A 46,827-nucleotide genomic window follows, 5' to 3' on the forward strand; every position below is an offset into this window, starting at 1 on the left:
GCAGCACGTAGCCAGTCAGGAAAGAGTCTTCGCCGCGGATCATCGGGCCCGGACGGAACTCCACTTTGGCAATGGCTGCCAACGGAATTTGTCCACCTTGTGGATTCGAGATCATAATGCGGCTCACGGATTCCGGATCCGTGCGGTACTCGCGGGCGTAGCGGGCCCGGATGGAATAACGCTCGCGGCCCTCCACGGTTGTGGTCAGGGCCATGCCGCCCATCGCCACTTCAATGTACTCCTGCACATCGGCCACGTTCAAACCGTAGCGGCCCATGGCGCGGCGGTCCAGATCGATTTCCATGTACGGCTTACCCAGTGAGCGGTCAGCGTACACGGCTTCCGGTTTCACGGAAGGCACCTCCTTTAGGAGCCGCTCCATTTGCATGCTGAAGTCCTCGATGGTCTGCAGGTCAGGTCCGTATACCTTAACTCCCATCGGCGCACGCATACCAGTCTGTAGCATCACCAGTCGGGTTTCGATCGGTTGCAGTTTCGGTGCCGATGTCACGCCCGGCAGTTCGGCTACTTCCACGATCTCGTTCCAGATGTCGTCAGGCGTCCTGATGTGGTCGCGCCACTGGCGGTAATACTCGCCGCTTTTGTCTTCGATCAGGTTGCCTTTTTCGTCCCGCGCAAACTCGCCGTCATCGTTTACCTTGAAGCGGACCTTATACCCGTTTTCATCCGTGATGTACTCGGATTTGTACTGGATCACGTTCTCGTACATCGACATCGGGGCCGGGTCCAAAGCTGTTTCGGCACGACCTGCTTTGCCCACGACCATCTCCACTTCAGGTATAGCCGTGATGAGCATATCGAGTTGCTGCACATAGCGCTTGTTCGCCTCCACACCGGTGTGCGGCATCGAGGTCGGCATCAGCAGGAAAGCGCCTTCGTCCAGGGATGGCATGAACTCCTTGCCCATACCCGGGAAGGTATGCACCAGTCCGCTCCAGGGAGCAGATGTGCGAACGTTCACCCCCACTTTATCGAAGCCAGTTGCCACCCAGCCAAACACGCCGTTGAAACCGATCCAGATGTTAAGCCCCAGCAGCATAATGAAAGCCGGGATCAGCATGAAAGTACCTTTGTTGGCCAGACACCAGCCCAGCACCCGCGGGTATACCCTGATGAAAAAGGAAAACAATCCAAGCACCAATCCGATGATCAGCAGGATAAAAATGAAGTTCACAAAATAGCTCACCGAAACGCCCAGCGGCACCCACTCGGTCGCCAGCAGCCACGAAACGGCCAGTACCGCTATACCTACCATGATCAGTGTATGGTGACGCCCGAAGCGCTCCGGCTGATAGTAATTGAGCAGGTTATTAGCCGCAATCAATACCAATGTGATACCTGCCAGCGGCACAATGAACAAAGCTATTATACCCAGGCCCACCAATGCCCAGTTCAGTATCTTACTCCAGGCCACGTTGCGCGACTTCAGCCCGAAAATAGTATGTGCAAAAGCCGGCATGATCAGGATCGTAAAGATCAGCGACGCCACCAGCGCAAAGGTCTTGGTGTAGGCCAGCGGACCGAAAAGCTTGCCCTCCGCCGCCTCCAGCGTGAACACGGGCAAAAATGAAATAATGGTCGTGGAAACAGCCGTCAGAATCGCAGTAGCCACCTCCGTGGTGGCATTGTATACCGTCTTTATCAGTGATTGCCCCGGCGGGGCCTCTTCCATGTGCCGCAGGATGTTCTCGTTAAGAATGATCCCCAGATCGACCATGGTACCGATGGCAATGGCTATACCTGAAAGTGCCACGATATTGGCGTCCACCCCGAAGTACTTCATCAGGATGAAAGTCATTAACACAGCCAGCGGCAATAGCGCAGAGATCAGCAGCGAAGCCCGCAGGTTGTAGACCATCACGATGATCACAATGATAGTGATCAGGATCTGCAGGATGATGGCAGTGTTGAGCGTGCCCAGTGTCTCGTTGATCAACTGCGTGCGGTCATAGAAAGGCACCACCGTCACTTTGGAAATGCGCCCATCGGCCAGCTTTTTGGAAGGCAGACCGGCAGCAATATCGTCCAGCTTGGCCTTCACGTTGTTGATCACCGCCAGCGGATTGTCGCCATAGCGGGCGATCACCACACCGCCTACGGCCTCGGCGCCACTCTTATCGAGCACGCCCAGCATAGAACGGTCAGCCGGACCAATGTTCACCCGTCCGATGTCCCGGATGCGGATCGGTACGTTGTTGGCTACCCGCACGGTGGCGTTTTCGATGTCGCTTATTTCCTTCACATAGCCCAGACCGCGCACCAGGTACTCCACCTGGTTGATCTCTACAGTGCTGGCGCCCACTTCCTGGTTACTGGCTTTCAAGGCATTCATCACCTCCATCATGGAGACGTTGTTAGCCTTCATGGCTACCGGGTCGAGGTCTACCTGGTACTCTTTGATATAACCGCCCACAGAGGCCACTTCGGCCACGCCCTGCGCTCCGGCCAACGCGTACTTCACATAGAAATCCTGAATGCTGCGCAGTTCGTGGAGGTCCCAGCCCCCGGCCGGTTGCCTTTTTCGTCGCGCCCCTCCAGTGTATACCAGTATACCTGCCCAAGTGCCGTGGCGTCAGGTCCGAGCTTCGGAGTCGTCTCGGCAGGCAGCAGATCGGCTGGCAGTGAATTTAGTTTTTCGAGGATGCGGGAGCGGCTCCAGTAGTACTCCACGTCATCCTCAAAAATGACATAGATGCTCGAGAAGCCGAACATGGAGGTGGAACGGATGGTCTTCACGCCGGGCATACCCAGCAGGGAAGTCGTGAGCGGATAGGTGATCTGGTCCTCTACGTCCTGCGGAGAGCGGCCCATCCACTCGGTGAAGATAATCTGCTGGTTTTCGCCAATGTCAGGTATGGCGTCCACCGGAACCGGGTCGCGGGGCAGGAAGTTTACGTTCCAGTTGAACGGCGCCACCATGATGCCCCAGGCCACGATAAGGAGCAGCAGCAGGGTGGTCACCAGCTTCTGTTCCAGAAAGAATTTAATAATGCTATTTAACATGCTTTGTTCGATTGAATGCAAAAAGGAATGGCACTCTCCGTATAGGAAAAGCCAGTAGCTATACCTGACCTTAGCGGCCGGGCATCATCGAAAAAGCAGGTTTAAATCAGGAAGGACTGCACGAACACAGGGATGTCCTGCGCGAGCAAAGGTGGGGAATAGTCCGGCACATGGGTATAGACCGGTTCGTAAAGTTCGAAAAGGGAAGTCCATACCGCCGCGAAAGTTGCGATAAAGGTCATATCCGGAACGGAAAGCTTGAAAGTTGGGCTGAGCTGCTGCTCGTCCTCTACCTCCAGCACAATTGTCTGGTCCTGGCAGCAGTCGGCGTCCATGGCCGGCTTGTGGCAATCCGGCAGGCTTTCGCGCTGTTTCTCCATTTCACAGGCGGCGCTGTGCGAAAAGAAAGCTGTTGCCATGACCTCACCTGCGCACAAATGCTGCGTGATCGTCATCCCCACAGAGGAGAAAACAACCAGCAGGGCCAGTGTCAGGGTCAGTATGGTGCGAATCAGCTTCAAATTCAGTTACGCTCGTTCAGACGAAGATACAGTTTCTTTTGCAAAGGTAGGCAGCAAACGCAAGATGAACTTACAGATTTCGTAGTAAATCTTACAAATAACGACAGAAAGCCGAAGATTTACGCCAAAACGTTACTTCCTGCAGACATGATTCAGTTCTGGCACAACTAAATATTCATACAACCGCGTATAGCATTATAGTAAGATACACAAACAGGAAGAAGATAATGAATAATACAGAACAGGAAGAACAGGGACGTGTGCGGGAAAGCTCTTTTGATGAAACCAACGAACGGGTGGATCATCACATACGTCAAAGTATAGCGCGCTACAAAGGCCGCAGTCACGGGGAGATCTCAGAGCGCATTCGCGAGCTTGACCAGGAATGGAGCATCGAACGTACTCTGGAGGTCAATGCTTCCACGCTGGCGCTTTCCGGCACCCTGCTAGGGGCTTTTGTAAACAAGCGCTGGTTCATCCTGCCGGGTATTGTCACTACTTTCCTGCTGCAGCATGGCATACAGGGCTGGTGCCCTCCCCTGCCCATCATGCGGGCGCTGGGCATACGCAGCCGCCGGGAGATTGACGAAGAACGCTATGCCCTGAAAGCTCTTCGGGGCGATTTCGACGACATCTCTCCCAAAAGTTCACCCGCAGAAATATTAGATACTGTGCGAGGCACCTGAGTGGCATTTTTTGTTAAAAAGTGATATTTATCATCTTCTGGCAGGTCAGAAACATGGATATTTGTTCTTTTCCATGTTATGCATCAAAAATCTGCTTCTATACCTGTTGTACTCTGGCTTATCAGCGGCATAGTACTCGTATTGGCCATGGTGGTCATCGGTGGCATCACCCGCCTCACCGGCTCCGGCCTTTCCATTACCGAGTGGAACCTGATCTCAGGCACGCTGCCTCCGCTTTCAGAAAGTGAGTGGCTCGTTATGTTTGAGAAGTACAAGCAGTTTCCCGAGTACCAGAAGCTGAACTTTGGCATGACCCTCCCGGGCTTCAAGCAAATCTTTATGTGGGAGTACCTGCATCGCCTGCTGGGTCGTATCATCGGGATCGTTTTCATTGTACCTTTCCTGTATTTCCTGTACCGCAAAATGCTGGCGCCCTGGCTGGTGAAGCGTCTTGTTTTCATCCTGCTGCTCGGTATGGCCCAGGGCGTGATGGGCTGGGTAATGGTGATGAGCGGCCTGAGCGAAATGCCGCACGTGAGCCACTACCGACTGGCAGCACACCTGACACTGGCCCTGCTGCTGATCGGTGTCATTCTCTGGACCATTGCTGACCTGGTGGCACCGGTCAAACAAAAGTCCCATGCACTTCGGGCCTACAGTCCCCTCTCCTGGTTATTGGTGTTCGCTATCCTGATTCAGATTGTGCTGGGGGCCTTTGTGGCAGGACTGAAGTCGGGCTTTTCCTATAACACCTGGCCGCTCATGCAGGGGGAGTTCTTTCCTGGCTTCCTAAGTGATTTATCGATCCTGCAATACTTTGATAATGGTGTAGCTGTGCAGTTCATGCATCGTTGGTTCGCATTTGTTGTACTGATCTGTGTAGTGCTGTTGTATAGCTACTTAAGTAAGCAGGACTTGCCGGGCACCACGAGGACAGCGGTCAGGTTTCTGCTACTTGTCACGATACTGCAGGTTGGCCTGGGCATAGCAACCCTGGTACTGGTGGTTCCCATCAGTCTGGGTGTACTGCACCAGGTAGTGGCGGCGATTCTGTTTATGGCGGCGCTGTTTGTGGCACATCAGTTGCAGCACAAGGCAGAAGCAGAAGCGTTTATGCCGGAAAGAAGAAAAATGGCAGAACCTGCTGGCGTACTGCGTAAACACTAAGAGATGGACAACCTTCTAATACTTGAGCCTATGCCCGATCAGGAAACTGTACAGCACGAGGAGTTTCAGCGTCTTATCGACCTTTCAGAACTTGACCTTGACTATGGCAATCTAAGCGATAGCTTCAAGGACCTGGTGCGGCTGGCCGCATATGTGGCCGGCACGGAGATTTCGCTTGTCAACCTGCTCGACGCCTATACCCAGTGGACGGTGGCAGGGTATGGATTCCCGACTGGTAATATGCCACGAAAAGACTCTGTCTGCCAGTATGCCATTGCACAGTCTGACCCTTTAGAGGTCAAAGACCTGATGCAGGATGAGCGGTTCATGAATTTGCGAAGTCTTAAAAGTAACCCTGACCTCAAGTACTATTTCGGATTGCCTCTCCGGACAAAGCGGGGTTACAATATCGGCACACTCTGCGTACTGGACCGAAATATAAAGGAGCTCTCACCTGAGAAAATAGAACTGCTAAAGATCATTGCAGGTGAGATCGTGCACCGCCTGGTGGTGCACCAGGTCATGCAGTCGATGCACCATAAGCTGGAAGAAGCCGAACAGGTAAACCGCAGGGTGTCGCACGACATCAGAGGGCCTGTGGGCGGTATTGTGGGTCTGGCAGATCTGATCCTGAAGAAGGGAGAAAAAAACAAGCTGCCGGAAGTTCTGAATTTCATGAGCCTGATCTACAAGAGTGGCAATTCCATTCTTAAGCTGGCTGATGAAATCCTGACAGGGAACGAGGTGACATCTGCACCGGATACTTCTGTTTTAAGTGAAAATGAGCTGAACCTGAACACCCTGCGTGAGTGTCTGCTGGAGCTCTATCAGCCACAGGCAACTGATAAAGGGATCACCTTTGATGTGGAGATCGATGCGATGCAGGCAGACAGGCCTTTCCCGAAGAAAAGGCTGATGCAGATCACGGGGAATCTGATTTCGAACGCATTCAAGTTTACACCACCATTGGGAAGCGTGACGGTGCAGCTAAAACTGGAAGACCTCGAAAACAAATCCCTGCTTCATATTCAGGTAAGTGACACAGGTATAGGCCTGACGGAAGAACAGGTAAGCGGTGTGATGCAGGGCAAATCCTCTTCCACGATCGGCACTAAAGGGGAGCAGGGTTATGGATTGGGATTGCAACTGGTGAAGCACCTGCTCGATGGCCTGCATGGAAGCATGACAGTGGTTTCCTCACCCGGAGAAGGCACCGCCTTCGACATTAAAATTCCGATTCCCCTGCCCCGGCCACAGTAGGCATGCAGGCATTACCAGAAAGTAAGCCCGCCCTGCTGATTTGGATTCGCCTGACGGAAGGTATAAGCCAGGCCGACCTCGTTGGTGGCGCGGCTGATTGAGCGGGCTTCCTGTATTGGGCTCTCATAGGCGTACGTGATACGGAACTGGCGGTAGTGCAGACCAACCCCTACATGGAATGCCTGGTCGTTACGGTAGCCTGCTCCTGCCCATAGCATGTCGTTATACACTGCTTTCACCTGTCCCTCAACCGTACCTTTCAGCTGCTCATCGTACTGGTACAGGCCATTTACAATCAGCCCGAAACGATCTGACATAGCTGTACGAAACCCGGCCTGCGCAATATGTTTGCGGGTATAGACATCCTTCATAAAATTATCGCTGCTATTCATGAAGTGGCCTGCGGTGATATCCTGCATGGCATAGCCCAGGTAGTAGTTGGCAGAGGCCAGCGCAAAGCCCAGGTTCAGGTCAAACTTGCTCATACTGTTCTGGTCGCCAGTACGTGCTGGTAGCGCGGGTCACCTGTATTGTCCACCACCAGGCTGTTGCCGTCAAGCCGGAAATTATTGAAGGTGAGCGACGTGCCAAAGCGCAGACTTAGTGATTGTGAAAGCCGCACACCGGTACCATAGTTCAGCCCCAGCTGCGTCTCTCTTGTAGGGCCAAATCGCTCCTGCAGTGCAATGATACCAAAGGCATGCCGGGCACCCATGTAATTTTTGCGTGAGTCGCGGTACTGGTAGTGACTGGTACGATCCGTGGTTTTGTTCATATCCGCCATGTCCAGCTCGCCTGAGAAGAAAAGCGTCTTGGGGGCATCCTCAAAGCCTGTCCACTGGTTGCGGTAATAGGTGCGGAGCATGGAGCCTTCGCTACCTGTAAGCGCAGGGTTGTAGAAATGCTGGTAGGCTGAAAAATTGCTGATGTACTTTCGGTTCTGCGCCTGCAGGCCTGTGATTGTGAATAAGAATATAGCTGTTACTACTAATCTGTTCATGTAAACTTACTTAAGTACTGTTAATACACCCTTCTGCACCAGGTTGATATCCTTCACCTCGATGATATAGAAATAAGAACCCTCTTTCACCTGTCCGTCCTGACCACGACCGTCCCAGCCCTGCTCCGGATTGGTGGTGTGGAACAGCCTCCTGCCCGCCCGGTCGAACACCTGTATGCTGATCTCGTCGTAGAATTTGAGTTCCGGTACGGTCCAGGTATCGTTGATGCCGTCGTTGTCCGGCGAGAAGGCGTTTACCAGTTTGATCGGATTGGCCGGCTGGTATACCTCCTTGCTCAGGGTGAAGGTTTGTTCGAAACTGTTTCGGTACGGGTCGGTAGTCCGCACCCGTATGCTGAAGTTGCGAATGCCCGAAAGCCCTTCGTTTGACTTCAGGTATAGCTTGTCATCTCTGAGCTCAAAGTAGCTGTTGTGTTCTGCGCCTTGTCCGTTCACCAGGGCGTAGGTATGGGTTTCATCATCCGGGTCGGTGGTGCTGAACGTCAGCAACACTTCAGCTGGCATCGCATCCGGCTTGAAGGTGTTCTGGCTGATCGCAATGGCAGTCGGTGGCTGGTTTGGCTCCACAGTCACCGTGATGCTGGCCTTGCGGTTGTCCTGATTGGTAGTGTTCGGCTTGAGCACCAGTTCCCCGCTCAAGGTATAGGTGCCAGGCTCCAGTCCGTTGTAATTACCCTGCTGCCACTTTATCTCCAGGTCTTCTTCCTCTCCGTTGGTATAGCGCACCTTCACCTGCGAGGGTAATGGCAGGTCCTCGAAACTGGTCCTGAACTTGACGCTGATCGCTTCCAGACTGCTTACGGTCAGGATGTTCTTCGTCATCTTCACCACCTGCGTCGTGGCATCAGCACCCCGGTTACCGGCGGCATCCACCTGGTAAAAAGTGAGCGTGAGTGTACCATCGTGCAGACCACTCAGATCAAGGTTCTGAACATTGAAAGAGGTAGTCGTTGTACTGGCTGTGCCTGTCACATCCGTGCCGCCCTTGTCGCTGCTGATGGTATAGAAGTAAGTGGCTCCCTGCTCTGCTCCTTTCACGCTCAAAGAAATATTCTGCTGGTTGTTGTGCTCGACCTTGTCGGTAGTGAACGCCACGGCATAACCAGCAGGTGGCGTACTGTCATACTGTATACCCAGGGTATTGGAAGCAGTGTTCGGGTTACCTGCCGCATCCTGCGCCTTTCCGGCCGTTACACGCACCGTTACCTGGCCATCGGCTGCTGGTTTGATTAGGGCACTGTAAGTCTGATCGCCTGTTTTATTGAATTCGCTGGCTGAGCCGTTCCCCACTGTGATATCGGCCACCGCAAAGCCTTCAACCACTTCACTGAAGCGGAAGTTGACTGTAAAAGGCTCGTTGGTCAGTTCTGCCGCGTCGGTGCTAAGGGCTACAGTTGGCGGTGTGGCATCGTACTGGCGTTTAAGAACGTTAGATGCCGTATTGCCATTTCCAGCCTGGTCTTCTACCTTGTCAGCGGCAAGTTGCAGACTTGTTTCCCCATCTTTATCTGGTGTCAGCAGCACGGTATAAGTAGTGTTATCCTGTTTCTGCAAACTGCTCAGCTTACCGTTTGTTACGCCGAAAGAGTTTAAGGAAAGCCCCGTAACCGACTCGCTAAAAGTGATCGTGACAGGTATAGCCGCATTGGTGAGATTACCAGCTGTGGTGGCCAGCGTCACTGTTGGCGGCGCCACGTCATAGAGTCGCTTCAGTTCGGCAGAGGCTTCGTTTCCGTTGCCGGCTTCGTCTGTAACCTTGTTGGCTGCCAGGCTGACCACGACTTCCCCGTCAGATGCAGGACTGATGGTTGCGGTATAAACAGTGGCGCTCTCGGATTTCAGGTTGCCCGCCGAGCCGTTCTGCACACTGATGTCAGCCGCCGCAAAACCTGTAACCGCCTCGTCAAAGGTAAATCTAACAGTGAAAGGAGCTTTCACAAGCTGTGGGGCATCGGAGCTGAGTGTCACTTTCGGGCGCTTCAGGTCATAAGCGATTTCCAGTTTATTGGAAGCCGTGTTGGCATTACCAGCCAGGTCAGTCGCTTTGTTGGCAGCCAGACTAATGGCTACCGTGCCCTGCCCATTGGCAGGTGGCGTGATGGTAGCAGTATACGTGGATTTATTTACCTCTTTCAGATCACCCAATGTTCCACCGGTGACGGTGATATCGCCAGCATCCAATCCGTATACCTCCTCCGTGAATTTAAACTGCACCTGAAAAGCCTCTTTCACGGGAGATTTGGCTTCCGTGCTGATAGCGATGTCCGGTCGGGTCAGGTCGATGGTTACAGTAAAGGTATTGCTCACTTTGCTCTCATTGCCCGCAATATCAGTGGCGATGGCTGTGAAGCGATACACGCCGGTTGGCAGTGCTGTTCCCTCGTAATTGAAGGACCAATCACCGCCTTCATTCGTTTTCACTTTGCCCAGCTCACCCCGCTCTGCTTCACGCACGGTTACCTCTACCCCATTCTGCGCCTTACCAGACAAGCGAATGGTGTTGTCTGAGGTCACCCGGTCGTTGTTGACAGGACCACGGTCTTCACTCACCGCTGTGAAAGCAGGCGGGGTTGGCGGTTCGGTGATGATGGTCCAGGTATGGGTGGCCGGTGTGGCGTCTCTTCGGCCGGCGGCATCCACTGCCCGCACCGACAAGGTATAGCGTCCGTCGGCCATGTTGCTCAAGGTATAGGGCGTGCTCACCACCGTGTATTCCGCCCCATTCAGACTCACTTCAAAGTAAACGGGGCTTTTGTTGCTTGTAAAGGCAAAGGTGGGGGATTTCTCTTTTGATATTTCCGCCGGCTTTTGTGTGATAGTAGTCTCCGGGGCACTGGTGCTAACGGTAGAAGGCTTGAGCAAAGGTTCCAAAGCCTTGAACCACTGATTGGCCATTTTCTGATAGCCCGACTCAGAAGGGTGCAGGCTGTCGTCGAAGTCACCTCCCTCACTGGCCAGGCGGTAGACGATGCCGGCCGCTTTTTCCATGTCCACCACAATCAGGCGGTCGCTTTTGGTGCGGATGCGGTTCTCGGCCATGGCGGCCAGCTTTACGTTGAAACGGGAAGTAAACTCGACTGCCGCCGGATCATTCGGCTGAAGTACCCGGTTGATGATGAGTCCCAGCACAACGGTGACTTCTTTGTTGGCCCTGGCTTCATAGGCATCCACTTCGTCAAGTATAGCAGCCATTTCAGCAATAGCCTGATCGTCATCAGTGACACCCCACTGACCGCCGTTTGTGCCCAGGTGCAGCAGCACGACATCCGGGTTGAACTTGTCCAGGTAAGTGCCTGAGCCCCGAGACACCAACACATTGTCCTGGTTGCGGTAACTGCTGGTACGCAGCAGGCTTGCAATGTCGCCGGTGCGCGCCGCTGAAAAGCCAGCGTTCTGATCGTTTGCCAGTGTTGCACTGCCCGAGCGCTCGCTACCCACGAAGGTGAACTTAGCGTTGGCCCCCATCAGTAGGTCGTACAACTGCTTACGGTAAGCGATGCGCTGGGCGTCCGGGCGGGTGTCGCTGAATTTGGTGCCGTGGGTGTTGGAGTCACCAAGCGGCATGATGTTGAATGTCTTGGGCTGCGCGTGCGTGGTGGCGCTCACTGTGCTGCTCCAGGGCGAGTCGCCTGCGCTATCCACTGCCTTCACACGATAATAGTAGGTTTCGCCGTAGCCCAAACCTGTGTCGCGGTAGGTATAGATTGTTTTACCACTTGTTACTGAGACGGTGGCATGCTCCTGAAATCCAGCTCCTGGAAACAGCGACCGCTCCACCACATATCGGCTTGCACCTGTCACAGCATTCCATTGAACGGTGATGGCGCCAACAAGGGAGGGCTGTGCTTTGACAGCAGCAGGGGCTGTGGCAAAAAAGGCGTTCGGAGCAGCTGTACTTTTAAGTCCTGTAAGTGCCGATGCTATAAGAAGTACTGTAAAAAGTATAAGTCTGGCCTGTTCTCTATAGCTGAACGAGTAGATTTTATCCATAGAAATTAAAAGAAACGTAATTGAGCACCTTGCAGAGCCGATGTTATGCAAGTTCAGAGAGCTAAACGAAAAACTTTTTGACAGGTTGAGTAATTGGACCAGAATATATAGTAATACTCGTTGCCAGGAGGGTCAGTTGTCCGTTATTTCTTGTGTAGAGCAACTCTCAAAGCGACCATTTTTGGACCAAAGTAGACACAGAAAAGAGCACTTCGGGCAAAAAATATTATCTTGGCCCAACATGGAACAGAAGAAGGTACACCTGGTGCTGGGAAGCGGCGGCGCGCGCGGTTTGGCCCATATCGGCGTCATCGAAGTGCTGGAAGAAGAGGGCTTCGAGATTGTGAGTGTGGCCGGCTGCTCGATGGGTGCCGTGGTGGGCGGGCTGTATGTCGCTGGCTACAACCAGGCCTATAAAGAGTGGATGCTGACCATGACACGAAGCGCGGTCTTCAACCTGCTCGACTTTACCTTAACCCGGCAGGGTTTTATCAAGGGCGAAAAGGTGTTCAATGTGCTGCGGGAGGTGACGGGTGCGCAGGAGATCCAACACCTCAAAATCCCTTTCACGGCTGTGGCCACCGACATGCTCCGAAACGAAGAAGTTCACTACACCTCCGGTGATCTGTACAAAGCCCTGCGTGCCTCTATTGCTATACCTGGCGTGTTCACACCCGTGCTCGAGAACGGGCAGTTCCTGGTCGACGGCGGAGTGCTCAATCCCCTCCCCCTCAACCTGGTGCGAAAAAAGGAAAACGAACTGGTCGTGGCGGTCAACCTCAATGGCCCGGCTTCCGGAGAAAAGCCGATGCTGAAGGTGAACGAGCGTCCGGAGGCTGTGTCGGCCCTCTGGAAGTGGCTGCACCTGACCGGCCAGGACAAGGGGAACGCTGCCAGTGATTTTTCACCGCTCTCGGATTACTCCTTACGGGAACTGCTGTTACTGTCCTACCAAATGACCCAGGACCGCCTGACCAGCCTCATGCTGCAGGTATACCCCCCCGACGTACTGGTCGAAATACCGGTGAACTCCTGCTCTATATTTGAATTTCATAGAGCGGAGACTCAGATCGAATTGGGACGTGAAACCTGCCGCAGGGCTTTGGCATCACGCACGATTTTTTAAGTCCAAACTGGAGCCGGTGTAAACGAACTATCACTGCTTATCGCTAACTTTATTTAATTGACGTTACGAATCGATAGCACTACATGTGGTTCTCCAAATCAATAGAGGCTGTTCTGAAAGAACTGGCAGTAGACCCTGCTCAGGGACTTTCCGAAGCGGAAGTGAAAGCCCGTCTGGAAAAGTATGGCCCTAATAAACTGACGGCAAGAAAGAAAAAGAGCATCCTGCAGCTCTTCCTGGCGCAGCTGCAGGACTGGCTCATCTATGTGCTGTTTGCGGCAGTGGTGATCACCGTGTTCATGGGCGAATACATCGACGCCATCATCATCCTGGCCGTGATCATCCTCAATGCGGTACTGGGTGTGGTGCAGGAAGTGAAGGCGGGCAACGCCATCGAAGCGCTCCAGAAAATAGCCGCCCCCAAAGCCCTCGTGCGCCGCGAGGGTGTCGTGAAAGAGGTTGACTCTGAAACCGTAGTGCCGGGCGATGTGCTGATCCTGGATGCCGGCAGGTATATTGCCGCCGACCTCCGGCTGCTGGAGTCGGCCAACCTGCAGATAGAGGAGTCGGCCCTGACCGGCGAGTCCGTTCCCTCCCCCAAGGATGCCACCATTACATTAAAAGCGCCCAACACACCCCTCGGGGACCGCGACAATGCTGCCTTCATGTCCACACTGGTGACGGCGGGCAGAGGTTCGGGAGTGGTCGTGGGCACCGGCATGCAGACCGAGGTAGCAAGATCGCCACCATCATCGACACCGAAGCAGATGTCAAAACACCGCTGGAGATCCGGCTGAACAAACTCGGCAAATCACTTGGCAAATTCGCGATCGGCATCTGCGTGCTGATCTTTGTGGTGGCCCTGCTGCAAGGGAGAGACCTGGCGGAGATGTTCCTGATCTCGGTTTCGCTGGCCGTGGCCTCTATCCCCGAGGGCCTGGCTGCCATCGTGGCCATTGTGCTTTCGATCGGCGTTACGAACATGTCCAAACGCAACGCCATTATCAGGCGCTTGCCAGCGGTGGAAACACTGGGCTCGGTCAACATCATCTGTTCCGACAAAACGGGCACGCTCACCCAAAACAAGATGACGGTGCTCAGGTACTTTAACGCGGATGGGGAGGTGGCCGTGGAGCGGGAAAAGGGCAACTCCCCTACCGACGATGCCACCCTGCTCGCCAAAGCCATGGTGCTCTGCTCCGACGCCACCTACGAAAACGGCGAAGGCACCGGCGACCCCACCGAAATCGCCCTGCTGATCCTGGGAGACGACCTAGGTATAGACCGCCAGGCACTGGGCAGGCAGAGCAAACGCATTGATGAGTTTTCTTTTGACTCGGACCGGAAGCTGATGTCAACCTTGAACGAGGAAAACGGAAGGTATACCGTGTACACCAAAGGCGCCATCGACAACCTCCTGCAACTGACCACGCATGTACACATAAAAGGACAGGTGGTCCCCATCTCTGAGCAACACAAACAGCAGGTACAGGAAGCGACCGCCCGCATGTCGGGGCAGGCCCTCCGTACGCTGGGGTCGCTTACAAGCCCGTTGACACGGTGATTGGTGCAGATGAGATGGAGCAGGACCTGATCCTGCTGGGGCTGGTCGGGATGATGGACCCTCCGAGAATGGAGGTGAAGGACTCCGTGCGCAAAGCAAAAGAGGCGGGCATTAAAACCATCATGATCACGGGCGACCACAAGATCACCGCCTTTGCCATCGGCTATGAACTAGGTATAGCCGATCACCTGGACCAGGCCATTACGGTCAGGAAATAGACAGGCTAAGCGAAACCGAATTCAGTGAAAAGGTCAATGACTACCGCATCTTCGCACGGGTCTCGCCGGAGCATAAAGTGAGAATTGTGCGTGCCCTCAAGGCGCAGGGAAATGTGGTGTCGATGACGGGAGACGGCGTGAACGATGCGCCCTCGCTTAACGCAGCTGACATCGGGGTGGCCATGGGCATAACGGGGACTGACGTGGCCAAAAACGCTTCGGACATGATTCTGACCGATGATAATTTTGCCACGATAGTATCGGCCATCGAACAGGGCCGGAACATCTACAACAACATCCGGAAAGCCGTGCTCTTTCTGCTGTCCTGCAACCTGGGCGAGGTGGTGGCCATGTTCATCACGCTGATGATCGGCTGGGAAGCACCCTTGATCGCCACCCAGCTCCTTTGGATTAACCTGCTCACGGACTCCATGCCGGCCGTGGCACTGGGCATGGACCCCGGCGACCCGGATGTGATGAAGGAGAAGCCCCGCAGTCCGAATGAGAGTTTCTTTACCGGCATTGCGGGCTGGCGTGTGCTGGGGGGCGGCATTCTGATCGGTACACTCACCATTTTTGCCTTCTGGTTCGGCTACTATGAGCACGGCTATACCCCTTTTGATGATGTTGTGCCTGTCGCCACGCTGGAGAACGCCAGAACCCTGGCCTTTATGACACTGGTGGCCTGCCAGCTCTTTTATGCGCTGGCCATGCGGCATCCGACGAAATCCATTTTCCAGCTGGGCGTTTTCTCGAATAGGTACCTGATAGGCGCCATCGTGCTGGGGCTGGCACTGCAATTGGTGGTGGTAGCCGTCCCTTTGATGCGGAAAGCTTTCAACCTGACCATGCTCGATACTCCCGGTTGGTTAATGGTCCTGACCCTAGGCTTAGTACCGCTCCTGGTGAATGAACTGGCAAAATATACCTGCGGGCCCGCAAAAAGCAGCAATCATCTTAACAAGCCATGCATCTTTCCTGGTGCTTGCGATCACAGATCATTTTCTGGAGGGCAGCGTGAAGTTGAGGTCCGTGCTGATGATGAAAGCTTTGAGGCCATCGCTGCGCCAATAGTTGGCACCCCGCAGTTCTATCCCTTTCAGCGAGGTTTTGTTCTTCGAGAAAGGCAGTCCGAATTTGGCTATACCTGTCAGGGGCGAGTAGCGCAACCCTATACCTGCTTTGTGGCTGGTAAAGCCCGACAGATCATAGTCGGAGGTATAGAACACCTGGCTCAGACTGTGCTCTTTGTAAGGTGCAAAGTAGTCGGCTGCCGTTTGGGTATGGAAGCGGTAGAAAGGGTAGAACGAAAAGAAAGGCCCGAACTTAATGGGTGTTTCCAGCTCGATGGTGTTGGCCGTCACGCCCCAGTTGTCGCTGTAGAAACGGTAGAAAAAGCGCGAAGTCACATAGTCATTCACGTAGTAGTTCACCCGCAACCCCAGCGGGTACTTCAGGCGCTGGTCCGGCAGTTGCTCTACCTGTGCAATCTCCTGCTCCCGGAAATACACCCTGTGAAAGGGCGTGGAGAGCAGACCGGACTGGTACACGATATCGGCGCTTAGCGAAGCCTGCATCTTCTGGTTGATCACCTGCGACAAAGTAGCCGAAAGGTTGTAGGACTGTCGCTTGTTGGTGCTCACCAGGCTTTTACCGTTGCGCAGTTCCTCCGGGTAGATCAGCGTCCAGGTGTCGAAGTAGATCATGCCTGTCAGGCTGAGTTCCCGGTTGCCGTCCCGCGACTCCTGCGCCCAGCCGCCCCCCACTGACAGCGACTGGTAATCGTATTCGGTAGAGCCACCTATGCTCAGGCTTTTCGTCGTCCTTGCCAGGCTGTTGCGGCGGCTGATGCCCAGGTTGAGGTGTGTGCGCAAATCAGATTTAGAGGCGGATGAGACGTTAAAATCGATGTTGTCGGTAGAAGCCGAAGAGTAAAAGTCCATCCCGAAGTTCACATTCAGGTTAGTGACCGTATCGAGCGGCACATTCACGATAATGGTCGGCGTGACACCCGTCAGCTGCTCGGTGCCAATGCCTCCGGTCACCGGCGAGTGGTTGCCGTCCTGGCTGTAGTAGCTGCCGAGGATGTTCACCTCTGCCGGTTCCAGCTTGCGTACGCGGCGCGAAGGGGCCGTAACAGTCGTGTTTTGCGCGAAGGCCGTCGTAGCCATGGCGCAGGCCATCATGAGGCCGATATACCTCAGTTGCATCCGCACCCCCCTCCTACTTTACCGCCGTTTGCACCCGAGGCACCTTCGCGGTACGATTGGAAATTCGTCTCAAAGGCCTCTATTTTCCGTGCACTCAGCTTCATCTCCTCCTCGTTCAGCAAAGTTTTCTGATAAGGTTTAACGACTTCGCAGCCACCCAGCGCGCCAAGCAAAACGGCACCACAGGCATACCACGCGACACTTCTGATCAACTTCATGGGCTTAGATTTTAGATGTTTTGGCAGGTATAGGAGCTTTGGCTGAAGCCGGCTTGTTTTTGTAATAGTGCAGGTGCAGCTGGTCAGAGGTTACCATTTCGTTTTCATCTGTCACCAGCAGGCACTCCACCCCTTTCAGCTGGTTGACCAGGTATAGCCCCTCTTCTTTCCCCAGCACAAATACAGCCGTGGCCAGCGCATCGGCCAGCTCGGCATCCGGGCAGATGATGGTGACGCTTTTCAGGCCACTTACCGGATAACCGGTGCGTGGGTCTATGATGTGACCGTAACGTTTGCCATTGATTTCGGCGTACTTCTCGTAGCTTCCGGAAGTCACGACGGCGGTGTGGTCGGCCGTGAGCCAGGAGAAAACCTTTTCCTTGTCGGCAGGATCGGCTATACCGATGTACCAGGGCTGGCCATCGGCCTGCTTGCCCCAGGTGATCAGGTCGCCGGCGGCATTCACCACGCCGCTTTGTATACCCATTCTGCGCATTAGGTCGCGTGCCCGGTTGGCAGCATAGCCTTTACCTATGGCGCCAGACCCGATCTTCATGCCTTCCTCTTTCAAAAACACACTGTGCGTCTCCGGTATCAGCTGGATCTTTTGATATCCGATGTGGCGGATGGAATTCTTCACAGTCTCCTGTGGTGGCATCTCTTTCATGGAACCATCAAACTTCCATACCTTGTCTGCAGCCGCCCAGCTGATGTCGAAGGCCCCACCCGTGAGTTCGGAGATGCGGAGGCTGCGCCGGATGAGCTCGTACAACTCTTCGTCAACCGGTACGGGCATGCCGCCGGCACTCCGGTTGATGGCGCTGGTCTGCGAGGTCGGTTGCCACTCCGAAATAAGCGCCTCGATCCGCTGGATTTCCGCTATACCTGCCTCAATGGCCTTATTGGCCAGTTCTTCATCCTCCGACACGGCCACCAGTTCAAACCGGGTGCCCATCAGCAACAGTACTTTTTTCTGTGTTTTCAGCTCCCGGGCAGGAGCCTGCGCTTGTGCGGCGTTGCATACAAGCAACAAGGCCACCAGCCAGCATTGCATGATTCTATACATACACATCCAAAGGTTAAGGGTAAGCAGGCGATCTACTTTTGGTGCAGGAGTTGCTCCAGGTGCGGAATATACTTGTCGGGTCCGCCAGCCTGGTAGCCCGTTTTGCCCAGCACATTTCCTTTCTCATCTGTCAGGACAACCAGCGGGAACAGGCCCTCCTGGTTATATCTGTCTGCCAGTTGCTCATTGTACTTTTTCTGCTCCTCCGGTAGCTGGTTTTTCTTAAAACGGGGGAAGTCGAGCTCGAGCAGCACAAAATGCTCTTTGGCATAATCCCGGAAGGCAGGCGTATCCCATACCTCTTTGCGCAGCAGGATGCAGGGCTTGCACCAGTCGGAGCCGGCAAACACCATCAGGATGGGTTTGTGCCCGGTTGCAGCCTGCCGGGCGGCTTCCTCGAAGCGGTGTTCCCACTTCACCCCATCGGCTGTGTTTTGGGCATTGGCACTATGGCTAAACGGCAGGACCAGCCATAGCAAAGCGAAAGATAAGACACGTTTCATATACACCGGTTTGATTAATTAACAAAGTTTTCCTGCCCTTTGCAGGTTAAATTGTTTTCAGGAAACGGAGGTGTAGAGGTTAGTATCTCATCGAGACAAATAGCTGGTGCTTAGTATGATATAAAACGTTTCGACCGCTGCCGCTGTTGTCTGTTTTATCAGAAATATTATTTTATTCCGGCGCCTCTGCCTCCCGCCATGGCCGGCCGGTCTATTCATGTCCACGGGCATTCGCTCTTTTCTGTTTTCTGGTAAGGCAGCTTCGCAAAACACTCCGTCACGCCAGGCTGTCGCCCTCCAGCTGAGCTCCCAAACAGCAGGATATAGAAGGTACCAGACCACTGCAGCCAACAGCCCCAAAGCACTGCACGCGCAAAACCTGACTAAGGCGCTTGCCCTGGCTCAGTTGACGGGCTGCCCCGGCGCGCAAACCTCGGTACTGATTACGCCTGTAGGCAAGCACGCCGACAACCTGCCCCAGGATCAGGACCGGGTCCAGCCGCATCAACGTCTAGTAAAAGATCATCAAACTACCCGCCAAGGCTCGTGGCTGAAGCAGGCCTTACTTTTGCATGAGGAACAGGCCATTAGGTGGGTTTTGAGGGAGTGGCGACACATTCCGCTCATTGGCAGGCGGCACGAGGGTGTTGTGGCCATCTTCCCGATTTCGTCCATTATCCACTCCTGGTCTTCGCGGAAGGGGTGTGGCAGCTGGAAGCGTCCAGAAGCCATAACTCCGCTCCTGCTCCTCGATGCAGCGGTTAACCCACACAAAGATAGTGGCTCTATGGACCCGATTTTTCTGCTATTGCGATGCGGGTTTATTAAGAAAAGGGGCTCGTATGTAGCGCTGATGCTTTCTTACTGGTGCCCGGGTAATGCTTCCCTCCTGCCCTTCTGCACAAGCAGCCAACCGGCAGCCAGCATCACAAGCGATATCCCCAGAAAACCGAAGTTCCAGGCTGATTGATTAGAACTGATCTCACGCACGTTGTGAAGCACTAAAATGTGGTGGTCGATGATACCCTCCACGATGTTGAAAATGCCAAAACCTAGCAAAAGACTGCCACCGAAAATCCGGTTGGAGAGTACTGATTTGCGTTCGTATACCACACGCCAGAGCAAATAAATTCCCAGCGCTGTGGTGAGCCAGGTAAAAGCATGGAATATCCCATCCCAGAACATGTTGGTCTCTTTGTTGAGCAGCGTGTCCGGCGGCAGCTTGGCCGAAATCATCTGGTGCCACTGCAGGATCTGGTGCAGCACAATACCATCCACAAACCCACCCATCCCTATACCGATCAGGGTGGCCGCCGCTATCAGCGGACCGCTTCGAACGGACTTCACTTCTTCAATGGGTATCTGTCTTTTCATAGCGTGTTACTTAAGTTTGTTCAGTCGATATACCGCCGCTCCGATAAACAGAAAAGGCAGCAGCATATAAAAGAATACTTTCAGAAAGCTTTCGTCGAAAATAGCAGCTTGCAGGGGGCGATTGCAGGTGGTGCAGGCGAGAACGGGAAGGCTGATCAGCATAACTAAAACGAGCGGCAGCACCTGCCGAGACAATCGGTAGAAATACTTTTTCATCAGCTATACCTGTAAGGATTCCACAATCAAACTTCCCACATATACCTGAACGAAAGCGCTTTAGTTTCTAAATAAGCCCCTAGCCTGCTCTTAAGGGGATGCACAGCCTTTAGTTTCCACAAAAAAAACTTGTGTAACCATAGTCACTGAACAAGGTGCCTTTATCACTGACCTTTGTATTGTCAACAAGTAGAAAACATGATGCAGCAATACTGGAACGAACGCTATAGCCAACAAGAGATGGTATACGGACCTGAGCCGAACGTCTTTTTTGAGAAACAACTACCCTTTGGCAGATGCTGGCAGTTTTGCAACCGAACCTGAAAGTGTGGATGTCATGGCACTGATATACGCTCACATTCCTCTGATCTGCGCCAAACCCTGCACCGCAAGGTACAGCAGTGACTGTTAGTGGCAACCAAACCAACAGCTTACATAAAATAAAAATTAGATCAGCTACACAAGCGATAAACAAGCAACATACAATGGAAAAGAGACTCAACATCATGGTGCCGATGGATTTTACACCGGTATCTTTTAAAGCACTGGAAATGCTCGCCTTTCTGATGGAGAAAACTCCGGTAAACACGCATTTGGTGCATGTTATTCAGGTGAACGCGGCAGAGTGGGCGGGCACCACCGATTCTTCTGAAACCATCGACAGAGGCCAGATAAAAGAGTTCGAGCAACAGGCAATAGCAGGCTTCGAGGAAATTAGAAAACAGGTGAATTTCGATTTCACCAGCGCTGTGGTATACGGCGGTCTGACGACCAGCCTGACCAGGTATGCCGAACAGAACGGGATTGACCTAATCATCATGGGTACAGAGGGTGCAGAGGGTTGGTTCGAGCGCATCTCGGGTTCTGAGGCGCAGCATGTGGTACGATTTACCAGGGTGCCAATCATCACGATTCAGAAGGACGCCTCTATCACCCCGATCAAAAACCTGCTGTGGGTGGCTGACTTCAGCGCCGAGAAGCAACCGGAACAAACGGTTAACACCATCAAGACGCTGCAACAGCTTTTCGGGGCACAATTGCACCTCTTGCAGATCATCGAAAAAGAGGATGATCCGAAGCTCGACAGCATCATACAGCAGATGCAGCGCTTCGCCACCAATTTGAAGTTGCAAAACTACGAACTGCACTTTAAGAGCGACAGCAAGGTGCCGGCCGGTGTACGCAACTTTAACCAGGAGTCAGAGATGGACCTGGTGGTGATCGGCACCCACGCCCGCAAAGGCTTCAGCCAAATTTTCTACGGCAGCATTGCCGAGACTTTGGTGAATCACTGTATCCGTCCATTGCTGACTTATCACCTGAAATAAAATAATCACATAGGCAGGCTCCGGGGCAGCTATACCTGTTCCAGTTATTAATCACCAATTCCATGCTAAAAAAAATTGCGCTGTTCACTGCTTTATCTCTGTCTACGAACTGGGGCATTGCCATTGCACAAGTGCACACCCGTGAGCATGCAGAGCAGCATGCAGTTTCCGACACCGTGCAGATCAGAAGCGCGAAAGACCTTTTCACGAAAGGTGAAATAGAGGGCCACGTGCGCAACTACTTTATGGCCACATTCAACCACGGTTCCCTCTCCGACAATTATGCCAATGCCATCGGGGCCGAGATTGGGTACAAAACAGCTTCCCTGCACGGTTTCCGCTTTGGTTTTGCCGGACTCTTTACCTATAACCTGTTTTCTTCCAATCTGGGTGAAAGGGATTTCATTTCTGAAAAACACCCGAAACTGGAGATGGAGCTTTTTGATATCGAGGACCCGCACAACAAAGCGGACCTGGACCGCCTTGACGAGTTATACCTGGAGTATAATTCAGCCAGGCTTCAGGCCAAAATCGGTCGCTTTAGTTTTACCTCTCCCCTAATGAACCCGCAGGATACGCGCATGAAACCCTATTCTTTTCAAGGTATAAAAGTGCAACTGCCGTTTCAGGAAAAAGGCCTTCTCACGATGGCTTGGTTCGACCATTTCTCACCCAGAAGTACCGTGGAATGGTACAGGGCTGGGGAAACGATCGGTATTTTTTCACCGGGAGTGGATGAATGGGGAAAACCATCCGGCTATCCGCATCACACACATACTAAAGGCGTAGCTGTAACTGGTTTGCAATTAAAACCCAACAAACGCCTGCAGGCCGAAGCCTGGAACTACTGGATTGAAAACGTATCGAACAACAGCTATGGCAGAGCGGTAGTAGAGGTAGTGCCACAGGTAAAGGCAGGTATAGAGGGATTGTACCAGTTTCAGGTAGGCAACGGCGGCAACCCTGAAAGTACGCTGGTTTACTTCCCGGACCAGCAGCAGTGGCTGGCTGGGGGTATGCTGGCCTATGAGCCCAACAATCTGCACCTGTCGCTTAATTACCTGCACATCGACGGGGGCGGGCGCTTTCTGTTTCCTCGGGAATGGGGACGCGAGCAGTTTTTTGCCACCATCTCCAGAGGACGATTGGAAGGTGTGGGCAAATCGGATTTGCTCGTAGCAAAAGGCCGCAAAAAATGGTCTGATAATTTCTCTTCAGAATTGTCAGTAGCCAAGTCGTGGCTCCCGGCACCAAACGATTATAGGTATAACAAACATGGCGCTATATCCTACTGGGGCTGGGTGGCTGATCTCAATTATAGTCCCTCGAAACCGGTACTCGATGGGCTCAGTTTCCGCTTGCTCTACATTGGTCGTACATCTCCCGAAATAGATATCCCGCTAAAGGACATGTATTACAACACCAACTTTCACAATATAAACTTTGTAACGCAGCTTACTTTTTAGGTATACCTAACTAAAAATAACAACAATTTCCCCTTGATTAACGCTATGTGACTTAGGTCACTGTGTTCGGGTAACGTATACTATACCTTTGTAATGAAATCAGGAAGTACTGTTAAACTTGCTGAATTTATAAGCATAAAAACCCAAAACCCATGAAAATAGAACAGTTCGAAGACAAAGGCTTAGCGCATTATGCTTATGCCATACTAAGTGAAAAAACCAGTGAAGTCGTGCTGATAGATCCGGCCCGTAATCCGCAGCCCTACTACGACTTCGCAGAGAAAAATAACGCGAAAATAGTAGGTGTGATCGAAACGCACCCACATGCTGACTTTGTGAGTTCCCAACTCGAAATTCACGAGAAAACGGGTGCTACGATTTACGCGCACAGCCTGGTAGGTGCCGACTATCCTCATAAAACGTTTGACGAAGGTGAAGTGCTGGAGATTGGAGACGTGAAACTGAAATCCATCCACACGCCGGGTCACTCTCCAGACGGCATCAGCATTGTGCTGGAACACGAAGGTAAGGACAAAGCGGTATTTACAGGCGACACCTTGTTTATAGGCGATGTAGGTCGTCCGGACTTGCGCGAGAGTGCCGGTAACGTAACAGCCAAGCGCGAAGAGCTGGCCCGCCAGATGTATCAAAGCACCCGCGAAAAACTGATGAAGCTGAACGACGATGTGCTGGTATACCCTGCGCACGGAGCTGGCACGCTTTGCGGCAAGGGCCTGAGCGAAGCGAACAGCAGCACCATCGGAGCCGAGAAAATGAGCAACTATGCCCTGCAGGAAATGAGCGAAGATGCTTTCGTGAAAGTACTGACAGAAGATCAGCCTTTTATACCGAAATACTTTGGCTACGACGTAGGGCTTAACAAGCAAGGTGCTCCCTCCTACCAGCCTAGTCTGGACAAGGTGAAGAAGCTCGAGAAGAACTACAAGCCCGGCAAAGGTGCTGTGATCGTGGACGGCCGTAGCGAAAAGGTTTTCAAAAAAGGGCACCTCGAGGGTGCGATCAACATCCAGAATGGTGGCAAATTTGAAACCTGGCTGGGTAGTATTGTTGGTCCGAACGAGCGCTACTACCTGATCGCTGAAACAGAAGACGAGCTGGATGACCTGATTCGCAAAGCTTCCAAGATCGGTTATGAATTGCTGATTGAGGGCGCGTTTGTACAGACCGAAGCAGGTGAGGAGAAATCTCCGGTAATCGATGTGGCTGAGTTCAAAGAAAATCAGGACCAGTATACCATCGTGGACATCCGCAACGCTTCCGAAGTGAAAGTTGGTAAATTCTTCGACAAGGCCATCAACATTCCGCTTCCAGAACTGCGTGAACGAGCCAGGGAAATTCCTTCGGACAAACCAGTTGTGGTGCACTGTGCCGGTGGTTACCGCTCTGCGGCAGGCAGCAGCATCGTGGAAGCAGCTTTGCCAGACACCAAGGTACTTGACCTGAGCGAAGCCGTAAACGACTTTAAATAAGCGTTCTATACATTAATTATTACCAGTGCGGGTACTTTTGGTGCCTGCACTGGTTTTTTGCTTTATACTTGCTATACCTTAACATCTATTCAAACCTTTACGACACGTATACTATACCATGGAAATACCGCAGAAAGACGACATACTCAAGCAATTCCCTCAGTTCGAACAGCCACTACTCGAAGAAATTCTGAAGCACAGCACGATCCGGCAAGTGGAAGAAGGGGAAGAAGTCATGCGCACCGGCCAGTACATCCGCTCCACAGTACTGCTCCTAAGCGGACTGCTCAAGGTATACCGCGAGGATGACGAAGGCAACGAGTTCCTGATGTACTACCTTGAACCCGGCAATGCCTGCGCTATGTCCATGATGTGCACGGCCCGAGACGAACAGAGTCAGATCATGGCCAAGGCCGTGACCGAAGCAGAAGTGATCCTGATACCCTCCCACCTCTCCGAGCAGTGGCTGGCCAAGTACAAGAGCTGGCACAACTTCGTGATCGCCTCCTACCGCCAGCGCTTCGAAGAGCTGCTGCAAACCCTCGACAGCATTGCCTTCAAAGGGCTGGACGAGCGCCTCCTGTTCTACCTCAAGCGCCACGTAAAAGTAAGTGGCAAAGAGATCCGCCTCTCCCACCAACAGATCGCCCTCGAGCTCAACAGCTCCCGCGAAGTCATCTCCCGCCTGCTTAAAAAGCTGGAGCAAACCGGCGCCATCACCTTGCACCGGAATTATATTGAGGTGCATGACCTGGAGTTAGTTTGAGAGTTTAGAAGTTGGAGACAATCACGATTCAATGCCGTCAACTAATATACTTTTATGTCATTTCGACCTACGGGAGAAATCTGAAATATTGCCACTAGTCTCAAATTATCCAGATCTCTCCATTCTGTCGAGATGACAGTTTGGGTTGTTATTCCTTAAGTTGACGGCATTGGGTCGCGACCTGTACGCACAAACTTACCTCCTAAACTCTCAAACGCCTCAACTTTCTCCCTCTGTGATACTAGTCACTGAAGTCCGTTTATGATCGCCCTACCTTTGTAGCAGATTACAAAACAAACGACATAATCAATGGAAATACTAGGTTATATTGCGGCCCTTCTGATTGGGCTTTCGCTTGGTTTGATTGGTGGTGGTGGCTCAATTCTGACGGTGCCGGTATTGGTCTACCTGATCGGCCTCAGCCCCGTTATCTCAACAGCTTACTCGCTTTTTATCGTGGGACTTACCAGTCTGGTGGGCTCTTACAAGTTCTACAAAAATGGGCTTGTCAGTATGAAGACAGCCATCGTGTTCGGAATACCTTCAATCGTGGCGGTATACCTGACGCGCCGCTATTTGGTGCCGGCCATACCGGAGGAAATTTTCTCAGTAGGTGATTTTATGGTCACCAAAGGCATTATGTTGATGCTGCTTTTCGCTGGTCTGATGGTGTTCGCCTCCATCAGCATGATCAGGAAGAAGAAAGCACCAGCTACGGCACCTACCGAACCGGTAGACATGGTGGACGAAAACATTGACACGGAAATTGATGTGGAAGGAAACGGTACGCCGCACCCGCAACCAAAATTCAACTATGCCGGCATTCTGGCCGAAGGCTTAGTCGTGGGTACGCTCACCGGATTAGTGGGTGCTGGCGGTGGCTTTTTGATTATACCTGCGTTGGTGCTTTTCAGTAAACTCGACATGAAAATGGCCGTGGGAACCTCCCTACTGATCATCGCGGCCAAGTCACTTTTCGGTTTTATCGGCGACATTTTCAACTACGAGATCGACTGGATGTTCCTGGGCATTTTCTCCGCCATTTCGATTGCAGGCATCTTCGTTGGTACCGCACTTTCCGCTAAAATTCACGCTGACAAACTCAAAACCGCTTTTGGTTGGTTCGTCCTGGTGATGGGGGTGTATATCATCGGAAAAGAGCTTTTCTTCTAAAAAAATTAACCTGCGTGATCTAAGTCACTGTGTCGCGCAAATAATATATTGATATTTGTAGTGTCATCTGATGGAAAGATGAAGACATAAAACAGATAAAAAAGAACTCAAAACCCTATACCCATGAAAGTAGAACAGATCTATACCGGTTGCCTGGCACAAGGTGCTTACTACATCGAAAGCAATGGCGAAGTGGCCATTGTGGACCCACTGCGCGAGATCAAGCCATACCTGGAAAAAGCTGAAAAAGACAATGCCAAAATAAAGTTTGTGCTGGAAACACACTTCCACGCCGACTTCGTTTCGGGTCACGTGGATCTGGCCAAAGCCAGCGGTGCCCAGATCGTTTTCGGACCGAATGCACAGCCTAGCTTTGAAGCGCATATTGCCACTGATGGCGAGGAACTGAAACTGGGTAACGTGACGATCAAGGTGCTGCACACACCAGGTCACACGATGGAGTCAACCACGTATTTGCTGCTCGACGAGAATGGAAAAGAGCACGCCATTTTCTCAGGCGACACACTGTTTATCGGTGATGTAGGCCGTCCGGACCTGGCTGTGAAGTCCGACCTGACAGAGGAGCAACTGGCTGAGCACCTGTTTGACTCGCTGCGCAACAAGATCATGACCTTGCCGGATGACGTGGTGGTATACCCGGCGCACGGTGCAGGCTCAGCTTGTGGCAAGAACATGAGCAAAGAAACAACCGACCTGCTCGGTAACCAAAAGAAAACGAATTACGCCCTGCGTGCCGATATGTCGAAAGAGGAGTTTGTAAAAGAGGTAACTGACGGTTTACTTCCTCCTCCGGGCTACTTCCCGATGAACGTGAAGATGAACAAGGAAGGCTACGCAAACATCGACGAGGTGTTGGCAAAAGGCCAGCAGGCGCTGTCTCCGGATGCGTTTGAGGCAGCCGTGAACGAAACGAGCGCCTTGGTGCTCGACACGCGCAAGCCAGAGACCTTCGCTGCCGGGTTTATTCCGAACTCGATCAACATCGGGATCGATGGCAACTTCGCTCCCTGGATCGGCGCTTTGATCCCGGATATTCAGCAGCCAATCCTGTTCATCGCCGACGAAGGCCGTGAAGAGGAAGTGGTGACAAGACTGGCCCGTGTAGGCTATGACTTTGCGCTGGGTTACCTCAAAGGCGGACTCGATGCTTGGAAAGCAGCTGGCAAGGAAGTTGACACCATCAAATCGATTTCTGCTGCTGAATTCGCGGCTGATTATGCAAAAGACAACAGCATCAAAGTGGTAGACGTGCGCAAGCCGGGCGAGTACCAGGCAGAGCACGTAGCATCTGCCCAGCACGCTCCGCTCGACTACCTGAACGACCACCTGGCTGAGCTGCCGAAAGAAGAGGTGATGTACCTGCACTGTGCCGGTGGCTATCGCTCGATGATCGCAGCTTCCATCCTGAAAGCAAGAGGTTTCGATAACGTGATCAACGTGGAAGGTGGCTTTAAGGCGATCGCCGAAACTAACGTACCGAGAACGGCTTACGTTTGCCCTTCTACATTAAAGTAAAATGGTTTAGTATTGATAGATCGGGGCCAGTTAAAAGCTGGCCCTGATTATTTTAGGCCAGATCGTACTGCGTGACCAAAGTCACTGAACATGTTTTGCTATACCTGTACCTTTGTATAGTAAATTAAAACAAGACTATAAATTAAACACATAAAGCCATGTTCAATATCTTTAAATCCGCTCCCAAGAACTACGAAAACCTGGACGGAAATACATTCAAAACTAAATTCCAGAGCGCACCAAAAGCAGAGTTGCTCGATGTGCGAACAGCGGGTGAATTTGCTTCCGGAACTATCAAAGGCGCCAAAAACCTGGACGTGACCACAGGTCAGTTTCAAAACGCGCTGGGCTCACTCGACAAGGACAAAGAGTACTTTGTGTTTTGCCGCAGTGGCAACCGCAGCGGTTCCGCCTGTGAGCTGATGAGTGCTCAGGGATTCAAGTGCTATAACCTGGCAGGTGGCATCGGTGCCTGGCCAAACAACTAAACAAATCATACGGGCAGAAAAGGAAGGGGCACGCGACCTCGCCTCTTCCCTGCTCTTCTCTCCATCACCAAATATTAAATTGACTAAATTATGTTAGAGCTTATAAGACAACCATGGCCATGGTATACCTCGGGTATCGTGATCGCTTTTATCATGGTGTTGCTGTTGTTTTTCGGCAAGTCGTTCGGGTTTTCGTCAAACCTGCGCACCATCTGCTCGGCCTGCGGTGCCGGCAAAAGGGTTAAGTTTTTTGATTTCGATTGGCGCTCACAAACCTGGAACCTGCTGTTCCTGGTAGGTGCCATCATCGGTGGTTTTATTTCGGCTGAGTTTCTCTCATCCGGGGAGCCGGTACAAATTTCACAGGCCACGATTCAGGACCTGCAGCAACTGGGCATTTCGGCTCCAGACGGCATGCAGCCAACAGAGATCTTTAGCCTGAGTGCCGCCTTCACCCTGAAAGGATTCCTGATTCTGCTGCTGGGCGGTTTCGCGATCGGTTTCGGGGCACGCTACGCAGGCGGCTGTACTTCTGGTCACGCCATCAGTGGCATCTCCAACCTGCAGCTCCCGTCTTTGATTGCCGTGATCGGCTTCTTCATCGGTGGCCTGATCACAACTTTTGTGTTGCTGCCGCTAATTTTCTAAAGCTTAAAATACAGATTCGTGAAAAGTATAAAATTTATAATCGCCGGCATTCTGTTCGGTATCGTGATGAGTAAATCGGAGGCGATTTCGTGGTTCCGCATTCAGGAGATGTTCCGCTTCCAGGACTTCCATATGTATGGCATCATCGGAACGGCTGTGGTGCTGGGTACCATTGCTACACTCGTGATCAAGAAGTTCAAATTGCGCGACTTTCAGGGCAACCCAATCGTATTTACACCCAAGGAAATGTCGATTCCGCGCTACATCATCGGCGGTACCATTTTCGGTTTGGGCTGGGCGCTGACAGGTGCTTGTCCGGGTCCGATGTTCGTGAATGTAGGCTTCAGCTACTGGGCAATTTTCATCGCCATAGGCGGTGCCCTGGCAGGTACTTACATGTACGGTGCGATCAAGGACCGACTGCCGCATTAATATGAAATTTGGCTAAATGTTGTTGTGTGCTGAAAGCCGTTTGCGTCAAGCAATGGCTTTCATGCGTACTTCCAAAAAAATGAATTGACCATGTCGACAACAGACACAAAACTAGGCTTGAGAGAAAACGCCACGCAGTTCTGGCTGCTGGTGTTGGTGAACGGCTTTGTGGGCGCCATGGTCGGACTGGAGCGCTCTGTGATCCCGGAGTTCGCCGAAACTGTTTTCGGTATCAGCGGGCACACAGCGCTTCTGTCATTTATCGTCGCCTTTGGTCTGGCCAAGTCCTTTGCCAACATGATGATGGGCCGCCTGACAATCAGGTTTACCCGTAAGAAACTGCTATTGATCGGTTGGCTCTTCGCTTTGCCGGTGCCTTGGCTATTGCTCTACGCCAACAACTGGTGGTGGGTGATCTTTGCGAACCTGCTGCTGGGTATAAACCAAGGCTTGGCATGGTCTGCTACGGTGGTGATGAAGATTGACCTCGTAGGTGAAAAGAACCGTGGATTGGCCATGGGCATCAATGAATTTGCCGGTTATCTGGCCGTGGGACTGGTGGCGTTTTTAGCTGGTTACATTGCGTCAACAACAGGCGAAGTCACTTATGCTTTCATACCCGGCATCGCCTTCTCCATCATAGGTTTGCTGCTCACCTGGCTCTTTGTGCGTGATACGCATGCGCACGTCAGAACCGAGACGGCACAAACCAGCATTCCGCTTTTGCGCAACGTCTGGAAAGACACCACCTGGCGGCATGCTAATCTAGGTTCTGTCACGCTGAGCGGTTTCGTGAACAACATGAACGACGGCATACTTTGGGGTTTGCTGCCGGTGCTACTGATGAGCAAAGGCTATACCTTGCAGCAGGTCGGTCTGCTGGCCGGTATCTACCCGGCGGTGTGGGGTCTCGGACAGTTAGTGACAGGCAAGCTCGGTGACGTGCTCTGCAAGAAACAATTGCTGAGCTTAGGTATGATGATACAAGGTATAGCCATTGGTGTACTTTTCTTCACCCAAGCTTACGCATTAGTAATAGCAGTATTGGTGCTGCTGGGAGCCGGAACAGCGCTGGTATACCCGAAATTCCTGTCAGTAGTGGCTGAAAACACACACCCGGAACAGCGACCGCAGAGCCTGGGCATTTTCCGCTTCTGGCGTGACTTCGGCTACGTGGCCGGAGCCGTGGCGGCAGGTGTTTTCAGTGACCTCTTTGGCGTGGAATTTGTACTGTTGGGCACGGCCATCCTGACCCTTGGAGCGGGTGTATTGTCCGAAATACGGATGTGCTGCACCAAAAAGCTCTTATGGCATAGTCCCGAATGCGGAACAAACTTGGTAGCCAGAACTTAAAATTGTAAATTTACGAGATCGCCGTCTCGCTATACCTGCTGGTAAAATATAGACTATGAAGCACACGCTGCTACTTCTTTTAAGCACCATATTGCTCCTGTTCACCCTGGCACAACCACAAAAGCCAGTGAACGGGGTTGCCTGTGCGCTTAAAAGTGAGCTGAAAGCAGCGAACCTACCTACCAAATTAAAGCGCCCCTGCGCTAAAAAATGTCTCAAGCATCAGACGCATTCTGAGCAAAAGGACTCTGCGAATGTCGTGATCGATTGCAGCCAGCAACTCTATGCTGTGGTGGCCGACAAAGAGTCCGACGCGTATCTCAAATCCGCTGCCAGACAACAGCTAATGGCTACAGTGCAGCAGATCCACCCCGCTCCTAGTTTAGGCGCTGACCCTGACCCTCCGAGATTTTCTTAAAATACTAATCACATTATCCTGACACAGCCACAACATACCGGGTTTGCACATATTGCTATACCTATGCTGTCGCTGTGCCTTAATCAACATGTCAACGCGCCAGGCATGGCCTATAGCGCCGCGACTATTATTTGAAGAAAAATCTCTGTTATGGAAAATAACCCTTTGCAAAAAATATCCTTCCTGGTGCTTCGCGCCTTTGGTAGCCTGATCTTCATCATGGCTGGTTTCAACCACCTGTTTCAGACCGCTGGCACAACAGCCCGCCTCGAAAAAGCACCTTTTGCCCAGTTAGCTACCTGGATGGCTCCTGCCGAAACGCTGATCATTTTATCAGGCGTTGGTCTGATCGTTGGCGGCTTTATGCTTTTGGCTGGATTTAAGACCAGACTAGCGGCGGGTTTGCTGCTGGCCATCCTGATCCCGATCACACTGACGGTGCAGGTAGGCGCTGAAGGTTCCGGCCCCCTGTTCAAAAACATCGCCCTGATCGGCATGCTAGTGTTTTTCATCGTGAATGGCGCCATCTACTACGGACTGGACCAATCACTTTTTCAAAAAGAGCAAATGAAATCGAGTATAAAGAATAAATTTAATGGTAATTATGTTGCCGTATTGGCATTCGGTCTGCTATTGGTTTTAGGCTCCTGCACTGCGGGTACAACAGTAGGCCAAAGCACTGCCCAAGCAGGTACCGTGACAGCGGCAACAGGTAAGAAATACGCAGTGCTGATCAGTCAGCCCAACCACCTGAAAGCTGCCGTGAACACAGCCGAGACCATCACGAAAGAAAGTCGCTACCAGCGTGAAAGTTTTGTGGTAATGGCCTGCGGCAAGTCTGTTGAAGCTTTCGTGAAAGGCAGCGAACTGGCACAGGAGTTTGAGAAAGGGAAAGCTGCAGGTGTCACGTACAGGGTATGCGGCATGTCGCTCAAGCAGTTTAACATCAATACTAGTTCGCTTGTTGACGGTGTGGAAGTAATTCCAAACGGCCTCACTTATATGTTTGACCTGCAGGAACAAGGCTATACCACGGTGGAGCTTTAATTGCCGAAGCGGAACACAGAAATTAACAATTAAAATTGATCTAGACTGATTCGGGAAGACCGAATTCTATTAAATATAATATCATGGACAAGAAGAAATTTTCAATCAAAGACATACCTGGCTGGGCTGTCATGCTGGCATTTTCGGCATCCTATACCTGACGGGTTTGCATACTGAGGCCATCGGCAAGTACAGCGCCTATTACTGGCAACAGGTGTCAAAAATGCGGATGTGCCAGCCATAGATGAAGTTGCCGCTAACTCGGAGACAGAATTGTATACAGTTGCCGGAGCACCCATGGCAGGTGCAGGTTTCAAGATGGTAGACCTGAACGGCAAGACCGTGAATTTCGAAAGCCTGAAAGGTAAGGTTATCTTCCTGAACATCTGGGCGACCTGGTGTCCACCTTGTATAGCTGAAATGCCGAACATCCACAGCTTGTACAAAAAAATGGACCCTAATAAAGTGGCGTTCGTTATGTTGTCGGTGGATGAGGGCGGCATGGAAAAGGTGAAGAAATTTGTCGACAAAAAGAAGTATACCTTCCCGGTATACATGCCGGCCAGCCAGTTTCCGCAAGAATTCTACAGCACGGCGATCCCTACCACGTTCATTATTTCTCCGGAAGGAAAGATCGTAGCCAAACAGGAAGGTATGGCCGAGTATGATACTGAAGAAGTACGTGAGTTCCTGCTGGGGCTGGCGAAATAAACATGCTAAAAATAGCCAGCGCTGAACTTATTGCTGGCTATTTTTTTATACTTACAGCAGCAACAGATTCTATACAAAATTTATTGCCAGTTTAGGTATACATGGAGAAATACTGGAACATCTTTACGAGCTCTTTTTCGGACTACGGTAACTACCTGTGGCGTGAAATGCTGCACCCAAGCTGGGGCAATTATTTCTATTGGCTGCTGGGCTTGTCGCTGTTTTTCTGGCTGCTAGAGGTCATATTGCCGTGGCGCAAGGGACAGCCAGTCATCCGGCAGGATTTCTGGCTCGACGGCTTCTACATGTTCTTTAATTTTTTCCTGTTCTCGCTGGTCGGTTTCAATGCCATTTCCAATATCGGCGTAGAGGCGTTTAATGATTTTCTGGGTTTGTTCGGTATCCAGAATTTGATTGCTTTTGAGATACAGTCGTGGCCGGTGTGGGCACAACTGCTCACGCTCTTTGTACTGCGCGATTTCATTCAGTGGAACGTGCACCGCCTCCTGCACCGCTCCGATTTTCTGTGGCGCTTTCACAAGGTACATCACTCTGTGCAGCAAATGGGTTTTGCGGCGCACCTTCGCTTTCATTGGGGCGAAACGGTGGTCTACCGCACCCTTGAGTACATCCCGCTGGCCATGATCGGCTTCGGTATTCAGGACTTCTTTCTCGTGCACATTTTCGCCACCGCCATCGGGCACTTTAACCACTCCAACCTGCACATCCCGCTGGGTCCGCTGCGCTACCTGTTCAACAACCCGCAAATGCACATCTGGCATCACGCCAAGCGCATGCCCCACCGATATGGCGCTAACTATGGCATTAGCTTGAGTGTGTGGGATTACCTGTTCGACACTGCCTATATGCCAGAAGATGGACGTGATATTGAGCTGGGATTTGAGGAAGTGGAGCAATATCCAAAGTCTTTCTTTGAGCAACAGGTATACCCTTTTCGGGAGCGGGCGGTTGTCGATGATCAGCTTGTAGAGTCAGAAAAAGAGAGGGAAACAATACCTGAGGCTTAGGCAGCTATGGCGCGAGCGTACTCGCTCGTGCTATACCAGTCTGTGCACGATTCTGACAGGTCACGACCTGTCCCTACAAAAAATGAAATCATTCCAATTTTTTCTTAACTTTCTAAATCCCAAACTCTAAAACTCCTAAACCCCCCATGCCTCACCACGAAGTACAGTCGGAAGACAAAATACTTTTCTTCAAGAAAGAATACATCTCGGAGTTCGTGTATGGCGGTATTGACGGGGCCATTACCACTTTCGCGGTGGTGGCAGGGGCTGAAGGGGCTAGTCTGGGGATAGCGGTGGTCATCATTCTTGGTCTGGCCAACCTGATCGCGGATGGATTCTCGATGTCGGTCGGCAACTTCTTCTCCACCAAAGCGCAGCGCGACAACTTTGACCGACACAGGCCCGTGAATATTGGGAAGTAGATAACCTGGGGGAGATAGAAAAAGAAGAGATCAGGCAAATATACGCGACCAAAGGCTTTAAAGGGGAGTTATTGAACCAAGTGGTGGAGGTCATCACTTCCGACAAAGACGTGTGGGTAGACACCATGATGAAGGAGAAACTGGAGATGACCAAAGACGACAAAACGCCTATCAAAACAGCTTCGGTTACCTTTATCAGTTTTATTCTGGTTGGCTCCATCCCGCTGCTGGCTTATATTTTTGCCGGGCTGGACTCAGGTATAGCAGGCGCTGAGCTTTTCGTTTACTCCAGTGTGCTTACAGGTATAGCCCTGACGATCGTGGGTGCTCTTAAGAGTATTGTGACAGAGCGCAACATCATGGCAGGTATAGCTGAGACGCTGCTGCTTGGCGGACTGGCCGCCACCCTCGCCTTTTTTGTGGGCGATGTGCTGGAAAGTGTGTTTATGTAAAAGCTCATGCCTGTGACAAAAGTCACTGTCTGGCAGTTTGTGAATGGTCACCTTTGTTAAGAAGCCTGAAAAACAGGTGGTCACCTTAACAAATTAACCGCACCATGAAACAAAACCTTAAACTGCTTCTCTCTGCCATCCTTATCCTCGGCCTCACCTTTGCAACCTCCTGCCAGACAACCCAGCAAGAGGATACGCACGCCAAGGAGGAAGGCGTCGAAACCATCACCATTCTGCAAACTGCCGACATTCACGGTCAGCTGATGCCACACCAGGAAATGTTCATCGAGAACGGTGAGTTCGTGTTTAAAAAGCGCGGCGGTGTGGCCAACATACAGACGATCTTCAAACAGGTGAAAGCCGAGAACCCGGGCGGCACTGTGATCGTGGACGGGGGCGATTTGATACAAGGCAGCGCTGTGGCTGCCCTTTCGGAGGGGGCTGTGTTTGGTCCCGTGATCAAGGCCATGGACTACGATTTTCTGATTCCGGGTAACTGGGAGGTGATCTTCGGCAGCCAGAAAATGCGCGACGTGCTGGCCTCCTACGGCAAGCCGGTGGTCTGCGCCAACATCTACGACGAGGCCAGCACCGACATGCTCTACCCGCCCTATATCGTAAAAGAAGTAAAAGGCATAAAGCTGGGCTTTATCTCCTACAACGACCCCGAAGTGCCGATCCGTCAGAACCCGTCATTCAGCAAAGGCCTGATCTTCAAACAACTTGAAGACAATATCGAGCCGCTGATCAAAGAATTGAAAGAAGAGCAGGGCGTGGATATCCTATTCCTGGTGACGCACCTCGGCATTTCAAAGCAGCTATACCTTGCTGATCAGGAGCAGATCAAGGGCGTGGACTTTATCCTGGGTAACGACACGCACGAGCGTATTCGCAAACCGCTGCAAGGCAAATATGCGCAGGTAGTAGAGCCGGGCGCATTTGCTTCGTTTGTAGGCCGCCTCGACCTGGACGTGAAAGACGGCAAGATTGTGGACCAGCGCTACGAATTGATCGACGTGGACCCTGCCGTATACCCAGCCGACCCGGTAGTGCAGCAAATCGTGGATAAGCAGATGGCTCCTTACAAGCAGAAAATGGAACGCGTGCTGGGCTATACCTCTACCCCACTCTACCGCTACTTAGTAGTAGAAAACCCAATGGACAACATGATCACCGACGCCGTACGCTGGAAAACGGGCGTGGACATTGCCATCTCCAACGGTTTCCGTTTCAGCACCCCGATCGTGCCCGACGAAACAGGAAAAGCACCGATCACTTACAGCGATGTATGGAACATGCTGCCTGTGAACGAGAATGTGAAGATCGGTAAAGCCACCGGCAAGCAGATACAGGACTGGATGGAAAAGGAACTGCACAACGTGTTCGCAGAGAAGCCGCTGGAGCGTTTCGGTGGCTGGGTGATCCGTTTCTCAGGTATGGAAATGACCTTTAACGCCAACGCCCCGAAAGGCCAGCGCGTGCAGTCGATTACGGTTGGCGGCCAACCGCTCGACCCGAACAGACTCTACACCATGGGCGCTTGTCTGCGTCGCGGGGAACCTGACCACATGCTCTGCCGCATGCCGAATGCCGTGGAGACCCAAGTGCTCGACTACACCATCCACGATGTGATAGAAGAGTACCTGAAAGAGAAGGGCACGGTAGCCCCTAAGACCGACGGCCGGGCCAAAGCACTCGACTTGCCAGCCCCGGTACTGTCGCAGCTGCCAAACGTGGACTATACCTTCAGATAAAAGCAGAGAGCTCAGGAGAAAATTTTCCTGAGCTCTTTTTTTAGATGTCTCAGACAAAGACACCCCTTCCATCTTACCCCCGGTCGTCAAAGTTTTATCTTGACTTTAACCGCTCGTGTGACAAATATCACATACTTCTGATTTGCAATAGCTTAACTTGATTCCTACTCACCTTAAACTTTTGTGCTGTTATGAATCTGAATCAAGAAAATGAAGTTGTCGGCTTTCTGCTGAAGATTTCCAATGTCGTTGGCTTAAGTGCGGTTGCGGTCATCCTGATGCTGGGCATCGTGATGTTTTTAGAGCTCACCGGCACAAAGGTCCGTTTACCAATCCTGACCGATACCAGCACGCCGTCTACAACTCAGGCAGTTCCTCCGCAGCCCGCAGAAGCCATGTGGCAGGCGCCTAGCCTTGCCTCCCTGCCCGCCACTCCCGAAGGCGATCAGATCCGGTATGGCCGCGAACTGGTGGCACACACGGCAAAGTATCTCGGTCCGGAGGGCAGCGTACTGCAGATCGCCAACGGCATGAATTGCCAGAACTGCCACCTGGACGCTGGCACAAAACCTTTCGGCAACAACTACTCCCTAGTAGCCTCCACCTATCCCAAGTTTCGAGCCCGTTCGGGCACCGAAGAAGACCAGACCAAACGGGTAACCGACTGCTTCGAGCGCAGCCTAAACGGGAAAGCACCTGAGCCGGACTCCAAAGAAATGCGGGCCATGGTGGCGTACATCAACTGGGTAGGTACGGGCGTCACGACAAATGAATCTCCCAAAGGTGCAGGCCTTGTCGAAATCGCCTTCCTTGACCGCGCCGCCAGTTCGGTATTGGGCAAAGCCATCTATGCACAGAAGTGCCAGGTATGCCATGGCGATAACGGACAGGGCATGAAATCAAGCGGCAACCCGGAATACATTTACCCACCGCTTTGGGGCGACGACAGCTACAACGACGGCGCCGGTCTGTACCGCGTATCCACCTTTGCCCGCTACGTGAAAGCCAACATGCCGCTGGGTGCTACGCACGACAGCCCGCTGCTCACCGACGAAGAAGCCTGGGACCTGGCCGCCTATGTAAACTCCATGCCGCGCCCGAAGAAAGACATCAGTCGGGACTGGCCGGATATTTCCAAAAAACCGATCGACCATCCCTTCGGTCCTTATGCCGATGGTTTCAGCGAAGCGCAGCACAAGTATGGCCCTTACCAACTGATCATAGAAGCCCGGAAAAAGTAATCGTGTATTTCCATGGAAAGGCCTGTTCTACTGGAACAGGCTTTTTGGTTTTAGAGCTGGCGAGACCGAAATAAACAGGACAAAATACAGGCTGTAAATTAATAGTTCGACTTCACTTGCTTCTTTGTGATTAGTAGTATATTTGCGGTTGCTTATGGCCATGATTCAGCCTAAATACCGCATTCTGAGACATTTGTTGATGTCGCTTGCTCTGCTTTGGGCCATCGTGCTCTCAAGCACTGCAACCTATGCCGCTGATACAGCCAAAGTAGCCCAAAGCAGTCTGGCAGGTCTAGCGCCAGACGAATCAGTTAGTACTGACAACGATCTGACAGGCTTACAGAAAGGGCTGCTCTACCTGGCCCAGGAAGGAACAACAGCTACTCTCACTTTTAGCTTTCAGCCTGCGGCCACTGTTAGCAAAACGCATACGATCTGGTTTGTAAGCCAGAAAGCCATCCCGCCTTATGCAGCGCGGGCTCCCGGCGACAACTTCTTTTGCCAGTTTTTCTACACTTCTAGTCAGCCCCAAGCTCCCTAGGCGGCTTATATTTCCCCATTCTTTCGGCAATACCCTACCCCAGCCAGAGTTCAAATACTTAGCCTGGAACCAACAGGTATAGCCAAGGCTGTTTCGCAGCCCCTTTCATCATTCTTAACTTCTATTTTGTTTGCTGCCAGCAATTGCAAAGCAGCTTTTGTGGCCCTTTACGATTAGTAAAGCGTCTCATCCCTCGTCGCACAGCAAAGTCTGCGAAGGGGTCATTCTATTTCTAAAATCATATTTAACATCACTGCAATCATGACTAGTATTGGAATATTTGCCTTCATCGGCAGCCTGGGAGGCGCAGAAGTAACCATCATCATATTTGCCATTTTGCTCCTGTTTGGTGCTAAGCGCATACCTGAACTTGCCCGTGGCATGGGCCGTGGCATCCGCGAGTTCAAAGATGCCACCAACGAGATCAAGAGTGAGCTCGACAAGTCCATCCAGGACAAGGATGAGAAGAAATAGCAGGCTGGCCCGGTAACAATAGCTCCTTTTTAGATGGACTTTATTTATTACGTGGCAGATTTTGTGCTGCACATCGACCAGCACCTGGTGCAACTGGTGCAGGAGTACCAGCAGTGGATCTACCTCATCCTGTTTCTTATTGTTTTCTGCGAAACTGGTCTAGTGGTGACGCCCTTCCTGCCGGGAGATTCGCTGCTGTTTGCACTCGGCGCTTTGGCTGCCATACCTGCTTCGGGCCTTAACCTGTTGCTGTTGATGGGGCTGCTGATCGTGGGCGCTATTCTGGGCGACTCCTTCAACTACTATGTGGGCAGCAAGATCGGAGGCCGCATATACCTGCGCGATTTCTGGTTTCTGCGCCGCACACACATCGACCAGACCCAGCGGTTCTACGAAAAGTATGGCGGACGCACGATCATTTACGCACGCTTTGTGCCGATCATCCGCACGTTCGCTCCTTTTGTGGCCGGGGTGGGCAAGATGAATTACAGGCGCTTTTTTAGCTTCAACATCATTGGAGCGATCGTATGGGTGGTGTTTTTTATGCTGATGGGCTACCTGTTTGGAAACCTGCCGGCAGTAAAGCGCCATTTTTCGCTCCTCATTCTGGCGATCATCGTGCTGTCGATGGCCCCTCCTATTGTGGCTGCCCTCAAAAACCGGCTGTCGAAAAAAAGCACCACTCAGATTTAATTACACAAAAAGCTTTAGACGATTAATTTATGAACAAGGCCTTTTTGCCACTTGGTAACCCTGATCTGTATCAGCATAGCCGCCATCCTCACTGTCCTGCAGCAGTATGAAGTCATCGCCCTGCCAGCGGAAGCACTCACCGTTATTCGCTGGGGCGGCACCGCCGTGCTGCTGCTCTACGGTTTGCAAAAGCGTAACCTCACCACCTGGATCCTGATCAGCATGGTGGTCGGTGCCCAGATAGGCTATGATTTTCCGCAGGTAGCCCAGCACCTGAACGTGCTGAGTAAGGTCTTCCTGAAGCTGATCAAAACGATCATTGCGCCGCTTATCTTCGCCACCCTGGTGGTAGGTATAGCCGGGCACGCCAACCTGAAGCAGATCGGCAGTATGGGCTGGAAAGCGATCCTGTACTTCGAAATCGTGACTACCTGGCCTTGTTCATCGGTCTGGCTGCCATCAACATCAGCAAAGCCGGCGAAGGCATCAACATGGCAGGTATAGCCGAGACTGAGGAGATTCAGGCACCAGCCAAGCAAACCTGGTCCGACATCATCCTGCACGTTTTCCCGGAGAACATTGCCAAGTCGGTTGCGGAGGGACAGGTACTGCAGATCGTGGTGTTCAGTGTGATCTTCGCCATCGGACTGGCCATGGTTACGGAGAAGAAGCGCAAGCCCATGCTCGACTTCTGCGAAAGCCTCTCTGAGACCATGTTCAAGTTCACCAACATCATCATGTACTTCGCCCCGATTGGTGTGGGTGCTGCTATTGCCTACACAGTGGGCCACATGGGCTTCGGTATCCTGGTGAACCTGTTCCAGCTGCTGGCTACACTGTATGTGGCGCTGCTGGCTTTTGTGCTGCTGGTGCTTTTACCGGTTGCCCTTATCGCCCGTATCCCAATCGTACGTTTCCTAAAGGCTATTTCCGGTCCGGTTTCCATTGCCTTTGCCACCACCAGCTCGGAGGCGGCCTTGCCTAGAGCCATGGAAGAAATGGAAAAACTGGGCGTGCCGCGCCGTATTGTGGCTTTTGTGATGCCGACCGGCTACAGCTTTAACCTCGACGGCACGACACTATACCTGGCGCTGGCCGCCGTGTTTGTGGCGCAGGCCGCAGGTATAGACCTGAGCTGGGAACAGCAGTTACTGATGGTGTTCACGCTGATGCTCACCAGCAAAGGCGTGGCCGGCGTGCCGCGTGCCTCACTCGTGATCCTGCTTGGTACGGTCGCCTCTTTTAACCTGCCGGTCTGGCCGCTGTTCGCCATTCTGGGTATAGACGAGCTCATGGACATGGCCCGTACTTCCATCAACGTGACCGGCAACTGTCTGGCAACGGCCGTGGTGGCCCGCTGGGAAGGTGAGTTTGATTTGCAGCCGGAAACAGGTCTGGTGGAGACAACCAATCCGGAGCTTTTAGAAAAGAAGCAGGAAGAAGTACCTGCATAGCGTCTTCATTCACAAACGCAACACCTTAAATTTTAAAATTCACGTTTTTTCAGATGACAAAGACGCAAAAAAAAGAGGCCGCACCTGGCGCCGCTTCAGCCTTATAAATTCAGGAAACGCTACAACCAGTTTGACCTTATCTTCCAGAAAGAGAAGAAGTTCCTTTACTTTATCGCCTTCTCGCTCTTCATGGCAGGTATGGTATACCCCTACCCGCACATTGCCATGTGGGTGGGCTTCGCCTTCGCGGGTTACTCGGCCATCGCCAACGACAGTATCCAGACCATCGGTACCTTTATCGTGTCCAACGAAGACAAAAAGTGGTACTGGCAGTGGCTGTTCATGGGACTTATCTTTCTGGGTACGGTGACTTACAGCTGGTATGCGTTCGACGGCGATGTGACCTACCAACGCCTGGCCACGCCGGGACTTGAAAAGGCGCCCGAAAGTTTCGTATACCTGCAGCTGGCCTCTCCCATTGTACTGCTGCTCCTGACGCGGTTCCGTATACCTGTCTCCACCACTTTCATGCTGCTCAGCGTGTTCACCGCAACCAGCGCCACGGTGCTCGGGATGATCAACAAAAGTCTGGCGGGCTATGTGCTGGCCTTTCTATCGGCCCTTGTCATCTACCTGCTGCTTTCCAAAGTGATCAAGCGCTTTATCAAAGGCGAGGCGCACGTGCTCTGGACGGTGGCGCAGTGGCTCATCAGCGGCTTTTTGTGGTACATCTGGCTGGTGCAGGACCTGGCGAACATTGCCGTATACCTGCCGCGTCAGTTGGGCGGCTTCGAGTTCCTGGCTTTTGCGGGTTTCATCTTCCTGGGACTTGGTTTCCTGTTCTACATGAAGGGTGACAAAATCCAGCACATTATCAACGAAAAATCTGAAGTGCGGGATGTGCGGAGTGCTACGATCATTGACCTGGTGTATGCCCTGATCCTCTATTATTTCAAGGAACTGAACAACATGCCGATGAGTACCACCTGGGTATTCGTGGGCTTGCTGGCGGGACGCGAACTGGGGATGCGCATCCGGGCGCAGGACTCTTCTGCGGCCTTTGGCAAAACCTTCCGACTGATCGGGAAAGATGTGTTGTCGGTGACCATCGGTTTGATCATTTCAGTTATTCTGGCTGTGGCCATCAATCCGGTGATGCAGCAGGAACTGCTGGACTTCTTCTTTAAATAAGCCGCCATTCTGTGCCTTACAGGCCATGTTCTTATGTTAGAAATACTTATTTATACCTTCCTGCTCAGCATCTCCCCATTCGGGGAGGCGCGGGCGGGTATACCTTACGCCGTGCTCAACGACATGCCTCTACTCTGGGCTTTTGTAGTCGGTCTTGTTGCTAATCTGCTTATTTTCCCCATGCTCGCCTGGCTCATCGAGACCTTCAACAGAAGACTCTGGCCGCATCGCACTTATAAAAAAGGCGTGATCAAGCTGGGGAGACGCGCCAAAAAAGGCGTGGGTGCCGACATACAGAAGTATGGTTTCTGGGGACTGATGGTCTTTGTGATGATCCCGTTGCCTGGCACAGGCGCCTACATGGGCACACTGGCGGCTTACTTTCTAAAGATCGAGCGCAACAAAGCCCTGTTGTCTGTGAGTATCGGGGTGTTTATTTCCTGCCTGATCATGCTGCCGGATCCTACCTGGGTAGTATGGGACTGAAGTCTTTTCCATAAATTGCTTTACCTTCGTATCCTCATACCATCACACAAAGGCAAGAACTTTTAAAATCAAATGCTGAACATACTTCTTTTACTGGCAGGCTTTGTCGCCTGATCTTTGGAGCCGACAAGCTTGTAGATGCCGCTTCCAGTCTGGCAAAAAAACTGGGTATACCTAACATTGTGATCGGCCTCACCATTGTGGCCTTCGGTACATCGGCGCCGGAGCTGGTAGTGAACGTGTTTGCGTCCATCAACAACAACACCGAAATGGTGCTCGGCAACGTGCTGGGAAGTAACATTTTCAACGTGCTGGCCATACTGGGCGTTTCCTCGGTCATCTACCCGCTTACGGTAAAGCGCAACACCACCTGGCTCGAAATACCACTGAGTTTGCTGGCTGCGGTCGCGGTTCTTTTTGTGGCCAACGACGTGTTCCTCGACAGTGCCGAGGCTAATCTGATCTCCCGTTCCGACGGACTCCTGCTGTTGCTTTTCTTCTGTATTTTCCTGGTCTACAACCTGATGATCGCGAAAGGCGGAAACGAGGATGATGAAGAAAGTGAAACCAAGGACTATACTTATCTGAAGGCGATCTTCTTTATTGCGCTCGGATTGGGCGGACTGATACTGGGCGGCAGACTGATCGTGACCAGTGCGGTAGGTATAGCGCAGGCCTTCGGTTTGTCGGAGCGCATTATCGGCCTTACCATCGTATCGGTAGGTACTTCCCTGCCGGAACTTGCCACATCGGTGGTAGCGGTGCGCAAGAAAAACGTAGACATCGCCATCGGCAACGTGGTGGGCTCCAATATCTTTAACATTTTCCTGATCCTGGGGGTGTCAACCGTCATCACGCCACTGCAGGTAAGCGCCGCTTCCTTCACCGACATCATCTTCAACATCGGTGCCGGTCTGCTGCTGTTCATCTTTATCTTCACGGGCAGAGGCCGACAACTTGCCCGCTGGGAGGGAGTTGTGTTCCTGCTGTTATACCTGGGGTACCTGGGCTTGCTGATTAGTCAGGAGTAAGTAAACAGCAAATTACTCTATTCCTGATAATTTGCTGCTTCCTATATTTGCCAGTTAGGAGACGTTGATTATTTACAATTAAAGTTATTAACATAGCATTATTGTTGCCCTTACCTGCGTAAAGTAGATCAACCTATATAATGTCTTGAAGACATGGATGAACTAGTTGAGTTTTTAAGCAAGCTTGATACATGCGAGTGCGATTTGGTAGTACTTACTTTCATCAGTGATGATCGTTTGTATTGCCGTTTCTTTCAGGGCGGTGTATATAAAGATCGTATGTTCGTCAATGATCCGGACATCATAGTTAAACTGCGTGCTGTATGTGGGGAAGGAGAAGAGATAGATACCGTTGGGATAAGCAAGCTACGGAAAGTGTTGTCAACTCAGGGCAGTGAACCTGCATAAATGTGATGGGCATTATAATCAGCACCTCTCTCAACCACTGCCAGCTTAAACTGCTAAAGACACTCCCATATAGGTAAAACCTTATATTTTTGCATTATTGAATTTTTCTAATGCAATAGCAAAACAATTCCCTCACACTGGTTTGCATTTGAAAGCCACATAGCTTATGTTTAAGCGCGTAATTTGCAATCAGGTCCTTAGTTTATGCTTGTAAGATAAAATATCATATATCATCTTACTTAAAGCAATTTTTGGACTATATGCAGGTTGCATTATAAATGTGAAGACCAGTTATCACATAAAAAAACGGGGTAAGGCCGAAAAACCACAGGAGTAGGAAATCTATACCAAATTATTTCATGAAACGAAATCCCCTTACTTGATGTTGCTGCTGCTTTTTGTAGTGACTTTGAGTAGCTGTGACAAATGTGACGGAGAGAAGCCGAGAGCGAGAATCATCAACAATGGTTCCGATGTAGCGAGTGTCCAGATTAAAACATCCGGCGGCAGTACCGAGAACCTTAACAATGTACCCAAAGGCGCAACATCAGATTTCAGAAGCTACAATGCAGGCTCGGTTACCTTCACCGTAACGGTAGATAAGGTGGAGTATGTGGAGAACGTACCGATGAGCGAGTGTTACGAATATGATATCGCCATTGATGCCAACAATAACATTACTACTGTCGCAAGAGACAGGAATGAATAAGCAATAGCAAACACGGGGCAACCTAACGATACACAGAGGCCCTTCGTAGAACATGTAATTTCCCAGTGAAGAAAAGCTTGGCACCGTAGGGTGCCAGGCTTTTTTGTTTCTGCCTAACCTATGATGTGATACCTAAAGCAGTGAAAACCAACACTGGCACCGCTACCCGCTAAACCAGTACCTGGGAGGGTGAAATGAAAAAGGCCAAGGATGGGGTATTTGGGCTTGCTGATTAGTCAGGAGTAAGATTTAGCCTGAGTTGTGAAAAGAAAAGGCCCTCTTCCGATTATGGAGGAGGGCCTTTTGTATACCTGCATTCAAGAGAGTTTATTTCACCAGGTAATCATACGTGATTCGTTCAACAACTCCTGATTTGTAGGTTCTGGTGGAAGCCGTAGGGTAGCCGTCCTGGTTATAGGTATAGGTACTTGTAAAGCTGTTGTCCACGGCACCGGAATAAGTTGTTATAACCTCAAAAGCAGTGACGTTGTGCTCCGTGATCAGGCTTTCGATGGAGATCTCCGAGCTGATGGAATTCATGGAAACATGGTCAGGGTAGAAAGGCGTTGGTCTGTTTCGGTCATCTGTTGTTGTGATGGCTTCCTGGTATATCTGGCCTGAAGCTGAAGTACGTCGCAGGCTCACCTGGTTGGCTTTTCCGTAAGACAGCGTCAGGATTTCCTGCAAATTCTCTTCCAGCACCTCTCCGGCGTAGGTTTTCTGCTCTGTCAGTCTGCCAAGCGTGTTAAATTTGTTGAGGTGTACGATAGGGGTTTCACCTTCAACGAGCACGCGCACCATAGATGGGAGGTTATTGTTGCCTTCATATGACAAGCGCACGTCTCGGCCTGTCTGATCTCGTACCAGCGTCAGTCTGCCTCTATCGTCGTGCTCCATAATGGAACCAAGATTGGTCGACTCTGCCCCTCTTTTCGACATGGCGTCTATTCTGCTCAGCCTGTTATCCTTGTCATAGATATAGTCCCAGTTAATGGTCTTTGTGGTGCCATCGGCCAGACTTATATCCGAAGTCTTTTTGTAGAGCAGGTATTTTTTTATTGGCTCAGGCTCCGGGCGTGGGCTGTCTTTTTCGGAGCAGGACACCAACAAAAACAACACGGCAAGGGTGTAGAGCAGTTTTGTTTTCATGGGATTAAAATTTTGGATTGAATAAAAAACATATCCTGACAAACATAACAAATTATACTATTAGTTCTAGTTATCTATAAATCACACTCCCCTCATGCTCAACCCAATTAGCGTCTAATTGCACCTGGCGGACTGTCTGTGACTTAACCGGATCAGCTGATCATCTACAGGAAAGTGCTATTGGTATAGGCTATGTTAACTTTCATCAAATAAAAAGGCCCTCTTCCGGTTTTGGAGGAGGGCCTTTACTATATCTGATCGTGATTATTTCACTGAATAGGTATTGGTGATCTTTTCAATGGAACCTTCATGGAAAGTTTTAATACAGCTTATTGGGTAGCCGCCATCATTGTAGGTATACTCTGAAGCGTAACTTACTCCCGCTTTATTTTTTACGCTGGCATCATTCCTATTCGTGTAAATTAATTCATTACTCAAAATATTATTCTTGGTGATTATGCTCTCCGAGTGCATCTCGGCAGCAAAGAAACTAGAGGCAATCTGATGTGGCAATATAGGAAGTTCTCTCTTTTTAGCATCAGTGATTATAGTATAGTTTCTAATCTGATCTAAAGCTGAGGTACCAGTAACTTTTATTTGGTTCTCATTGATATAAGTAACCAGCATATTACTACTATTATTCTCCTCATATACTTGGTGTTCTTTCAAGCCAAATACATGTAAGATGGGCGCTTGCGACAGGAAGCAACTTAGGAGGAAATACGCCAAGGTATATCAAAACGGCATGCTTCGAAACCTTCCCCTTCCCCGCCG

Annotated in this window: 42 protein-coding genes and 5 pseudogenes; 33 read left to right on the forward strand and 14 right to left on the reverse strand. The window is 51.6% G+C overall.

Translation table 11 applies throughout. From position 1 onward, the window contains the following. Together O71_RS02345 and O71_RS02350 are read right to left on the reverse strand one after the other, a co-directional pair. A pseudogene (locus tag O71_RS02345) lies at positions 1 to 3,024 on the reverse strand (efflux RND transporter permease subunit); the annotation flags it as partial. Positions 3,025 to 3,125: 101 nt separating this feature from the next. After that, positions 3,126 to 3,545 (reverse strand): hypothetical protein, encoded by a 420-nt coding sequence (locus O71_RS02350; RefSeq protein WP_007652807.1) that lies wholly within the window; start codon positions 3,543 to 3,545, stop codon positions 3,126 to 3,128. 227 nt (positions 3,546 to 3,772) lie between these two features. Here O71_RS02350 and O71_RS02355 point away from each other — a divergent pair, with 227 nt between their 5' ends. The 3 genes from O71_RS02355 (at position 3,773) to O71_RS02365 (ending at position 6,658) form a co-directional block, all read left to right on the forward strand. After that, on the forward strand, positions 3,773 to 4,231 hold the full coding sequence (locus O71_RS02355; RefSeq protein WP_007652809.1) for a DUF2892 domain-containing protein: 459 nt from the start codon (positions 3,773 to 3,775) through the stop codon (positions 4,229 to 4,231). A gap of 78 nt (positions 4,232 to 4,309) precedes the next feature. Beyond that, positions 4,310 to 5,398: a COX15/CtaA family protein gene (locus O71_RS02360; protein ID WP_051017673.1), complete on the forward strand. Its 1,089-nt coding sequence runs from the start codon at positions 4,310 to 4,312 to the stop codon at positions 5,396 to 5,398. A gap of 3 nt (positions 5,399 to 5,401) precedes the next feature. Next, positions 5,402 to 6,658 (forward strand): GAF domain-containing sensor histidine kinase, encoded by a 1,257-nt coding sequence (locus tag O71_RS02365; protein ID WP_007652811.1) that lies wholly within the window; start codon positions 5,402 to 5,404, stop codon positions 6,656 to 6,658. Between the two features lie 11 nt (positions 6,659 to 6,669). Here the strand turns inward: O71_RS02365 and O71_RS26240 are convergent, their stop codons facing one another. The 3 genes from O71_RS26240 to O71_RS02375 are packed head-to-tail and all read right to left on the reverse strand — an operon-like array spanning position 6,670 to position 11,669. Next, positions 6,670 to 7,143 carry a type IX secretion system membrane protein PorP/SprF gene (locus tag O71_RS26240; protein ID WP_007652814.1) on the reverse strand — a complete coding sequence of 158 codons (474 nt, stop codon included), beginning with the start codon at positions 7,141 to 7,143 and terminating at the stop codon, positions 6,670 to 6,672. Further along, entirely contained in the window at positions 7,140 to 7,658 is a 519-nt protein-coding gene (locus O71_RS26245) for a PorP/SprF family type IX secretion system membrane protein (RefSeq protein WP_007652816.1), read from the reverse strand. Before O71_RS26245 ends, O71_RS26240 begins: the two co-directional genes overlap by 4 nt. Before the next feature lie 6 nt (positions 7,659 to 7,664). Then, positions 7,665 to 11,669 carry an Ig-like domain-containing protein gene (locus O71_RS02375; RefSeq protein WP_007652817.1) on the reverse strand — a complete coding sequence of 1,335 codons (4,005 nt, stop codon included), beginning with the start codon at positions 11,667 to 11,669 and terminating at the stop codon, positions 7,665 to 7,667. A 241-nt stretch (positions 11,670 to 11,910) separates the two neighbouring features. On the opposite strand from O71_RS02375, the gene O71_RS02380 reads away from it, so the two are divergent. The 4 genes and pseudogenes from O71_RS02380 to O71_RS26980 all read left to right on the forward strand — a co-directional run. Continuing rightward, on the forward strand, positions 11,911 to 12,795 hold the full coding sequence (locus tag O71_RS02380; RefSeq protein WP_007652819.1) for a patatin-like phospholipase family protein: 885 nt from the start codon (positions 11,911 to 11,913) through the stop codon (positions 12,793 to 12,795). 85 nt (positions 12,796 to 12,880) lie between these two features. Continuing rightward, positions 12,881 to 14,356 (forward strand): annotated as a pseudogene (locus O71_RS24965) (cation-transporting P-type ATPase); the annotation flags it as partial. Continuing rightward, entirely contained in the window at positions 14,356 to 14,577 is a 222-nt protein-coding gene (locus O71_RS26250; RefSeq protein WP_071530820.1) for an HAD family hydrolase, read from the forward strand. The pseudogene O71_RS24965 and the gene O71_RS26250, both read left to right, overlap by 1 nt. 86 nt (positions 14,578 to 14,663) lie before the next feature. Further along, positions 14,664 to 15,443, forward strand: a pseudogene (locus tag O71_RS26980) (HAD-IC family P-type ATPase); the annotation flags it as partial. A 132-nt stretch (positions 15,444 to 15,575) separates the two neighbouring features. On the opposite strand, the gene O71_RS22425 reads toward O71_RS26980, so the two are convergent. The 7 genes from O71_RS22425 to O71_RS02420 all read right to left on the reverse strand — a co-directional run bounded on the left by O71_RS22425 (position 15,576) and on the right by O71_RS02420 (position 20,164). Continuing rightward, complete coding sequence (locus O71_RS22425) at positions 15,576 to 16,787, reverse strand: DUF3570 domain-containing protein (RefSeq protein WP_040573453.1); 1,212 nt, start codon at positions 16,785 to 16,787, stop codon at positions 15,576 to 15,578. Continuing rightward, positions 16,778 to 17,005: a DUF4266 domain-containing protein gene (locus O71_RS02395; RefSeq protein ID WP_007652820.1), complete on the reverse strand. Its 228-nt coding sequence runs from the start codon at positions 17,003 to 17,005 to the stop codon at positions 16,778 to 16,780. The genes O71_RS22425 and O71_RS02395 overlap by 10 nt, the downstream gene beginning before the upstream one ends. Positions 17,006 to 17,009: 4 nt before the next feature. Further along, positions 17,010 to 18,071, reverse strand: a complete 1,062-nt coding sequence (locus O71_RS02400) for an FAD:protein FMN transferase (protein WP_007652822.1) — start codon at positions 18,069 to 18,071, stop codon at positions 17,010 to 17,012. A 32-nt stretch (positions 18,072 to 18,103) separates the two neighbouring features. Beyond that, positions 18,104 to 18,574: a thioredoxin family protein gene (locus O71_RS02405; protein WP_040573454.1), complete on the reverse strand. Its 471-nt coding sequence runs from the start codon at positions 18,572 to 18,574 to the stop codon at positions 18,104 to 18,106. A 562-nt stretch (positions 18,575 to 19,136) separates the two neighbouring features. Continuing rightward, positions 19,137 to 19,346, reverse strand: coding sequence for a hypothetical protein (locus O71_RS23630; RefSeq protein ID WP_143731986.1), 210 nt, complete (start codon positions 19,344 to 19,346; stop codon positions 19,137 to 19,139). A gap of 89 nt (positions 19,347 to 19,435) precedes the next feature. After that, on the reverse strand, positions 19,436 to 19,948 hold the full coding sequence (locus O71_RS02415; protein ID WP_007652828.1) for a DUF2243 domain-containing protein: 513 nt from the start codon (positions 19,946 to 19,948) through the stop codon (positions 19,436 to 19,438). Positions 19,949 to 19,954: 6 nt separating this feature from the next. Next, positions 19,955 to 20,164 carry a hypothetical protein gene (locus tag O71_RS02420; protein WP_007652829.1) on the reverse strand — a complete coding sequence of 70 codons (210 nt, stop codon included), beginning with the start codon at positions 20,162 to 20,164 and terminating at the stop codon, positions 19,955 to 19,957. Positions 20,165 to 20,649: 485 nt separating this feature from the next. On the opposite strand from O71_RS02420, the gene O71_RS02425 reads away from it, so the two are divergent. From O71_RS02425 to O71_RS02550, 26 genes and pseudogenes are all read left to right on the forward strand, one after another. After that, positions 20,650 to 21,492 (forward strand): universal stress protein, encoded by an 843-nt coding sequence (locus O71_RS02425; RefSeq protein ID WP_007652840.1) that lies wholly within the window; start codon positions 20,650 to 20,652, stop codon positions 21,490 to 21,492. 62 nt (positions 21,493 to 21,554) lie between these two features. Then, complete coding sequence (locus O71_RS02430; protein ID WP_007652848.1) at positions 21,555 to 22,958, forward strand: hypothetical protein; 1,404 nt, start codon at positions 21,555 to 21,557, stop codon at positions 22,956 to 22,958. A gap of 152 nt (positions 22,959 to 23,110) precedes the next feature. Next, positions 23,111 to 24,448, forward strand: a complete 1,338-nt coding sequence (locus tag O71_RS02435) for a rhodanese-like domain-containing protein (RefSeq protein WP_007652849.1) — start codon at positions 23,111 to 23,113, stop codon at positions 24,446 to 24,448. 118 nt (positions 24,449 to 24,566) lie between these two features. Next, positions 24,567 to 25,214, forward strand: a complete 648-nt coding sequence (locus O71_RS02440) for a Crp/Fnr family transcriptional regulator (RefSeq protein ID WP_007652850.1) — start codon at positions 24,567 to 24,569, stop codon at positions 25,212 to 25,214. A gap of 309 nt (positions 25,215 to 25,523) precedes the next feature. Beyond that, positions 25,524 to 26,387 carry a sulfite exporter TauE/SafE family protein gene (locus O71_RS02445; protein ID WP_007652859.1) on the forward strand — a complete coding sequence of 288 codons (864 nt, stop codon included), beginning with the start codon at positions 25,524 to 25,526 and terminating at the stop codon, positions 26,385 to 26,387. A 123-nt stretch (positions 26,388 to 26,510) separates the two neighbouring features. Beyond that, entirely contained in the window at positions 26,511 to 27,923 is a 1,413-nt protein-coding gene (locus O71_RS02450) for a rhodanese-like domain-containing protein (protein WP_007652860.1), read from the forward strand. A gap of 158 nt (positions 27,924 to 28,081) precedes the next feature. Next, on the forward strand, positions 28,082 to 28,411 hold the full coding sequence (locus O71_RS02455; RefSeq protein WP_007652862.1) for a rhodanese-like domain-containing protein: 330 nt from the start codon (positions 28,082 to 28,084) through the stop codon (positions 28,409 to 28,411). Positions 28,412 to 28,501: 90 nt separating this feature from the next. Continuing rightward, a complete protein-coding gene (locus O71_RS02460) occupies positions 28,502 to 29,059 on the forward strand; it encodes a YeeE/YedE family protein (RefSeq protein WP_040573455.1) in 558 nt (185 codons plus the stop codon). Between the two features lie 18 nt (positions 29,060 to 29,077). Then, positions 29,078 to 29,491 (forward strand): DUF6691 family protein, encoded by a 414-nt coding sequence (locus O71_RS02465; protein WP_007652873.1) that lies wholly within the window; start codon positions 29,078 to 29,080, stop codon positions 29,489 to 29,491. Positions 29,492 to 29,581: 90 nt separating this feature from the next. Then, positions 29,582 to 30,844, forward strand: a complete 1,263-nt coding sequence (locus O71_RS02470) for an MFS transporter (RefSeq protein ID WP_007652880.1) — start codon at positions 29,582 to 29,584, stop codon at positions 30,842 to 30,844. 55 nt (positions 30,845 to 30,899) lie between these two features. Beyond that, positions 30,900 to 31,262 (forward strand): hypothetical protein, encoded by a 363-nt coding sequence (locus O71_RS02475; RefSeq protein WP_007652883.1) that lies wholly within the window; start codon positions 30,900 to 30,902, stop codon positions 31,260 to 31,262. Positions 31,263 to 31,427: 165 nt separating this feature from the next. Continuing rightward, positions 31,428 to 32,309, forward strand: a complete 882-nt coding sequence (locus O71_RS02480; protein ID WP_237717669.1) for a DoxX family membrane protein — start codon at positions 31,428 to 31,430, stop codon at positions 32,307 to 32,309. Between the two features lie 231 nt (positions 32,310 to 32,540). Then, positions 32,541 to 33,020 (forward strand): TlpA disulfide reductase family protein, encoded by a 480-nt coding sequence (locus O71_RS02485; protein WP_007652886.1) that lies wholly within the window; start codon positions 32,541 to 32,543, stop codon positions 33,018 to 33,020. Between the two features lie 101 nt (positions 33,021 to 33,121). Next, positions 33,122 to 34,048: a sterol desaturase family protein gene (locus tag O71_RS02490; protein WP_007652887.1), complete on the forward strand. Its 927-nt coding sequence runs from the start codon at positions 33,122 to 33,124 to the stop codon at positions 34,046 to 34,048. Positions 34,049 to 34,194: 146 nt separating this feature from the next. Next, positions 34,195 to 34,922: pseudogene (locus O71_RS02495) on the forward strand (VIT1/CCC1 transporter family protein). Positions 34,923 to 35,026: 104 nt separating this feature from the next. After that, on the forward strand, positions 35,027 to 36,676 hold the full coding sequence (locus O71_RS02500) for a bifunctional UDP-sugar hydrolase/5'-nucleotidase (protein ID WP_007652889.1): 1,650 nt from the start codon (positions 35,027 to 35,029) through the stop codon (positions 36,674 to 36,676). 191 nt (positions 36,677 to 36,867) lie between these two features. Next, entirely contained in the window at positions 36,868 to 37,917 is a 1,050-nt protein-coding gene (locus tag O71_RS02505) for a c-type cytochrome (RefSeq protein ID WP_007652891.1), read from the forward strand. Between the two features lie 160 nt (positions 37,918 to 38,077). Beyond that, the gene (locus O71_RS02510) at positions 38,078 to 38,458 is read left to right on the forward strand and encodes a hypothetical protein (RefSeq protein ID WP_143731988.1); all 381 of its coding nucleotides are present in this window, start codon (positions 38,078 to 38,080) and stop codon (positions 38,456 to 38,458) included. A gap of 261 nt (positions 38,459 to 38,719) precedes the next feature. Further along, entirely contained in the window at positions 38,720 to 38,932 is a 213-nt protein-coding gene (locus tag O71_RS02515; RefSeq protein ID WP_007652895.1) for a twin-arginine translocase TatA/TatE family subunit, read from the forward strand. Between the two features lie 33 nt (positions 38,933 to 38,965). Next, positions 38,966 to 39,625, forward strand: coding sequence for a DedA family protein (locus tag O71_RS02520; RefSeq protein WP_007652901.1), 660 nt, complete (start codon positions 38,966 to 38,968; stop codon positions 39,623 to 39,625). Between the two features lie 222 nt (positions 39,626 to 39,847). Next, positions 39,848 to 41,079, forward strand: a pseudogene (locus O71_RS02525) (dicarboxylate/amino acid:cation symporter). A 189-nt stretch (positions 41,080 to 41,268) separates the two neighbouring features. Beyond that, a complete protein-coding gene (locus tag O71_RS02530; RefSeq protein ID WP_007652902.1) occupies positions 41,269 to 42,270 on the forward strand; it encodes a hypothetical protein in 1,002 nt (333 codons plus the stop codon). A gap of 33 nt (positions 42,271 to 42,303) precedes the next feature. Next, the gene (locus O71_RS02535; RefSeq protein WP_007652903.1) at positions 42,304 to 42,756 is read left to right on the forward strand and encodes a small multi-drug export protein; all 453 of its coding nucleotides are present in this window, start codon (positions 42,304 to 42,306) and stop codon (positions 42,754 to 42,756) included. Between the two features lie 113 nt (positions 42,757 to 42,869). After that, entirely contained in the window at positions 42,870 to 43,787 is a 918-nt protein-coding gene (locus O71_RS02540; RefSeq protein ID WP_081490422.1) for a calcium/sodium antiporter, read from the forward strand. 153 nt (positions 43,788 to 43,940) lie between these two features. After that, a complete protein-coding gene (locus O71_RS02545) occupies positions 43,941 to 44,195 on the forward strand; it encodes a hypothetical protein (RefSeq protein ID WP_007652905.1) in 255 nt (84 codons plus the stop codon). A gap of 382 nt (positions 44,196 to 44,577) precedes the next feature. Then, positions 44,578 to 44,904 carry a hypothetical protein gene (locus O71_RS02550; RefSeq protein WP_007652906.1) on the forward strand — a complete coding sequence of 109 codons (327 nt, stop codon included), beginning with the start codon at positions 44,578 to 44,580 and terminating at the stop codon, positions 44,902 to 44,904. Between the two features lie 327 nt (positions 44,905 to 45,231). On the opposite strand, the gene O71_RS02555 is transcribed toward O71_RS02550, so the two are convergent. Both O71_RS02555 and O71_RS02560 read right to left on the reverse strand, forming a co-directional pair. Next, complete coding sequence (locus O71_RS02555) at positions 45,232 to 46,053, reverse strand: hypothetical protein (RefSeq protein WP_007652909.1); 822 nt, start codon at positions 46,051 to 46,053, stop codon at positions 45,232 to 45,234. Between the two features lie 264 nt (positions 46,054 to 46,317). Continuing rightward, positions 46,318 to 46,722 (reverse strand): hypothetical protein, encoded by a 405-nt coding sequence (locus O71_RS02560; protein WP_155800438.1) that lies wholly within the window; start codon positions 46,720 to 46,722, stop codon positions 46,318 to 46,320. Positions 46,723 to 46,827 lie beyond the last annotated feature (105 nt).

Origin of the sequence: Pontibacter sp. BAB1700 (assembly GCF_000277005.1) — a bacterium.
Lineage (GTDB): Bacteria > Bacteroidota > Bacteroidia > Cytophagales > Hymenobacteraceae > Pontibacter > Pontibacter lucknowensis.

Bases quoted from the DNA above. Each gene is read 5' to 3' on its own strand.
- O71_RS02400 (WP_007652822.1), bottom strand. From the start codon at position 18,071: ATGTATAGAATCATGCAATGCTGGCTGGTGGCCTTGTTGCTTGTATGC.
- O71_RS02505 (WP_007652891.1), top strand. From the start codon at position 36,868: ATGAATCTGAATCAAGAAAATGAAGTTGTCGGCTTTCTGCTGAAGATT.
- O71_RS02405 (WP_040573454.1), bottom strand. From the start codon at position 18,574: ATGAAACGTGTCTTATCTTTCGCTTTGCTATGGCTGGTCCTGCCGTTT.
- O71_RS26245 (WP_007652816.1), bottom strand. From the start codon at position 7,658: ATGAACAGATTAGTAGTAACAGCTATATTCTTATTCACAATCACAGGC.
- O71_RS02500 (WP_007652889.1), top strand. From the start codon at position 35,027: ATGAAACAAAACCTTAAACTGCTTCTCTCTGCCATCCTTATCCTCGGC.
- O71_RS02535 (WP_007652903.1), top strand. From the start codon at position 42,304: ATGTTAGAAATACTTATTTATACCTTCCTGCTCAGCATCTCCCCATTC.
- O71_RS02425 (WP_007652840.1), top strand. From the start codon at position 20,650: ATGGAAAAGAGACTCAACATCATGGTGCCGATGGATTTTACACCGGTA.
- O71_RS02515 (WP_007652895.1), top strand. From the start codon at position 38,720: ATGACTAGTATTGGAATATTTGCCTTCATCGGCAGCCTGGGAGGCGCA.
- O71_RS02380 (WP_007652819.1), top strand. From the start codon at position 11,911: ATGGAACAGAAGAAGGTACACCTGGTGCTGGGAAGCGGCGGCGCGCGC.
- O71_RS02545 (WP_007652905.1), top strand. From the start codon at position 43,941: ATGGATGAACTAGTTGAGTTTTTAAGCAAGCTTGATACATGCGAGTGC.
- O71_RS02530 (WP_007652902.1), top strand. From the start codon at position 41,269: ATGGCAGGTATGGTATACCCCTACCCGCACATTGCCATGTGGGTGGGC.
- O71_RS02415 (WP_007652828.1), bottom strand. From the start codon at position 19,948: ATGAAAAGACAGATACCCATTGAAGAAGTGAAGTCCGTTCGAAGCGGT.
- O71_RS02360 (WP_051017673.1), top strand. From the start codon at position 4,310: ATGCATCAAAAATCTGCTTCTATACCTGTTGTACTCTGGCTTATCAGC.
- O71_RS02430 (WP_007652848.1), top strand. From the start codon at position 21,555: ATGCTAAAAAAAATTGCGCTGTTCACTGCTTTATCTCTGTCTACGAAC.
- O71_RS02420 (WP_007652829.1), bottom strand. From the start codon at position 20,164: ATGAAAAAGTATTTCTACCGATTGTCTCGGCAGGTGCTGCCGCTCGTT.
- O71_RS26240 (WP_007652814.1), bottom strand. From the start codon at position 7,143: ATGAGCAAGTTTGACCTGAACCTGGGCTTTGCGCTGGCCTCTGCCAAC.
- O71_RS02550 (WP_007652906.1), top strand. From the start codon at position 44,578: ATGTTGCTGCTGCTTTTTGTAGTGACTTTGAGTAGCTGTGACAAATGT.
- O71_RS02440 (WP_007652850.1), top strand. From the start codon at position 24,567: ATGGAAATACCGCAGAAAGACGACATACTCAAGCAATTCCCTCAGTTC.
- O71_RS02470 (WP_007652880.1), top strand. From the start codon at position 29,582: ATGTCGACAACAGACACAAAACTAGGCTTGAGAGAAAACGCCACGCAG.
- O71_RS02555 (WP_007652909.1), bottom strand. From the start codon at position 46,053: ATGAAAACAAAACTGCTCTACACCCTTGCCGTGTTGTTTTTGTTGGTG.
- O71_RS02435 (WP_007652849.1), top strand. From the start codon at position 23,111: ATGAAAATAGAACAGTTCGAAGACAAAGGCTTAGCGCATTATGCTTAT.
- O71_RS22425 (WP_040573453.1), bottom strand. From the start codon at position 16,787: ATGCAACTGAGGTATATCGGCCTCATGATGGCCTGCGCCATGGCTACG.
- O71_RS02365 (WP_007652811.1), top strand. From the start codon at position 5,402: ATGGACAACCTTCTAATACTTGAGCCTATGCCCGATCAGGAAACTGTA.
- O71_RS02455 (WP_007652862.1), top strand. From the start codon at position 28,082: ATGTTCAATATCTTTAAATCCGCTCCCAAGAACTACGAAAACCTGGAC.
- O71_RS02460 (WP_040573455.1), top strand. From the start codon at position 28,502: ATGTTAGAGCTTATAAGACAACCATGGCCATGGTATACCTCGGGTATC.
- O71_RS02355 (WP_007652809.1), top strand. From the start codon at position 3,773: ATGAATAATACAGAACAGGAAGAACAGGGACGTGTGCGGGAAAGCTCT.
- O71_RS02520 (WP_007652901.1), top strand. From the start codon at position 38,966: ATGGACTTTATTTATTACGTGGCAGATTTTGTGCTGCACATCGACCAG.
- O71_RS02445 (WP_007652859.1), top strand. From the start codon at position 25,524: ATGGAAATACTAGGTTATATTGCGGCCCTTCTGATTGGGCTTTCGCTT.
- O71_RS02490 (WP_007652887.1), top strand. From the start codon at position 33,122: ATGGAGAAATACTGGAACATCTTTACGAGCTCTTTTTCGGACTACGGT.
- O71_RS02375 (WP_007652817.1), bottom strand. From the start codon at position 11,669: ATGGATAAAATCTACTCGTTCAGCTATAGAGAACAGGCCAGACTTATA.
- O71_RS02475 (WP_007652883.1), top strand. From the start codon at position 30,900: ATGAAGCACACGCTGCTACTTCTTTTAAGCACCATATTGCTCCTGTTC.
- O71_RS02450 (WP_007652860.1), top strand. From the start codon at position 26,511: ATGAAAGTAGAACAGATCTATACCGGTTGCCTGGCACAAGGTGCTTAC.
- O71_RS02510 (WP_143731988.1), top strand. From the start codon at position 38,078: ATGATTCAGCCTAAATACCGCATTCTGAGACATTTGTTGATGTCGCTT.
- O71_RS02395 (WP_007652820.1), bottom strand. From the start codon at position 17,005: ATGAAGTTGATCAGAAGTGTCGCGTGGTATGCCTGTGGTGCCGTTTTG.